Genomic DNA, 51,021 nt, shown 5'->3' on the forward strand with positions numbered 1-51,021 from the left:
CCGCCCTCCTCGCTAATGCTTCGCCCATCCAACCAGATGGGTCTGACATGGACGCGAGCGGCCACCCTGCTGAGCCGGCGCGCCCCCGGGCCGGAAGGGGCGCGAACTGGTCCGACAGTCGGACCAGTTGGGCGGCGTCGCTTCCGGCAGGGGGCTCCGTCCCTGGCCCCGCCCTGGCCTCCACTCAAGCATCCCGTCGCGGCCCACCACTGGGCTCCGCACGGCGCGTGGCCCCGCGCAGGACTTCGGGCCGCGCGGTTCGTCAACGAACTGCTTGCGGCCTCCTTCGCTCAGCGGAACACGACGGTCTTGTGGCCGTTGAGCAGGATTCGGTGCTGCACGAACCACGTCACCGCACGGCCCAGCACCACGCTCTCCACGTCGCGTCCCATCGCCGTCAGGGCCTCGGGCGACAGCGTGTGGTCCACACGCTCCACGTCCTGTTCAATGATGGGCCCCTCGTCCAGGTCGCCTGTGACGAAGTGGGCCGTCGCGCCAATCAACTTCACGCCCCGGTCGTAGGCCTGCTGGTACGGCCGCGCCCCCTTGAAGCTGGGCAGGAACGAGTGGTGGATGTTGATGAGCCGTCCGCGCAGCGCATCGCACGTGTCCGCGGAGAGGATCTGCATGTACCGGGCGAGCACCACCAGGTCCACGCGTTGCTCGCGCACCAACTCCAGCAGGCGCGCCTCCTGTCGCGACTTGTTCTCCGCCGTCACCGGCAGATGGTGGAACGGAATGTCGTGGGACGCGGCCAGTTGGTAGAAGTCCCGGTGATTCGACACGATGGCCGGGATCTCCACCGGCAGGATGCCGCTGCGGTAGCGATACAGCAGGTCATTCAGGCAGTGGCCGATCTTCGAAACCATCAGCAGCACCCGCGGCTTCTCCGCCGCGTCGTGCATGTGCCACTCCATGGAGAAGCGCCGCGCCAGCACCCCGAAGCCCTCGCGCAGGGCGGCGTGCTCGGCCTTCCCCTCTTCATCCGCGAAGTGCACTCGCATGAAGAACAGCCGCGTCTGCGGATCGCCGTACTGGGCGCTGTCGAGGATGTTGCAGCCGTGCTCGGCAAGCCAGCCGGAGACGGCGTGGACGATGCCGCGCTGATCCGGACACGACAGCGTGAGGATGTATTGGGCGGGACGCTCGGTCATGGGCGGCGGCGACTATAGCCCCGCCGTGTGAGGGCTCGACCCCGGGCGTGGCTGGGAGTGTCTGGTGTCCGGCGGCCCCCCATCTCCCTTCCAGGTCCTCAATTCCCCGACGGGATTCCGGAATGCCCGACAGCGCTGCCCCCGCTGTCATGACGCCGCCATCGTGGGAGGTGGCCTGCTCGTGGCGCTCGCGTGCTACTTCGGCGGCTGGCGCGCGGAGCGTTCGCTTCGGTCCATCCACCGCTCTCTCGGAAGGGCATCCCGCATCCAGGTCTGGATGAAGGCGCTGCTGTTCACGGCGCTGACGCGGGGCGGGCTGGGACTGCTGGCCGTGATTTGTCCCTTCACGGGACGGACAGCGGATCCGCGGCCCGTGATGTTCATCTTCCTGGCGGTCCTCACCCTGCCGCACCCGCGCGTCTTGTGCGGGCTGAACCGTCGGCTGGAGTAAGGAAGACCGTGCACCGTGCGCGGAAGACTTCCCTCTGCGGGAAGCGAACCTAGACTCTGGTCGTCATGGCCGACGCCCCCACAGCCGACGCGCCCAGCCGCCGACGACCGGTGGCGGAGTCCCTGCGCGAATACGGCCGGGGCATCGCGGGGGGCCTGCTCTTCAGCCTGCCGCTGCTCTACACGATGGAGGTGTGGTGGGCAGGCTTCACGTCCCATCCGGGCAGCGTGCTGGGCTACCTGGTGGCCACGTACGTGCTGCTGCTCGGGTACAACCGCTACGGCGGCTTCCGCCGGGACCTGTACTGGTTCGACGTCTTCACGGACTCGCTGGAGGAGCTGGGGCTGGGGCTGCTCGTGTCCGTGGTGCTGCTCGTGCTCATCGGCCGCATCGGACACGGCACGTCGCTGCAGGAAGCGGTGGGCATGGTGGTGGTGGAGGCAGGCACGGTGGCCATCGGCGTGTCGGTGGGCACCGCGCAGCTGGGCGGCCAGCACCGCGAGGAGAATGAAGAAGAGGACCAGAAGCGGCTGGAGTCCGCGGATCACATCCCCGGACAGCTGGTCATCTCGTTCTGCGGCGCGGTGCTGTTCGCGGCCAACGTGGCGCCCACGGAGGAGATCGTGATGATCGCCGCGGAGACGCAGCCCTGGTGCCTGCTGGGGCTCGCCGTGCTGTCGCTGCTGCTGGGGGGGCTCATCCTCTTCCAGAGCGACTTCACCCGCGCACACCGCTTCACGCGCCGCCGCCTGCGCCGGGACGTGCTGGCGGGCACATTCGTCACGTATGCCATCGCGCTGCTGTCGAGCGCCCTGGTGCTGTGGTTCTTCGGCCGGTTCAACGGCAACGGCCTGAGCGTCTGTGCGGCGCAGGTGGTGGTGCTGGCGCTGGCATCGACGCTGGGGGCTTCGGCGGGGAGGTTGCTCATCCAATCATGAAGATGAACTGGAACTGGCTGGAGGGCATTGTCTTCGTGTCGAGCTGCGTGCTCGTGGCGCTGGTCATGGGCTACCTGGCGGTGGATGCGTGGACGACGGGCAGCGGACCGCCAGACCTGACCGTGCAGGTGGGCACGCCGGTCGCCGCCGCGAACGCCCGGGAGTGGCGGGTGCCCGTCACGGTGACGAACCACGGCGACTCGGCGGCGGAAGAGGTCCACGTGCGCGTGTCGCCGCGCGGCGGACGCGAGCCGAAGGAAACGGCGGAGTTCGTGCTGGCGTACGTGCCGCGCCACTCCCAGCGGGAGGCCTGGGTCTCGTTCCGCGAGGACCCCACTCCCGAGGGTGTGGAGGCGCACGCGGTGGGCTTCGCCAGCCCCTGACGCACGCTGCCGCCGTCCCCTCGAACCGCCGAGTCAGACGAACGGCTATCCTGCGCCTCTTCAGCACTTCAGGAGACGCAGCGCATGCGCAGGGGAAATCGGGCAGCCGGACTCGCGTTCGCGGTCGTCGCCTTCCTGCTGCTCGTGGCATTCCTCGTCCTGCGCGGGAAGGGAGACGCTTCAGGCCCTACGTCCCGGGGCTTTACTCCCACCTCCGGGTTCTTCGCTGGCTTCCGCACGGGACTGGCCTCCGCGACGAACACCGGCGGTCCGCGCATCACCGGCGTCGTGCGGGATGCGCAGGGTCCCGTCGCGGGCGCGCGCGTGTCCGCGTCCCGCGCGGAGCCGGAGGTCACGCTGTCGGAACGCTCCTGCCCTCCTTCCGACAACGCACCCACTGAACCTCCACGCCGGCTGATGGAGTGCTGGAACGAAGCCTTCGATGAGCTGGTGGATCAGGTCGACAAGCGCGAAGGTGAAGCTCCCACCGTCGCGGAGGCCACCAGCGCGGAGGACGGCACCTTCGTCCTGGACGGACTTCCCGGTGGCGACGTCACGCTCCATGCCTCCAGCGGCCAGAACGTAGCGGTGCGCCCTGATGTGACGCCGGGCCAGCAGGGCGTGGGCCTCGTGCTCGATGAAGGTTCCTTCTTCGAGGGCGTCGTCCTGGACGGGCCGACGGGAACCGAGCCCATCGCGGGTGCCCGCGTCACCGTCTTCTCCCACGAACACACGCGCTTCTTCGCCGCGACCAGCGGCGCGAACGGACGCTACCGCATCGGGCCCGTGCCTCCGGCCGACTACGGCATCCTCGTCACGGCCTCCGGCCGTGGCCCCAACCTGCGCATGCGGGCAGATCCGCTGGAGGAGGACACCTTCATCCTGGACCGCTCCGCGAAGTACGCGGGCACGGTCGTGACGGCGAAGGGAGCGCCCGCGCCCGGCGTCTCTGTCCGGCTGTACACACCCAGCGCCGCGCCCGAGTCGCGCACCGCCCTCTCGGATGCGCAGGGGCGCTTCTCCTTTCCCACCTTCGAAGACGTGCCCGGCCAGCTCTTCGCGGAGACGTCCGCGCATGACGGTTTCGCCCACGTCAGGACGGAGCCCCGCGAGGACATCGTCCTCACGCTCGGGCCCGGCATGGTCCTCCAGGGCACCGTCACGGACGAGACCGGGAGTCCTATTCCAGGCGCGCGGATCCACGCGGATCCCGATGATGCGAACATGCCCTCCCCGCGTGGGCAGACCGTCACGGATGCGCAAGGGCACTACCGGCTGGGCCCTCTGCACCGGCAGCCGCTGTTCGTGGCGGTCCGCGCCGCGCACCACATCGACGTGGAGCCGGAGCACCAGGAACTCGGAGAGGTGGAGGAGACGCTCGACTTCACCCTTCCCCGCGCGGTCTCCGTGGAGGGCGTCGTCGTAGATGAAGGAGGCCAGCCGCTCGCGGGCCGCGAAGTCCGGTTCCATCCAGGTTCGCTCACGCCTCCCGTGGAGGAGCTCGTCATGGACCGCGCCGTGACGGACGAAGCCGGGCGCTTCATCCTGGACTCGGATGAGGCGGGCCCCGCGTGGCTGGACGTGGACGACGCGGACTTCGTCTCCCAGCGCTTCGCCGTGGAGCTGCCGTCGCGCAACGCACGGCTGGTGCTGCGCCGGGGCACTCGCGTGTCCTTCACCGTCCTGAGCGCGGTGGGTGCCCCGGTGCGCGGCGCCCAGGTGACGCTCTGGAAGCGCGACGCGCGCGGTGAAGCCGACCATGCCGAAGTCACGGACGCGCAAGGACAGGCCACGATTCCGGGCGTGCCTCCTGGCAGCTACGTGGCGGAGGCAGTGGTGGCCACACGGGCCGTGGACCTGCACGCCTCCCAACCCCTGGAGGTCCGGGCGGGCGAGGCGCCCTCCGTCACGCTCCAGTTGGAGGAAGGCCGGACCCTGCGCGGCGTCGTCGTGAGTCCTCAGGGCCTGCCCGTGCCCGGCGTCAGCGTCCGCGCGGAGGTCCTGGAGGCAGACCGGCCCCGCTACCGCGGCGAGTTTGCCGACGAAAGAGTGCCCCCCGGGGGCGTCCGCACGGATGCCGAAGGCCGCTTCACCCTGCGCGCGTTGGGCCCGGTCCGCCATGCGCTCTCCGCGAAGCTGCCGGAGCATGTGCTGGACGCCTCGGCCTCCCAGGGTGTCCTTCCTGGCAAGGACGAGACCGCCGTGGTGGGCGGTGACACAGCGGAGGTCCGGCTGGTGCTGCGGCGCATCCCGCACGTGCGGGGCCGCGTGGTGGCGGAGGACGGCGCGAAGATGGAGTCCTTCGAGGTGAACGGCCACCGGTACACGAACCCGGATGGACGCTTCGACGAGCGCACGTTCAGTGCCACCGGCACCCAGCGGTTCGTGGTGCGCTCCAAGGGCTTCGCGCAGGTGGACCGCGCCGTCACGCCGGAGGGGGAGAACGACGTGGACCTGGGCACCGTCACGCTGACGCGGGGGAGGACCGTGCGGCTGCTCTTCCGCGAGGCATCGACGGGTGCGCCGTACACCGGACGCCGGCGTGACGGGTCGGGACGCGAGGTGACGGTGGCCCTCAGCTATCAGGTCCACGGCGAAGGCGTCGCGGACGGGCCGCCCTTCCTGCCTCCGATACGGACGGCGCCGTCGAAGGATGGCTCGTGGCTGCTGGAGCGCATGCCCTCCACGGCGTTCAGCCTCGAGCTGGACACCCAGCTCCACCTGCCGCTGCGCGCGACGGTGGGCGCGGGGGAGGAGAGCGTCACGCTGTCGCTCGAGGCCGGTGCGCGGGTGAAGGGTCATGTCCGCGATGCACAGGGAAAGCCCCTCAAGGCCCGGCTCATCTTCACGCGCTCCGACGGCCTGACGACCGACCGGTATTCCGGCCCGGAAGACTTCTCGTTCGGGGCGATTCCCCCGGGGCTCTACTCGGTGAACGTCTGGGCGGAGGACGCTCCTCTCGACACCGTTTTGCCTGGCCGCGGCGTGCGGATCCCCGCCAGTGGAGAGGTCACCCTCACCGTCGACGCCCTGGGCACCGGCGCCACTGTCACGCTGCGGCTGCCGGAAGACGTGGACCGCGCGTTCCTACTGCCCGGCCAGGCTCCCGCGCCCGACAGCGCCAGGGCCTTCACGCACCTGGGCCTCCAACAGCACCCCGGGGAGGAACGGACCGGAGCGTCCGTCACGTTCCGCCGTGTTCCCCCAGGCCACTACACCGTCATCGTGAGCCATCGCGACCAGGACCGGTTCCACCGCGAGGAGCTGGACGTTCCCGCCGAAGGCACGCTGTCTCGCGACGTGAAGCCAGTGTGGATTCCCCTCGCGCGCTGACGCACGGCGCGGAGGGCCGCTATCGTGCAGCGCATGGGGAACGCCAGACGTGGGGGACTGAAGCCTTGGCTGGGAGGCGGTGCGCTGCTGGCCTTCCTCGCGCTCCTCGCGTTCCTGCTGTGGAACACCCAGGCCCCTTCGCCCGCGCAGGACGTGTCTGCGTCCACCGGGACCTCTGCATCAAGGCCCGTGGCTCGCGCCTCCCGGGTGACCACGGCACCGCGTCCCTCGGGCACCGCGCGCATCACGGGCCGCGTGCTGGGAACCCACGGCCCGGCCGTGGGCGTGCGCGTGTCCGCGTCCCGCGTGGAGCCTGGGGTCACGCTGTCGGAACGCCCCTGCCCCTCCCCTACCGGCCAGGACGACCCGCGGGCTCCCGCACTCAAGAGCGGCTCGTGCAGCTTCGACTCCGAACGCACGCAATGGGAGGCCGTGGAGGCCCGCGACGGCGAAGCCCCCGTGTTCGCGGAGACGGCCACGGACGCGGAGGGCCGCTTCGTGCTGGAGGGACTTCCCGAGGGACTCGTCACGCTCTGGGCCCTGGGCGACACGGGCGCGGTGTCACAGGGCGGCGTCGCGGTGGGCTCGAACGACGTGGTGCTGACGCTGGAGGGGGGCGTCCTCTTCGAGGGGACCGTCACGGACCCAGACCGGAAGACCCCCATCCCCGAAGCGCGGGTGACGCTCGTTTCCCGCTGGCACACGCGCTTCTTCGACGCGGCCACCGACGCCGAAGGCCACTTCATCGTGGGCCCCCTGCCCCAGGGTGACTACGCCGCCTTCGCCGCTGCGGAGGGCCGGTCCTCCTGGTTCCAGCCGACGCTCGAGTCGCCGGATGCCATGGAGGCCGTGGTGCTCGCGCGCGCGCTCACCCTCGCGGGGCAGGTCATGTCCCCGGAAGGCGCGCCGGTGCCGGGCATCCAGGTCCTGCTCGAAGGCGACACCGCGGCGGCGTCCACCCAGCGCACCATGACCGACGGCGCAGGGCGATTCCGGTTCACCGCGCCCGCCGTTCCCCACCAGCTCACCGCGGAAGCCGGGGGTGCGTTCGCCACGCTGGACGTGACGCCGCCCCAGGAGCACGTGGAACTGCGGCTCCAGCCCGGCGTGTTCCTCACGGGCACGGTGCGCGACGACGCGGGCCAGCCCATCCCGAACGCGCGCGTGGAGACCTACCGGGAAGACGGCGGTCCCGTCACCGCCGAAGCAGCCACCGTGACGGACGCCGCGGGCCGCTACCAGTTGGGCCCCACGCGGCCCGGGCCCCATACCTTCCGGATCCTCGCGGCCCACCACCTGGACGTGGAGGCGCAGGCCCAGCAGCTGCGACAGGGCATGGCGCCCCTGGACTTCAGCCTCAAGCGCGCACAGAGCGTGGAGGGCCGCGTCGTCGACACGTCGGGCGCTCCGCTCGAGGGCATCCTCCTGACGCTGTCAGGCCCCTTCGGCGACAGGGACGACATCGGCGCTGGCGGCGCCCATCGCTCGGATGCCACCGGGCACTTCGTCCTGGACGTGAGGCGCGCGGGGACGGGACACCTGTCCGTGGAGGACCCGTCCTTTCAGGGCCAGTCCATCGCGGTGCGCGTCCCCTCGCGGGAGGTCGTCGTGGTGCTGGACCGGGGCGCCTCCGTGTCCGGCACCGTCACCGATGCTCGCGGACTGCCCCTGCGAGGGGCGACCGTGACGCTGTGGAAGGACACGGAGGACTCCGGCGAGGACGCGGCGCCGGAAGACGAGCCACGCAACGGCCTGACGGATGATCAGGGCCGCTTCCACCTGCGAGGGATTGCCCCCGGCCCCTACCTGCTGGAGGCCGTCGTCCGCGGAGACCTGATGAACGCTTCGGCGTCCCAGCCCGTCACGTTCCAGGCGCGCGAACACCGGGACGTGTCCCTGCGCATGGAAGCAGGCCACGAGCGCTCCGGCATCGCGGTGGATGGGGCGGGCCAGCCGCTCGCGGATGTCGTCATCACCGCGGTCCTCCTCGAGGGCGATTCAGCCCATGGAGGAGACATCCAGGACGAGTGGCCTCCCGGCCTCCGCACGGGCCCGGACGGACGCTTCACCTTGCGCGGGCTCGTGGCCCCTCGCTACGCCCTGTTGGCCCAGCGGCCGGGCTACACCTTCCGCCCCGGGCGCTCCCAGGGAGGCGAGCCCGCCACGGAATACGGAGGCATCTGGGTGGACTCCAGCGAGGCGCCCCTCCAGCTCGTGCTGGAGCGCGACGGACACATCCGGGGCCGCGTCGTGGAACCTGGGGGCCAGGCCGTCGCCTCATTCAAGGTGACGGGCGTGCCTCTCAAGGGCTCCGAGCAACGCGCCGACTTGCCGGACGGTGCCTTCGAGGTCCCCTTCACCGGCGCGGGCCCGGCGATCCTGACCGTGCAGGCCCCCGGCTTCACGCCGCTGGAGCGCCCCGTGAACCTGACGGAGGGCGTGGATCTGGACCTGGGCGTGCTGACGCTCGATCCAGGCTGGACGCTGCGGCTCGCACTCCACGACGCGGAGACCGGCGAAGTCCTCTCCCAGCTGGAATCCCTCCGGGCGACGCTCACGCACCCCTCGGACACGGACATCGCCCGTGCGTACGCACGCCCCCGGAGCGTCCCGCTTCGCGACGGGGTCTACACGCTGTCGCAGCTTCCACCTCCGCCCTTCACCCTGGCGTTCCAAAGCCAGGAGTCGCGTCCCTTCCAACAGGAGGTGACGGCCCGCGTGGACACGCTCTCCTTGGCCGTGGACCGGGGCGCGACGGTGCGGATCCTGGCCCAGGACCGGAACGGCAAACCCCTGCCCGCGATCATCTCCCTGAAGGACGTGGGGGCCGGCCCGCTCATCCGCCACCAGGGCTTCACCCCGAAGGGCACCCTCCTCTTCCGGGGTGTCGAACCCGGCGAGTACGTGCTGAATGCCCGTCCATCCGACCTGGACGAGGGCCCCCACTTCACGCCCCGGAAGGTCCAGATTCCCTCCCGGGGCGAGGTGACCTTCACCGTGGAGGCGGGGCCACGGTGAAGCCATACAGGCCTAGTTGGCGCGCTCCCACGCGTCCTGCCAGGCGATGCCCGTGCCCGGCGCGTAGTACGACGCCACGCCCTTGCACCAGCCGGAGAACGGGAACGGCTTGCAGCGGTAGTTGAGCCCGTCCGTTCCCTGCACCACCGTGCCCGCCGTGTAGCTGTCGATGCCCGCCGGGTACGTGTACTGCGCGGATCCGCCGGTGCCGCCATCCGTGCCGCCGTCACCGCCGCCACCGGTGGAGGGCTTCTCGATGTCCACCTGGAACGCGTAGCCCGTCTCCTTCGCGTACACGCGGTTGCCCAGCGCGTCCTGCACCGGCGTCACGCTGCCCGTCGTCTGCAGCACGCCCACCTGCACACGGCTGGAACCCGCGTTCACCTGCTGCGCCAGCCGGTACATCCACGTGGCCGCGGGCGTGGCCGCGTCGAGCGTCAGCGGATGGGACTCGGCGTCGCGGCCCGCGCTGTCGAAGAGGCGGAACGTCACCTTGCTCGACTTGGGCAAATCCTCACGCGCCTGCACCTGGCCCAATTCCTTCCACGCCACCGGCGGAGGCGGCGTGTTGCTGAACTTCACGTCCGTGCACGCGTAGAAGGCCTCCGGGCTGTCCGCGCGCTGCCAGATGGCGAAGATGACGTGCGGGCCCGTGCGGGTCGCCGGGAAGGGGCAGTTGAGGCGGTAGCGGTTGTTCACCGCGGACACGTTGGTGACGTTGCAGAAGGGAGACGCCTCCAGGTCCGACCACTTCAGGGGCAGCGCCGGGTTGTAGCCCTCCTTCGTCACGAAGAGCTGGAAGTAGCCCGTGGCGTGCACCGCGGTGGCGTGGAAGACGAACTCGAAGCGCCCGCTGCTGTCCGGGGTGATGAGCGTGGACGGCCAGTCCGTGCGCGCCAGGTCCAGCCCCTTGTGACTCTCATTGGCGGCGCTGCACAGCTTGCCGTCGGGGAGGATTTCGCGGTGGCGCCCGTTGGCGGCGCCCTGACGGACGCCGTTCCAGTCATACAGCGCCTGCGTCCCACCGGCCTGCACCGCGGCCTTGCACGCGGCGGACTTCGGACTCTCCGGCCCTTCCTTGAAACATCCGTAGACGCGGCTCAGGGGCACTTCCATGGAGCCGTGCGCCGCCGCCGGACCGGCGGACAGCAGGGAGACGAAAGCGAGCGACGATGCGAAGGCCCTGCGGATTGCTGGGGACATCCCTTCCTCCTCTGTTCGAAAACAAAGGAGGAAGGGCCCAGGCAAATCGGGTCAACGACCGCTCAAGCCAGCATTTCCGTCAGCAGGCCCTTGGGCATCGTGGGGTCGCCGAAGTCGTCCAGCGGCCCACCGGCCGCGTTCTTCAGGCCCACCGCGGCGCCAATCGTGTTGAGCATCTTGTTGAGGTTGGGGCTGCTGTTGCCGCCAGCCGCCGTCACCGCCACGCCCTGCTTGAGGTAGCCGTTGCAGCTGCCCGCCAGGACGAAGGGGATGTGGCGCGCCGAGTGCGCCGGCCCGTTGCCCAGGTCGTTGAACCAGACGGACACGCCCTGGTCGACCAGCTTCTTGCCGTTCGGCAGGTTGTACGCCGCCAACCGGTCCAGCAGGTGGTTGAAGGTCTGCGCGAACTGCGCGTCCACGCGCGAGTGCAGCACGTCCGACCCGGCGATGATGCCGCCCGACGAGTCGTGCGACGCGCGCCGGTGGGAGATGTAGTGGAAGTTCTCCATCAGCTGCCCCGTCGTGGGGTCGCGGTAGCGCGTGGCGCTGTCGTTGCCGTTGCCCACCTGGATGGCCACCGAGCGCGTGGTGCCACACGCCACCGCCAGCACCGCGATGTCCATGTGCAGCCGCACCGTGGCCAGCACCTCGTCACCGTCCGTGCTGCTGTAGCCGGGCGCCTGCTGCTGGAGCCGCAGCTCCTCGTCCGCGCGGGCGCGGCAGCTCAACGCCACCTCCAGGTCGCGCACGTTGGACAGGTGCAGGTCCAGCCGCTGCCGGTCCGTGCTGCTCAGCTCCGGCCGCGACTGGAGCGCCTTCAGCTGGCCCGACACCAGGTCATTGAGGCTCTTCTGGCGCACCAGCAGCTGCTCACGCGCTTCCGGCGAGAGGCCTCCGGGGCCGCCCACCATGGTCTGGTAGGCCAGCCACGGATCATGCAGCGCGGCCCGGCGGGAGGTGCTGCCCCGGTGGGAGATGCACGGGCCGCCCAGCCACCCGCCGGACTGACCCGCGTAGAGGTAGAGCGAGTCGCGCTTCTGCGGGTTCAGCTCGCGGCCGATGCGGTGGTCCAGCGACTCGCCGGACGCCTCGGAGTCACCGCCGGCGCCCTCCACCGCGGGGCCGCGCGCGGTGAGGCATTGCAGCGCCCCGCGGGCGTGACCGTCGCCGTAGTTGTAGTCCTTCATGTTGACGTTGCGCACCACCAGCAGGCGCGCGCGGTGGTCCGCCAGCTCCACCAGCGACTTGCCCGCGAGCGCCGTGGTGGAGAGGTTGCCCAGCGGCTCCGGCCAGAAGCGCTCCGGCTCGTTGCCCAATTCCGACGTGCTCTGCGCGGCGGCCACGCCGTCCGCCTGGCGCAGGAAGATGGCGAAGGGCAGCGCGTCCGCCTCCGCGGCCTGGGCCCTGCGGGGCAGGAGGCCCTCCAGCACCGGCAGTCCCAACATGGCCCCACCCAGGCCCTGCAACACGTGTCGTCGGCTCAGTTTCACGGCAGCTCCTCCAGGTGGCGGTTCGCGAAGCCCACGCCCGTGACGACTTCAACGACCAGGTCCACGATGGGCAGCTGCCCGGACTGAGACAGCTTGCCCAGCCGCGCCACCAGCGCGTCGTCCTCCGCCGCCGCGGGGCGTCCGCTCAGGAACTCCACCCAGTGGCGCGCGTAGCACTCATGCACCGCCTGCGCGTTCGCGAGCGCATCCGCCAGGTCCAGCGCGTCCTTCACCGACACCTTCTGTCCGCCGATGCCCGGCGACGACGAGGCGTCCACCGGGTGCCCGTTGTCCGTCGTGCGGTAGCCGCCCACGGCGTCGAAGTTCTCGAAGGGGAAGCCCAGCGGGTTGATGAGCGTCGAGTGGCAGGACGCGCACACCGTGCCGGGCGCCTCCGTGTGCGACGTCACCACCTCGCGGTTGGTGCGGCCGTTGGGCGAGGGCAGCGCGGGGATGTTGGCCGGCGGCGCGCCAATCTTCTGGCACAGCAGGTGCTCCGACAGGAACACGCCCCGGTGGATGGGGTCCGGGTCCACCGACGTCGCATGCGACGCGAGGAAGCCCACCTGCGTGAGCACGCCCCGCCGCTGCGTCCCGTCCAGCGTCACCGGCACGAAGGCCGCGGTGAACGTCCCGGTGAGGCCGTAGACGCGCGCCAGCTCGTCGTTGACGAAGGTGTCGCGCGACGTGAGCAGGTCCGCGAAGCGCCCCTTGCGCCCGAAGACGACGTCCTGGACGAAGAGCGTGTTCTCCTTCGCCGCGGACTCCGACAGCTTCGCGGTGACGTTGGGGAAGCGCGTGGTGTTGGGCCGGATGCTCGCGTAGCGGGGCACGTCGAAGACGGCCTGGTGGTACGCGTTCACCACGTCGCGCGCCCGGGGGTCCGCCATCATCCGGCGCGCTTCCGCGGCCACGCCTTCGCGCCTGGCCAGCATGCCCTCGCGGGCGGCGGCGAACAGCGCGTCGTCCGGCATGGAGTTCCAGAGCGAGTAGCTCAAGCGCGACGCCAGCTCGAACGCGTCCAGCGGCACCGTTCCGTTCGCCGCCTGCGTGCTGCGCTCCACGCGGTAGAGGAACAAGGGGGACTGGAGGAAGCCCTCCAGCACCAGCCGCAAGCCGCCCTGGAACGCGGCCATCGTCGGGTACGCCTTCGGGCCTTCGCGGTAGAGCTTGAGGTAGCCCTCCACTTCGTCCGGGGTCAGCGGGCGGCGCAGGGCGCGCAGGCCGAAGGACTCCACGAACGCCTTCGCGCGCGCCTCGTCCGTGGTGCTGCCCGCGGGCAGCAGCTTGCCCAGCTTCGTCGCGTCCGTGGCCACCTGCCCGGCCAGGTCCGCCGCCGCGCGCTGGTAGGCGCCCCACAGCGCTTCATCCACCGACAGCGCGCGAGCGTCGTTGTCGAAGAGGAAGCCGCTCTGGGACGGGTCCGCGCGGAACGACTGCGCCAGCGTCGTGGGCGCCGCGTCCAGCTTGAGCAGGTCCTTCACGCTGCTCACCCACTGCGCATGCGTCAGCCGCGCGACGCGTGCCGAGCGCGCCGGCTGCTCCACGCCAGGAGGGGGCGGCTTGTTCGTGCCGCCGGGGCCGGGATTGCGCGGATTCGCCGCGTCAGAAATCTGGCCTTCGCAGGCACTCAAGAAACTCAAGGAGGCCGCGAGCAGCGCGGAACTCTTCCATCGTGGACGTCGCGCCATGGGGGGAAGCGCCTCCGTTCGTTGGCGCTCATCCCAATGGGGAAGCCCTGGGAAGTCAATCCGTACACCGGCCGGGCGGGCATCGCGTCACATGAATACTGGAAACGACTGCCCGCACCGGATCAGCCGGGAATCAGGAAGCGCGCGATGACGCGCTTGAGTCCCACGTTGCCGCCGAACTCCACGGTGACCTTGGCGTTGGGGCCGGAGCCTTCCGCGGCGACGATTCGGCCGGAGCCGAACTGTTCATGCCGCACGCGCATGCCGCGCACGTCACCGCTCACGGCGTCCATGTCGGACGAGGCCTGTGAATAGCTGCGGTCCACGCGCGGCCCTGTCTCGTCGTCGTCCCAGTTGCGGCGGCGCTGGGGCATGGCGGCGGCGCGCGGCGGGGGCGGCAGGTCGTTCTCCTTGAAGCCGAAGAGCGCCTGCGGCACGTCCGCGAGGAAGCGGCTGGGCGGGTTGTACTTGAGCTCGCCGAAGAGGGAGCGGCACTGCGCCAGGCTCACGAAGAGCCGCTTGCGCGCGCGGGTGAAGCCCACGTAGCAGAGCCTCCGCTCCTCGGCCATCTCCTCGCCGCCGTCGGGCTCCTCGCTCTTGAGCGCGCGCGAGTGCGGGAAGACGCCCTCCTCCAGGCCGGTGAGGAACACGGCGTCGAACTCCAGGCCCTTGGCCGCGTGCAGCGTCATCAGCGCCACGCGCCCGTCGGTCACCTCCGCGTCCGCTTCGCCCACCAGGCTGATCTGCTCCAGGAAGGCCTGCAGGGGCGGCACGTCCGCGGTGAGCGGCGCGGAGTCCACGCCTTCTGGCGCTTCCTCCTCTCGCGCCTCCACCGCCTGGGCGACGGCCACCATGTCCGACGCGCGCTTCAGGTCGAACTCCTGCGCCGCGCCCAGGAGTTCCTTCAGGTTCTCCGCCCGGGTGAGCGCCTCGTCGCTGCCGTCCGCGACGAGCGTCTCCACGAGCTTCGACTCCTTCAGCATCTGGTCCACCGCGCCCGCCGCGTCCTTCGCCGTCAGCGAGAAGGTGTGCAGCGACTGGAGCAGCTGGTGGAAGCCGCCCAGCCGCTTCTGCGCGGTGGCGTTGAGGGACGGGATGCGGTGGCGCTCGCCCAGGGCCTCGTAGAGGCTCAAGCCCTGTTCGTTCGCGAAGTCCGTCAGCCGCTCCTCGGTGGTGTCGCCAATGCCGCGCGCCGGCACGTTGAGCACGCGCAAGAGGTCCGCGTCCGAGCGCGGGTTCACCATCAGCCGCAGGTACGCGGACGCGTCACGCACCTCCGCGCGGTCGTAGAAGCTGCGTCCGCTCACCAGCTGGTACGGCACGCGCCCCAGCCGCAGCGCCTCTTCCAGCACGCGGCTCTGCGCGTTGGTCCGGTAGAACACCGCCATGCTGTTGAACTTGATGAAGCCCTCGCGCTGGAGGGCCAGGATGCGCCGGGCCACCTCCTGCGCCTCCGCGCGCTCGTCGCGGTGCAGCAGCAGCTCCAGGTTCTCTCCCTTGGGCCGCTCACTCCAGAGCTTCTTCGCCATGCGGCGCGGGTTCTTGGAGATGACCTCGTGCGCGGCGGTGAGGATGTTCTGGTCGGAGCGGTAGTTCTGCTCCAGCTTCACCACCTTCGCGCCCGGGTACTGCATGGGGAACTGGAGGATGTTGTCCACGTTCGCGCCGCGCCAGCGGTAGATGGACTGGTCGTCGTCGCCCACCACCACCAGGTTCGCGGACGGCGGCGGGGCCAGCTGGCGCAGCAGCGCGTACTGCACGGGGTTGGTGTCCTGGAACTCGTCCACCAGCACGTGCGTGAAGCGCGTGCGGTAGCGGTCCAGCACGTCCGGCCGGTCGCGGAAGAGCTTCACCAGCAGCAGCAGCAGGTCCCCGAAGTCCACCGCGTTCGCCGCGCGCAGCAGCTTCTGGTAGCCCGCGTACACGCGCTTGACCAGCTGCCCGCGGATGTCCTCCTGCTCCACGTGCATGTCCTCCGGCAGCCGCGCGGCGTTCTTCTCCTGGTCGATGCGGTGGAGGATTTCACGCGGCTGCATCACCGGCTCCACGCCCGCGTCGCGCATGGCGCGCTTCACCAGGGTGAGCTGGTCGCCGTCGTCGTAGATGACGAAGGACCGCGTGAGGCCCACGGCCTCCGCCTCGCGGCGAAGAATCATCGCCGCGGCCGAGTGGAACGTGCTCACCACCAGGTCGTTGGCCTGCGCGCCCAAGAGCTGGGTGAGGCGCTCGCGCATCTCGCGCGCGGCCTTGTTGGTGAAGGTGACGGCCAGGATGCGCCAGGGGAAGACGCGGCGCACCTTCACCAGGTGGGCCACCCGGCGGGTGATGACGCGCGTCTTGCCGCTGCCGGCGCCCGACAGCACGAGCAGGGGGCCATCGCCGTGGAGCACGGCTTCCGCCTGGGGCGGGTTGAGGTCTTCGAGGAGGGCGGTTTCGTGCGCGTTCACGGAGGTTTCCACCGGGGGGAAGAACCCCGACTTCTAACGTCTTTCGCACGCCGGTGCCGGGTCTTCCGCCAACCCTGGCGCCCGCCGGGCCGTCCGCTCCCGGGACGGGCAGGAGCGTGGGATATAAAGAGGGCCACTCCCCATGTCCGACACCCCGTCCGCTCCGTCCCAGGCCCAGCTCGACCGCTTCGCGGAACTCTTCAACCAGAGCCTCACCCTGCGCCACTTCGGCGCCCGGATGTCCTTCCCCGAAGGACGCATGGTGGTGGTGGAGCTTCCGGAGGTGCAGCCGCAGCACCGGGGCGGCCTGGGGGCCTCCGCCGTCAACGGCGGCGTGCTGTCCGCCCTCTTCGACTTCGCCATCGGGTGCACCCCGGCGCTGCGGGACCCCACCCGCCGCTGCGCCACCGTCCAGCTGTCCATGAGCTTCGAGCGCCCCGCCACCGGCAACCACCTCCGGGTGGAGGCCGTCATCGACAACGGCGGCCCGTCCACCGTCTTCGCCTCCGCGAAGCTGATGGACGCGGCAGGCCGGGTGTGCGCCCGCTGCCAGGGCGTCGTGCGCGTCTCCTCCCAGCCGTGGGCCTCCGGCGAAAGCCCCGCGACCAACTGACATCCCCCTACCCCGCGCCCTCCCTTGCCCCTTTCCGTCGATATGTTCGGCCCCCAGGCGCGTTCCCCGGGAAGCCCGGGGCGGGACCCCTCCCCGGCGCACGAGCGTGGCTCGCAACGGGAAGACGGCATGGATGCAGCCGTACAGGGCTTGGGGATGACGACCCTCCAGTCGCGGCAGGACATAGACAGTGCCGTCAGGCCGGCGGCACCGGACGAGGAGTCCCTGTCCCGGCGCGCGCTGACGGGCGAGCGGGCCGCGTGGGACGCGCTCATCGCGCGGCACCAGCGCCGGGTGGTGGTCTCGCTGCTCGCCAAGGGCCTCCGGGTGGACCGGGCCCAGGAGCTGGCGCAGGAGACCTGGGCGCGCCTCATCCAGCAGCAGCAGCGGGGCCTGCTCCCGGAGCTGCGCCTGCCTGCGCTCGCGCTCGCGCAGGCGGCCTTCCTCGCGTCGGATGACGCCCGGCGCACGCGGCGCGAGTCGGTGGACGGCACGGTGGAGGAGCTGCCGGAGCGGCACCAACCGGTGGACCCCGCGCAGTCCGCGGAGAAGCGCCTGTTGTCCGAGGAGCAGCTCACCCGGGCGCGCGACGCGCTGGAGCAGGTGTCACCGGGCGCGCGCAATGTCTTCCTCCTGGCCTGTGACGGCCAGGGTCTTCCCCATGCCGAGGTCGCCTCCCGCGTCGGGCTGTCCGTCCAGCGCGTGCGACAGATTTTGTGCGAGGTCCGCAAGAAGCTGCGCACCGCGCTCGAAGAGGAAAACCATGTCTAGCCCCACGCCCCACCTCACCCGCGACCGCACGGAGCAGTACCTGCTGGGCGCGCTGCCGCCCGAAGCCGAGGCGGAGCTGGAGGCCCACACGCTCACGTGCGAGCCGTGCGCGCGGCTGCTCCAGGAGGAGGCCCTGCTGGAGGAACAGCTGTACGAGGTCGCCGCCGCCACGCCGCGCGACGCCGTGGTGGTGCGCCCCGCGCGCTGGCACCGTCCGGCCGCTGTCGCCGCGGCGCTGGTCGCGGTGGCGGCCTCCGTGTTCCTGATGCTGCGGCCGGGCGGAGAGACTGCGTCCACGCCCGTGACGCCGGTGGAGGCGCCGGTCGTCGCGGCGCGGGACGTGGAGGATGCGCCCCGGGACATCGTGGTCGCGTGCCCGGACCTGGGCACGCAGGAGCATTGTCTCAAGTCCGCGAGCGCGCGCGGGCTGCTCGTGTATCACCCCGGTGGACAGGGCGAGGTCCCCCGCTACGACGCGTCCAGCGGCCTGACGCAGGTGGCGCTGAGCTCCCGGCCGGCCGCCCTGTGAGGACTTCCGCGATGACCTTCCGAACCCGCCTCCCCGGCCTGCTGCTGGCGCTCTGCGCGCCCCTGGCCTCGGCAGAAGCTTCGTCCCCTGCCGCGATGGCCACCCCCCCGCCTGAAGCCTCGACGCAGAAGTCCGCCGCGCCGATGCCGCCCACCGCGACAGCGGCCCCGGCACTCCAGCCGGGCCCGATGCTGGCGTCCGCCAACACGGCGGCTCCCGCTCCAGGCTCCGGCGCGGCGTCAGCGTCCGCCAACACTGCGGCTCCCGCCCTGAAGCCCGGCGCGGCGGCGTCCGTCGCGCCCTCCTCCGCGCCGCGGTCCGGCTCGGTGACCGCGGCTTCCGCCTCGTCAGGCGGCATGCCCGCCGCGCCAGACGCCTCGCGCGCGAAGCTGCCGCAGGGCTGGTACGTCACGGAGAGCGCGCCCCAGCACTACGAGGCGGGCGTGGACGAGAACGCCCCGTGCGAAGGCACCCGCAGCGCGTTCCTGCGCTCGCGCACCCAGGCCACGGACAGCTTCGGCACCTTCATGCAGGCCTTCAGCGCGAAGGACTTCCGGGGCAAGCGCCTGCGCTTCTCCGCCGCCGTGCGACACCAGGACGTGAAGGGCTGGACGGGGCTGTGGATGCGGGTGGAGGGCGCGGATCCCAAGCAGCCGCTCGCCTTCGACAACATGCAGTCACGCGCCCTGGTGGGCACCCACGGCTGCAAGCGCTACGACGTGGTGCTGGACGTGCCCCAGGAGGCCACCACCATCATGGCGGGCCTCATCATGAGCGGCGCCGGCCAGGCGTGGCTCGGCGGCGTGCGCTTCGAAACGGTGGACGCGTCGGTGAAGACGACGGATCTGCTCGCCAGCCCGCAGCCGCTGCCCTCCGGTCCCCAGGGTCTGGAGGAGCTTCCCGCGTCCTCCCCGGTCTGGAGCGGCGGCGAGCGGCTGGGCCGCGTGGGCTCCTACTGGTTCGACGCCCTCACCGTGCAGACGGAGAACCCGCTCGTGAAGGGCAAGGGTCAGCAGTGGCAGGGCACCGTGGGCGACGAGCTGTTCGAGCACGGCATCGAGGTGAACGGCACCTACCGCAACTACCCGCTGAGCGTGAAGGTGCACGCGGGAGGGCCCACCACCCGCATCCAGGGCACCTGGGGCACCGGCCCCGTGGACATCCGCCTGAGCCCGGACGTGCTGCACATGCGCTGGGGCATCTTCGAGCGGAAGCTGCTGCGCGACCGGCAGGCCGACGCGGAGCAGGGCTGCAACGTCTACCGGCAGATGGAGGGCGTGCACGAGATGGACCGCATCGACGTGTGCGGCGTCGCGCTCGCCACCCGGCCGCCGCTCACGCAGCTGGTGGTGTCATTCCTCGCCAACAGCTTCCGGAGGGACCCGTCACCCTTCACGCCGCCGGCGCCACATCCGCCCCTGCGCTCCCCGCAGCCGGACAACGCCGCCGGGAGCAACCGCCCCGCCACGAAGGCCCGGTAGGACGGGCCGCTCGCGGAAGGAAGGGCGCCTACCCCTCCTTCCCCGTCTGACGCTCAGAAGGCGAAGTCGCGCTCCAGCGTCTCCTGCCCGGCCTGCACCGTGAGGTGGGCCGCGTGCGCGCCGGTGGCCAGCGCCGTGGACAGGTCGAAGGACAGCCCCTCCGGCCCCTGCGTCGGCTTGAGCGACGGACGCCCGGGAGACAGGAACACGGCGGCCGTCACGGCGCGCGTGCCCAGGGGCTGCACCAGCAGCCGCACCCGTTGACGCTCGCGCACCAGCACCACGCGGAAGTCGCGCCGCTCCTCCAGCACCTCGCGGTGCTCCGGCAAGCGGGCCGCGCCCGGGCGCCGGGCCACGTCCGCGCGGGAGTCACGCGCCGCGCGCGGGGCCTGCGCCCCTTCCTCATCCAGCTCCAGCGCCTCGTCGATGGCGGCGTCGCCCTCTTCCAGCGCCAGCACGGCCTGCGCGCACTCGCCGCAGCCGGCCGTGTGGGCCTCCACGCGCTCGCGCTCCTCGCGGCCCATCTCGCCCGAGTCCAGGCGCCACAGCTCGTCGTCCGTGAGGTGGCGGCGCGGGGGCGTGTCCACCACCGCGGTGTCCGCCCGGTCCGCGCGGCAGCCGGCGCAGTCCTTCAGGTGCTCCGGGTCCTTCATGGGGCGGCCCGTCCAGGACGCCACCAGGTCATCGCAACCGGCCCGCGCGGAGAACCACCAGGCGCCGGGGCGCTCCACGGGGTCCAGCAGGTCGCGCTCGGCGCGGCGCTCGGCGTTGAGCGGGATGAACCAGCGCGCCCGGGAGCGCAGCGAGGTGTCCAGGTGGCCCAGTGCCCCCAGGAACCGCTCGCGAGCGGCGAGCGCGTCCCCGGCCAGCGGGCCCTTCAACAGCTCCCAGGTGGCGAGCGCGCGGGCGGCGGAGGCGGCCCGGTCCCGGGCGGCCAGCCCTTCCAGCGCGGACGTGCGCCACAGCTCCGCTTCCTCACCCTCCTCGCCCAGCGCCACCTCCATCGACTCCTCGGCGGCACGCAGGAGCAGCGGCTGGAGCGCCTGCGGTTTCTGCTGGCCCAGCCAGGCCTCCACTTCGGGGCGGTCCAGGCCCTTCAAGGCCTCTTCCACCCCGGAGGTGCCGAGCCGGTCCGAGCGGCGCAGCACGTCCCCCACCACCTCCAACAGTTCGCCCACCGGAAGAGGGCCCGCGCCCAGGCGCGCGTACCGGGCCTGGTAGCGGGACAGCGCGTCGCCCTTCATCGCGACATCCCGGGCAGGGAGGAGGACAGCAGGCCCCCGCGGGACATCACGACGGCTCCTCCGGCAATCCGTCCCGCTGCAACTCCAGCAGGTACAAACGCAGGTATGCCTGGGCGCGGCTGACGCGCTTGTACGAGTTCACCACGCTGATGTCCAAACGGCGTGCGCATTCCTCGTGATCCTCCACGTCCTCGTGGTGATACAGCTCCCATGCGGAAGCCTCCTTGGGGTGCTCCTGCTGGAGCCTGGCGTAGGCGGCCCAGTACAGTTCCTGCGCCTCGGCGCGCTCCTCGCGACGCCGTGCGCCCTCCACCGCCCGGGCCACTTCGGACGGGGTCTCTTCCATGACGTCATCGGGCGACACCGGCGCGGGCGCCAGCTCCTCCCGGTGCCGCCGGTAGAAGTCGATGGCGACGTGCTTGACGATGCGCAGGAAGAACGTCTTGGGAGACGCGCTCCTGCCCGGCATCTGTTCGGACACGCCCCGGAACTGGTCCAGGCCCCGGTCGAGGAACTTCCCCACCGCGTCCTGGAAGAGCTCGTCGGCGTCCGCCGGCGAACCGCGTCCGTAGCTGCCCTGAATCCTGCTGATGACGTAGCGGGCGGGGCGCGCCCATCGCGCGCACAAGGCCCCCAGCGGGGTCCCCACGGCCTCGCCCGTGGCGCGGCGGCGGGACACCTCCGCGAACAATTCCTCATCCGTGAGCTGCTCGTACACCGGAGGACCCTGGAGGCTGTCCCGGGACGTCCTCATCCCGAGAGGTTGGGTTACGGGGATGTGGCGCGGCAAGGTAGCACGTTGCATCCGCGGACAGCCTCCGACTGGTTACCAGAACCCCTGACTCCGGCCCCCGGCATTTCCTGACGGGCTTTTTTCAGGGCCTCGCGGATGACGCGGCGGGTCTTCTCCATAGAGGCCCGAGCAGGTCCGTAAGGGCCCGGAAAAAGGCCCGGAAATGGCGCGTCAGGATTCCGGCCAGGGGGCGTCCAGGGGGCATCGCTTTCGAGCGCCCGGCCGAAGAGGCCCTACACGCCGTGGTTCGACTCCACCCCTCCGCTCGCAAGGCGGGGGGACCGCCGGCGGTCCGGCACTGAATTCGTAATTCAGCCTTCCGGCTTCCTCACTCGGGCGCTCATTTTTTCCCCTCCTCAACTCCAGGCAGCCCTTCCGGGCATGCCTTCGCGTCCCGAAAGGGGGACGACCGCCATGACCACCCCTCGCACCGAGACGACCCTTCCGGAGACGCAGCGTGGACCGGCCGAGCGGCTGCTCGACGTGGTGCTCGGCGGCTCCGCCCACCTGTGGCACCACCGCCCCGGCCTGGACGTGGACGGCACCTGGGTGGCCGCCGCCGGCGCGGACGCCAAGGCGCTCTCGCGCGGCCGCAAGGTGGCGCCGGGCCTGTTCGTGCCCGCCGCGGTGAAGCTGTACGGCCAGCTGCTGGAGCTCCACCGCCTCAACCCGACGCTGATGGCGCACTTCGCGTCGTACGCGCTGACGCAGACGGACTGGCGCGACCTGAAGGTGGCCACCTGCGCGCTGATGCTGGTGCAGGAGCACGCGGGCCAGCCCGTGCGTGACGGCCAGGGCGCCATCGCCTTCCACGACGACGACTACCGCGCCATTGGCGAGGCCATGGTGCTGCACTACGTGCGCCGCTCCACGCGGATGCTCACGCCCAAGGCCGTCCTGCGCGTGGCGGAGCTCCTGGAGACGCCGGAGATTGCCCGCCTCAACCGCGCGGCGGGCTTCGGTGACCCGGCGTCGCGCAAGCCGCCGCTGGGCCGCTGGAAGCGCGTGGCGCAGAAGTGGCTGGCCGCGCGTGAGGCGAACCTGCCCATGCTCCAGGGCCTGGTGAAGGCCGGCTACAAGGAGACGCTGAAGCGGCTGGCGCGCAAGGCCGGGTACAAGCCCCAGTCGCAGGGCTTCTTCGAGGTGCTCGGCTGGAAGCAGAAGCAGGCGGACGGGGGCCACCGGCAGGTGGGCCTGCACGGCCTGACGCTGGTGAAGCGCGAGCGTTTCGACGGCCTCTCCGAGGCGGAGATCTGCGAGTGGATCGAGCTGGAGCGGCTCTCCTACAAGGAGGTCGTGGGCCGGCTGCCGAAGGACGTGGGCCTCACGCCCGCCATCCTGGCGACGCTGCTGCCGTCGTTGTCGGACCGCGACCTGCGGCTGATGACGCCCACGCTGGAGGACCTGGGCCTGTTGCAGGAGCCCTCCGTGAAGGCGCGCTGGGAGCGGGCGGTGGCGAACGCGACGGATCAGCGCTCGCTGAACATCGCGAAGAACATCCGCAGCGAGGACGTGCGCCGCAAGCTGGAGGAGGCGAGCGACAACGCGGTGAAGAAGGCGGTGGCGGAGGCGACGGCGGAGACGGACGTGCGGGTGATGTTCCTCGTCGACAAGTCGGGGTCCATGGAGGGCGCCATCGAGCAGTCCAAGGAGGCGCTGTCGCGCATCCTCGCGGGCTTCCCGCTGGCCAAGCTGCACGTGGCGGCGTTCGACACCATGGGCACGGTGCTCAAGCCCAAGGCGCCCAACCGCACGGCGGTGCAGCACATGCTGTCCGGGCTGAAGGCGTCCGGCGGCACGGTGCACGCGGCCGGTGTGCACGCGCTGCACCGCTCCGGGGTGCGCATCCCGGCGGAGGCGAAGCTGGTGGTGATGGTGGTGGGTGACGAGGCGGGCGAGGCGGGCGACCAGTTCGCGAAGGCCTTCCACGCGTGTGGCTACAGCGTGGCGGCCCTGGCGTTGCTGGTGAGCGTGGCGGGGGCGCGCGGCAGCACGGTGCGCTCGGGCGCGAAGCAGTTGGGCGTGCCCTTCAGCGAGGTGAGCGTGGAGCAGTTCGCGGACCCCTATCAGGTGCCGCGCGTGCTCCAGGCCCTGCTGGACGCGCCGCGCGAGGCGGGGGCCAGCCAGTCCGGCTGGGTGGACCGGGTGATGAGCACGCCGCTGTTGAAGGCGGCGTGAAGAAGGAGGCAGGGCGTGGACTACCGGAAGCTGCTCGGGAAGGTGGAGTCGGCGGTGCTGCCGTATTTCGGCGGCGGGACCGTGGACGCGCCCTCACGCCGCCTGCGCGTCACCTGGCCCGTGGCCCCGGGCTGGTGGCGTTTCGAGGTGAAGGGCCGCGAGGCCACCGCGCGTGAGCTGGCGTCTCCGGAAGGACTGGAGGCGCTGCCGCGCGTGCGGGGCCACGTCTGGGGGACGCGGCTGGTGCGCGAGGGCGCGGTGGCGGAAGGCCTGGCGTTGATGCCGGAAGAGGAGCCGCCGCGCCTGTCGCCGGTGACGGCCCGCCGCTGGCATGACGGCACGCTGCTCTTCGAGGGCGTGGAGTTCGAGGGCGAGGCGGAGGAGACGGCGCGCCGTGCGTTGGAGGAGGACCGTGCGCTGGGGGACGCGCGGGGCGTGAGTGCATCGCTGCGCGCGGCGTTCGGCTTCGCGGTGTTGGAGGCGGCGTCGCGTAGCACGGGCATCCCGTTCGCGCCCGTGGAGGCCCGTGCGCGGGTGCTCGACGTGGCGCGCGAGGGACGCGCGGAGGCGGAGCGCTGCCTGCGAGGGCTCGCGGAGGAGCGGGTGCGCTTCCTCCGGATGCAGGCGGAGCAGGAGGCCCGGCGCGAAGCCGCGGCCCGCGCCCAGGTCCAGCCCTGGCGGGACGCGGACGCGTCATCCCAGAGGTTGGGCACGCGTGACGGACGGAGCCACACGCGACACGGGCACCGGCGCGCGGAGCCGGACGCCGGAGCATGGGCGGAGCGTGCGCTGGACAAGGCCGGCGCGCGGCTGCTCGGCCACCGCCGTCTGGGTGATGGCCTGCTGGAGGTCGTCTACACGTTCATGGGCGAGCGCTTCGTCACGGTGGTGGAGGCCGCGACGCTGCGCGTGCGCGACGCGGGCGTGTGCCTGGCGGGCGCGGATACGCAGGTCACGCTGGAGAGCCTGCCGTCGGTGCTCAAGGAAGCCATCGACACGGACGTGCTGGTCATCACCCGGCACGCCTGAAACCCGCGTGTCCGGCCGGGCCCGTTCCGCGCGTCGGTACGGGCCATTCGGGAGGAAGGACTTCATGTCGACGACACGCGAGGTGTGCCTGCTCATCGGGCCGGAGGACCAGGTGCTGTGGGGCGATTCGTTCGACGACCCCGTGGCGCTTCCGGACTCGCGCCCGCGGTGGGAAGCCATCTGGAGCCTGCGGGACACGCTGGTGGAGATCACCCACAGCCACCCGGAGGGGCCGCTGGGCTTTTCCCAGGAGGATGAAACGACCATGGCCGCGCTCCAGGCGGCGCTGGGCAGGCCGCTGCGCTTCTCCGTGGTGGCCCCCGACGGCATGGTGGTCCGCATGGGCGGCGAGGACGTGCTGGTGCGCGACGAGCCCTCGTGGGCCGCGCCGCTGCGCATCGCCTCGGGGCTCTTGTATGGCCGTCCCCGGGCCGCCCCCACCCTCCTCCAGGAGGACGGCCTGCTCGTGGACAGCGTCCACCGCAAACCGTGAGCCCTCTTCAGCCCGGCAGCAGGATGATGCGGGCAATCTCCGGCGGCGCGGCGACGCGCATGGGCGGCCCCACGAAGCCGCACCCGCGGCTGACGTAGAGGTGCGACTGGGCCAGCTGGCTCAGGCCCGCGTTCTGCTCGCCCCAGATGAGGCGGCCCACCACGTTGCCCGGGAACATCTGTCCGCCGTGCGTGTGGCCTGAAATCTGGAGCCCCACGCCGCGCCGGGCCACCACGTCGAAGTTGGAGGGCTGGTGCGCCAGCAGCACCGACGCGCGGTCCGGCCGGAGCCCCTTGAGCGCCGCGTCCAGGTCATACCCGGGTTCACCGAAGCGCTGGGCGCTCCAGTCGTCCACGCCGATGAGGTCGAAGGACGCGCCCGCGTCCCCAATGGACACGGCGCGGTTGCGCAGCACCGTGATGCCCAGCCCGCGCACGAACTCCGTCCACGCCGCCACGCCGGAGTAGTAGTCGTGGTTGCCGGTGACGAAGTACGCGCCGTGCCGCGCCTTCAGCGCGCCGAAGCCGCCCACGTACCGCCCCAGCTCCGGCACCGTGCCGTCCACCAGGTCGCCCGTCACCGCGATGAGGTCCGGCTTGAGCGCGTTGGTGCGCGCCACCAGCTCGTCCACGAAGCGGCGCTGCAACACACCGCCAATGTGGATGTCCGTGAGCTGCACCAGCGTGAAGCCCTCCAGCGCCTTGGGCAGCCCGGGCAGCCGCACCGGGATGTCGCGCACGTCCGGCGGGTGGAACGCGCGCCACGCGCCGAAGCTGCTCACCGTCGCACCCGCCACGGTGGCACTCGCGGCAAGCCCCCGCGCGAGGAAGGCCCGGCGCTCGGGGGACGGCGGCTCCGGGACCTTGCGCACGCGGGCGAGCACGCCCCGCACCACGTCCAGCCCCAGGGTGAACATGAGCAGGTAGAGCACCAGCCCCATCCACACCAGCAGCGCGATGCCCGTCCACCACGCCACCTCGGAGGAGAACATCGCCCCCACCATCCGGGCGCCCAGGGAGCCCACGAGCCCCCCGGCGAACAGCCCCATGCCCGCGCGGCGCAGCGCCTTGCTCGCCGTCACGTCGCGCACCAGGCGGCGGTACAGGTAGACGTGCGCCACCGCGAGCAGCGTGGTGACAGGCACGAGGAACAGCGCCATCCGGAGCCAGTGGGGCATGAGGGGCCGTGGCTACCCGCGCACGAGCCGGTCCACGAGCGCCACGTACTGCTGCTTCGCGGCGTCCTTCGCCAGCCCCTTGCGGCCGGCCCACGCGTCGTACTTCGCGCGCCCCTTGATATCGAGCATGCCGGGGCGCTTGCCCTGCACGTCCCCTTCGGTGCCCTGCTTGTAGAGGGAGTACAGCTCCAGCAACGTGTCGTTCGAGGGGGCCTTGGACAGCGTCTTCACCCGGGTCTGGGCGGCGCTGAAGTCATCATCGAGGGCCATGCGCGGTCTCCGGCAAGCGTGTGCCGGAGACCTTAACAGCCCCCCTTCACATCGTCGGCAGCCAAAGGTGGCGGATGTCCGCTGGCAGCTGGGCGCTCACGTCCTCCGCCTCGCCTTCGCTGATCTGACTGCGGACGGCGTCCATCACCGCGCGCACCACGGGCTCCACCGCGTCCGGATGCAGGGCAAGGTCGTCGCCCACCTGCTTCAGGAGCTCGTCGCGGCCGAACTTCTCCGGACGGGGCTCGGCGTCGTGGCGCTCACAGCGGTGCAGCAATTCCGTGAGCTTGCGAGGCAGCTGTGCCTCCAGGTCATGTGCCTCCTCCACCTGGATGCGCTGCTCCAGGCCGCAGAGCACGGAGACGGCCGCCTGCTGGGCGACGGCCGGGGACATGCCTCCCCGCTCACAGAGGTGGTCGATGAAGCGGGCATACGTCTGACTGGCCCGCATCGCACTGCGCCGCGCACGCCGCTCCTCGATGGACAGCTCGCGCCGCTCCTCCGCAGGCTCCTCTTCCTGGGGTGCACCCGAGCGGCGCTGCGGATCACGGTCTTCAGCCATGGGGGTCCTCCCTGTCGGTCCCGGTGGGTAACAGGGTGCCCATGCCCGTTCCGGAGGGCACGTCGTTGCCAGCTGCGACACTGTCCGCCGGCTGCCCGGCTGCTAGGCGGCCACGCGCCGCACGTAGGTGTCCCAGAGCGCGCCGAAGAAGAAGCCGCCGAAGCGGGCCAGGGCCTCCGCGCGGTGCACGGTATCCCGGGCGTTGAGCACCCGCAGGGTGGTGAGCTGGCGGGCGAACTCCTCCGCCGTCAGCCGCAGGAAGCCCCGGCCGATGCACGGCGCCTCCGGCCCGTCTCCCCGGTGCAGGGACACGAACAGCGTCGTGGTGTCCTTCCACAGGTCCAGGCCCGGGTCGTCGTAGAGGTCCTTGTAGCCCTCCAGGTAGTACGCCTCGCCGGACTCGTTGAGCAGGTGGAGCAGGTACTCCATCCGCTGGCCGCCTGGCCGCGCATGCTCGCGGGTCATCAGACGCAGCTCGCCGCGCGTCACCACCAGCGGGCGGGACGACAGCACCGGCGCCGTCACCGTGCCCATCAGCTTCAGGGGGTGGCGCTCGTCGCGCAGCGTCGCGTCCAGGTCCTCCGCCGTCACGGTGAGCACGAAGCGCAGGGGCGTGGCGTCGTCACGCTCCGGGTCTCCGGCTTCCAGGTGCGGAGCCTTCACGTCACCGGACACGAAGCCGTGCATCGTCTCCGTGAAGCGCACGCCCACGGGCCCGGGGGCCGGACGGGCCTCCGCCTCCGGCAGCGGCGCGTAGTCGATGGTCCACCCATGGCGCCGGGCCATCAGGGCGCACGCGCGCTCGGCGACAGCGGAGATGGTGAGCAGCGGGTTGATGCCCAGCGAGCGCGGCACCACCGAGCCGTCGGACACGTACAACCCCTCATGCACCGCGCGGCCGGAAGCGCTGGAGAAGACGCGCCCCTCGTGGTCCACCACGCCGTCCTCCGCCCGGTCGGCCATGACACAGCCTCCCAGCGGGTGCGTGCACAGGAGCTCCTTGCCGAAGGCCTCGGACCAGAGCGGGTAGCGCACGAAGGTGCCGCCCAGCGCGGCGGTGGCGCGGCGCAGGCGCTCCTCGATGCGGGTGAGCTGCGGGGCGCGGCCGGCGTCCGGCCAGTGCAGGCGCACGCGGTCGTGCTCCAGCCGCAGCTCTCCCTTCGCCTCGTCGTGGGACATCACCATCAGCGTCTGGGTGTGCTCCACCGCGCCATGGTCTGGACCGCGCACGAAGCTGTCCGCCTGGCGGATGCGCTCCTGGACCCAGTCCAGGATGCCCTCGTCGGTGTCCTCGCCCACCATCACCGAGGCTCCCGCCAGCGCCGCGGGCATCAGCGACGCGAGCGCGCCGGGGATGACGCCCTCCTCGATGATCATCCCCTCGTCCAGCCGCGCGGTGTCGCGCTGGTCGATGACGCCCGCGATGCACGGGCCCACCGGGTCGCGCGTCTCATGGTCCTGCTCGCCGTGGCCCACGCCGTGGACGGGCATGTCCAGGTTGTAGCCAAAGGCCAGCACGTCGCCGTTGCTGCTGAAGCGGTGGCCCAGCTTCGAGGACACGGACAGGCCGCGCTCACGCGAGCGCAGGAGAATCTCCGCGGTGCCCATGGTGCCGGCCGCCAGGATGACCCGGTCCGCGGTGAGCCACGCATCGGGCGCGTCGAAGCGCTCGCGGCCGGTGTTGAGGGGGCGGTAGTAGACGCGCCACTTCGCGCCGTCCGGCACCACCGCGCGCACCGCCACCTCCGTGAAGATGCGGGCGCCGTGCGCGTGCGCGTCCGGCAGGTAGTTCATCAGCACGGTGTTCTTCGCGCCGGTGTTGCAGCCCGTGGCGCAGTCCCCACACAGCGAGCACCCCGGCTGCCGCACTCCGGCGGCGTTGACGCTCGCCTCGAAGGTCACCGCCACCGGAGGCCGCGTCAGCCGTCCGCCCAGCTTCTCCGCGGAGATGCCGAACGTCTTGAGCTTCTGCAGGGGCGGATGGTCCTCCGGATACGGCAGGGGCCGCAGCATCAGCTCCGCGTGCGCGAAGCCGTCCTCCAGAAGGCCGTGCACGTCGGCGCGAAGGGCCTCCGGCCAGCGGGGGTCCTCGAACACGCGAGGGTCGGGCCGCATCGTCACGCCCGCGTTGATGAGCGACGTGCCGCCCAGGCCGCAGCCGTCGATGACGGACACGTCGCCGTTGCGGTGGACCTCGATGAGGCCGGTGGGGCTGCCCACGTCCAGGTCGCCCTGGCCCGGGGCGCAGTGGAGCTGGAACTCCGCCACGGCCTGCGCGGGCGTACGGGGCATCTCCCCCGGGTGCATCTCCCGGCCGCGTTCCAGCACGCACACCTGCTGGCCCGCGCGGGCCAGACGGCTCGCGGAGATGCCCCCGCCATAGCCCGACCCCACGACGACCACGGGGTAGTGTGATGCCAGCTCGCTCCACGGGGATGACAGCCTGCGCATGCTCACTCCTGGCGGCCTGACCGCCGCCCTCTTTCAGATGCTGCCTTTTATTCCCAGCCGGTGACACCAGGGAGGGGGCCGCATGCTGCGCGGTTCAATGGCTTGGATCCACTCCCCGTCCGTCCCCCCGTTCGCACAGCAGGCGGCCGACCTGGTTGGTCAGGGCCTTTGGCGGACAAACGCGAAGGGCGCGGGTCCTTGAGAGGAAAGTCCACCCCGGCCCCCCTGTCGGGCGCGGTCCTCCCAACTGGTCCGACTGTCGGACCAGTTCGTGAGGTCCGCCGCCAGGGAGAGCCCCAGCAGGGTTCTCTCCTTCTCATTCATCGGGACGGACTTCCGGTCCGAAGGCCTAGAAGAAGCGGCGCAGCACCCAGGCGCCCAGACTGAGCAGCACGGAGATGAGGAGCATGGACGCCAGCGGCGCGTAGAAGCGTGTGTGGCCGCTCTCCACGCGAATGTCCCCCGGCAGCCGGCCAAACCAGGAGAAGGCCCCGGCCCACACCAACAGCCCTACGATGACGAGCCCCAGGCCCACCACCACCAGCATCAACCCCACGGGCTTCATCCGGGACTTCCCTCCAGTTCCGCGGCCTCGCCTCCCGCGCGGCGGAAGGCGTTCACCAGCCGGTGTGCGTGGCGCGTCGTCTCAGGCTCGCGGTAGCGGGGGCTGGCCTTCAACACCCACTCCACGGCGGTGTCCAGGTCCATGCGGTGGCCGGGAGAGACGTACACGGGGCTGACGCCCGCGCGGGTGCGGACCGCCATGCCCACCACCTCTCCTTTATGGGTGATGGGGGACGTGGCGCCCCGCCGCTCCGCGAGCTTCCCCGGCGTGCCGACCAGCAGCGACTTGGCGCAGCCGATGGACGGGATGTCGAACAGCAGGCCGCCATGGCACGCGATGCCCACCCGTCGCGGGTGCGCGGTGCCCTGGCCGTCGAAGATGAGCACGTCGGGGCGGACCGTGAGCTGCTTCCAGACGGCGGCCAGCACCGGCAGCTCGCGGAAGGACAGCAGGCCGGGGACATAGGGGAACGTCAGCACCGCCGTGGCCACGGCGCGGCCCACCGGCTGAAGCGTCGTGGCGTCGAGCACCACGATGCCGCCATAGCCCGTGTCGTTGCCCTTCTCCGTGGAGATGTCCGCGCCTCCCAGGCGGGTGATGCGCAGGCCCGGAGGTGGTTCGAGGATGATCTGCTCGCGCAGGCGCTTCTGCAGCGCCACGGCCTCCGTGGGCGTCACGTTCCAGTCATGTGGTGCTCTCGGTGACTCCATGGGTCGCCTCCCGTGAACCCAACACTGTGCATCGTCTGGGCGGGGCGTGACCGCCGCTCCCTCCCCCTCCGTCCAGGAGAGGACGGGCATGGACCGGGGTGGAGGTTGTCAGGGAGCGCGGGGGGGCGCCGTCCCCCGGCCAGGGTTCCCCTTCCTGGAGGCATGCGACCATGGCGACGCTCAACATCACTTTCGGCGGACACTCGGCGGACGTACCAGTGGAGCTGGAGCGGTACATCAGCGACGAGGACGTGCGCCGCATCGCGGTGGAGCTGATGCGTTCGGGCGGAGTGCCCGGCCTGCACCACATCCCGCTGCGGGACGAGGCCTTCCAGCACTACGTCGTGGACCGCTTCCGGGGCCCGCAGGGCGAGGAGCGCATCTACCTGCGCCCGAAGGTGCCCTTCGGGGCGTGCTGAGGAGGCCACCATGCGCATCGTCTTCTGTGGCGTGGGGGCCATCGGGTCCGCGACGGCGCTGTTGTGCCGCAACCTGGCCGCGACGCCGGTGTTCATCGACTTCGACCGGGTGGAGTCAAAGAACCTGCTGTCGCAGGCCTTCGTGAAGCCTTCCGTCGGAAAGAACAAGGCGGAGGCGCTGAAGCTCCAGCTGCACAACCTGCACGGCGTGAAGGCGGAGGCCTTCGGCGTGCGCCTCACGCGCGACAACGTGGAGGCGCTCTGCAAGGGCGCGGACCTGCTGGTGGACGGCTTCGACAACCAGGACAGCCGACAGCTGCTCAGCGACCACGCCCGGAAGACGGGCACGCCGCTGGTGCACGGCGCGGTGTCCGCGGACGGCACGTTCGGGCTGGTGCGCTGGGACGAACGCTTCACGCCCGACGCCGAGGACACGCACGGCCAGGCCACCTGCGAGGGTGGCGAACACCTGCCCCTGCTGGGCCTGCTGGCCGCGACGCTCGCGCGGGCGGTGCAGGACTTCCTCAAGCACGGGGTGAAGCGGGACGCCTTCGTGAACCTGAGCGCCGTCACCCCGCTCGCGGGTCAGGGCTGAGCCTCCGAGCCTGCACCGTCAGCCCGCCCGCGCCAGGGCCTCGCGCTCCTGGTCGAAGCGCACCAGCGCCTGGACGATGTCCTCCTTCGAGTCCGTGAGCAGCAGGTGTCGCGCGTACTCCTGCCCCTGGGCCAGATGCTGCAGCAGCGGGTACACGGGCCGCGTCTTCGTCCAGAACTCGCGGCCCAGGAAGAGCATGGGGCTGATGACGCCCACGGTGTTGTAGTGGTTCTGGCAGGCGTCCTGGAAGATCTCCTGCACCGTGCCCGCGCTGCCGGGTGAGTAGACGACGCCACCCCGCGCGATGGTGAGCAGGCCCTCCTCGCGCACGCTGTTGGCGAAGTACTTCGCGATTCGCGTGGCGAAGGGGTTGGGCGGCTCGTGGCCGTAGAGCCAGGTGGGGATGCCCAGGCTGTCACCCATGGCCGCGGCGTCGCGCAGGGGCCAGATGGCGCGCACCTCGAAGGCTCGCGCCAGCCAGTCCCGGTCCTTGTAGGACGGAGCCCGCGCCAGCACCGCGAGCGCCGCGTCCAGGTCTTCATCCGCCCGCCCCGCGAACCACGCGCCCAGGTGCGTGGCCTCCATGGCGCCCGGGCCGCCGCCGCTCACCAGGAAGAAGCCCAGGCGCGCCAGTGAACGGGCCAGCTCCGCCACGGAGCGGTAGGCCTCCTGTCCCCGCAGCATGGAATGGCCTCCCATGATGGCCACCACCCGGCGGGGCTTGCCCCCGTCCAGCAGCGCCTCCTCCAGCGCGTCGCTGATGGCGTGGTCGTGAAGCCGCTGCGCCAGGGTCTCCAGGATGGACGGCGGGTGGGCACCGCCGCGCGAGTTCCAGTGCGCGTAGATGCGCGCGTCCAGCGTGTCCGCGTAGGTGTCCGGCTGCGTCGGGTCGAAGCCCGCGTACAGCTCCTCCGGTGTGTAGAGGGCGCCCCGGTACGGGCAATAGGGCAGCCCGGAGAACGGCGGGAACACCATGGCCCCGCGCGCGAGCACCTGTTGCAGCGCCGCGGGCTCCAGCTGGCAGCCCAGGAAGACGGTGCCGGTGAGGTCCGCCTTCAGCAGCGCGTCGCCGTACGCACGCAGGTCCAGCCCCTGGAGGATGACGTTGGCGAGGCTCCGGCCCTCGCGCAGGTGCTGCTCGAAGGCAGCCAGGGTCTCGAGTTCCGTCATGTGAACGCTCCGGGAAGGGGAAGTCCCGGCGGATCATCCCCGACGAACAGGGCGCGTGTCAGGGAAAGAAGCTCGGCCACCGGGACCGAGCCGCTCAATCCAGGTGTCTCGAGGACCCGCGGGGCTCCCTCAGTTGGTGGGGCAGCTGCCACCCGAACAGTAGAAGCAGGAGCTGGTGCAGTTGCCGCCACTGCAGAGCGAGATGTCGGAGCCATGGCAGGTGGGCGACGAGACATCCTGCAGGGTGTAGTCCGTATAGATGTCTCCGCAGGCAATCACCCGGTCATCGGTGCCGCCATTGGCTTCCACCGACATGCTGTTGCTCACATACGTGTCACCGCTCGCGGTCTTGCCCTTCTTCCACGAGCCATAGGCGACGAAGTTGGCGGCGTTCGCGGGGACGATGGGCGTCCCCGGCTTGTAGTGGAGCATGCCGTTGACCGGCACCTGGACGGTGTAGGTGCCCGACGCGCCGCGCGCGCGGTTGAAGGTGACGGGCCCGTTGCCACTGCAGTTGGCGACAGCGAAGTGCGCCGAGTGCCCCGGGTGGTTGAAGTTGACGCCATTCCACCAGTCGGTCGTGCGGAGCCGGACCACCGTGGCCGTCCCCTTGATGATGTCGCAGGAGCGGAGCTTGGGCTCACACGTGGCGCGATCCTGGACACCCAGCTGGAAGTCACATCCGCTGGTGCAGTACGTGTCGCTCGGGTGGGCGGTGCTGATGACCTCCTGGCTCGGGTCACCACACGTGGCGTCGCCATACTCGGAGCCGACCCAGGCCCGGAAGGACGTCGAGCAGCCCGCGGTCAGGGACTGAGCGCCCGAGTCGAATCCGGAGGGCATCGCCGCGAGCGCGGCCGCGTTCTCCCGCTGGAGCTGCTCGCGCGCGGTGAAGTCCACCGCGAAGAGCGACTGGCGCGCGAGCGCCGCCGGAAGCTCCTGCCGGGCCGGGGCCAGCGCGAGGAACACCTCCGCCGGAGTGTGCTTCTTGAGGAAGAGAGGGGCCACGAGAGGGCGCTGCGGGTAGGTCGCCATGACGGCGATGTCCACCACGCCCTCGTCGGTCTCGAGCCAGAGGACGTGGTTGCCACGGTCCCCGACCCGCGCGATTTCACGCGGTCCGGAGGCCGCTGGGGGTGCCGCGTGGACGGGAGCGGCCCCCAGCAGCCAGGCGGCACTGGTGAGGGCAAGGGCGAGGGAGGTCGAGGAGGGCTTCACGGGGAGGCTCCAGCAAGAAGCGGCGGATATTCGCCGCGCCCCCCTGAACGGAAGACCTCGCGTTCTTCCCTCACCCCCCGCCGCCGATTCCCGCCCGGGCGCGTGTCAGGAACGGAAAATCTACCCCGTCCGGCCTCCCCAGAAAGGAGGGATGCCCATTGCAGATCCGAAACATGCAGGCCCCGAAGCGCCCCGCCACGAAGGTGACCTCTCTGGAGAACCTGGAGCTGGCCACCGCATCCTTCCGTGGCAGTGCGCCCGGGACCTGACGTTCGCACCCGCCCCCCGGTCACCCGGGAGGCGTAGACAGGGCCGGGTTCCCGAAGGGGGACCCGGCCCTTGTCGTGTGCGGGTGCTTCCTCGACGGCTCTGCGCTAGGCCTCCTTTCCTTCTCCAGCCCACCAGGAGTTCCTTTGAAGTCGGCTCAGGAGCCCGACGTCATGCGCTGGAGTGGAACGACATGCCTGGGCTGCCGAAAGCCCTCCCAGATCACGATTTGCTCCATTCCTACGATGAGGAAAAAGAGAGAGGAGCCCTCGAACCGGTCCTCCCTCAACCGTCTTCCCCAGCCTTCGAGGTCAACACTGGAGGGGGTAGGACTTGGTTCGGGATGGGTGTGCCATTCCCCCAGGTAAAGGCATGTGCCTTGAGATTCAACCCATCGAGCATCAATGACCGACTGATGCCGCGATGGCGCACGGTGGAATCGGAGTCGTGCCCGCGAGTCTCCCTTCATGGGAGTCGTCACTTCGTCAATGACGATGTCGTCACATCCTTGGAGCCGGCGACCGAGAATCACGCCGCCTGCCTCCGTCTGGAAAGGCTCCAGCTGTCGAAATGGGTTGAGCTGCGAAAGAACCTCGGGAGGCACCTTCAAGACGCCTCCACCGCCGCGCCTGAACAAGAGGGCCTCCATGGCTTCAGGTTGGCGCGCAGCTGGGACAATCCAGCCGTCCGAAATCGAAATGGTGGCTCTCCCTGGCGTCCTGTCCCGCGAGGAACCGAGGCGTCACGGAGTATCCCGCCTTCTTGAAGGAGGCGGACTCGCTCTTCCACGACAGCAACGTCGCTTCATCGGCTTCTTCTCGCAGCGCGCGCAACGCCAGGCGTGCCGCCAGTTCCGCGGTTCGCTGAGCATCAAGGTTCGCGAAAGGCAGATAGCTGGCTCCACATCCAAGCACGTCCCGGCCGTAGTTGACGCCCGGTGCCGCGAAGGCCGCCCGATTCTCCAGGGGCCCCCCTTCGATAGGACGCGAATAGAGACACTCAAGGCAGCCTCGTTGCCTGCCTGGCTGTCCCGCCACATGGGTCAGCAGGGTATGACCGCCCAATCCGTATGGCTCCAGCCATGCGAAGAGCACCGGGGGACGCTTGGTATCCATCCAGACCCACTCATTCAGATGGAGGTCCAGGGCAGGAATCCCCAGGGCGGCGATCACCAAATCGTAGGAGCAGAGGCGCTCGGAGTGCTCTTTCATGTACCATTCAAATGATTCGAAAACCGGTTCCACGTCGATGTATGGCGTGTGAGAGAGGATCTCTGCCATCAGGGCATGGACTTTCGGCTGACGTCGCCATGCCATCCCACAAACGTGCCGGTAGGTGTTCTCTGGAGCGAGAATGTCCGGGTCCACCAGGGTGAGGTGTCCGACTCCTGCCCGAGCCAGCGCCATGGCCAGATGGCCACCGACGGAACCACATCCCGCGATGAGTACGTTGCATTCCTGAAGGTCTGGCTCGGCGCCACCGCGAGGCAGAAGGTAGGAGCGGTCCCACCGGACGAGGTGGATGGGCTTCAGCTTCGCGTTTGTGCTGTCCGTGAGAAGCGGGTGCCCCTGCTCAAGCTGAGTCAGCTCAAGGCCAAGCAGGGCCCGGTCCTGTCCAGGCCGCTCGAGTCCCAGGATGAGCAGGTGCCGTGATGTTTCACAACGTTTGACGAGACTCGCGAGCGCGGCCTTGATTACATCCGGAAGCCGCCGCGCATATGCGCGCAACCCCGCTGGCGTCGCGAGTTCCCATACCTGGAAGTCGACCGCATCGCCGTCTGGAGACAGTGGGAGGTAGAGGGCATTGGCGACATGGAGTCGCTCATGGGGATTGGACAGGCGTGAGCGCGAGTAGGTCTCCGCATCATCCGCGACGGCCCTCACCTCCGTAGCTGTCCGAAGCACGGATACGATTCGGGGCTCCTCCCGGACAGTGATGAGGCAGTCCAAGGCGTCTCCTTCTGAGATGCCCTCCCAATACGCCACAGCTTCACGCAGGAATTCCCGGCCGCGGTTTCCAGTCACCAGGTCGTGGAGCATGCGGCGGACCCTGAGCAGTGATTCCTCGATGATTGCTTCAGGGTCCTTTCGGTCGAGCAGGGTCAGGTCCGAAGTGAAGCAGAGCGCGTTGTCACTGAGCCTGTGGGGAAGAAGAAGGGCGGGCTTCATCCCCTCTATGGATATCACCGGCAGGCATCGCGGGAAGGCCCAGGGCAGGCGGATGCGCAGAAGGAACGCATGATCCGCCACGCTCAACCGTCCTGTGCAGGTGGCTTCTTCGTACCCGAACCTGTTCGAAGCTGTCTGCAACAAGACCGGGCTGCAATCCTCAAGGATTCCACGCTGGCAGGCCTGTTCGAGCGCTTGCTTGTGCGTTGAAGATTGACGCAGGGACTCCTCACGAAGCGGATTCATGCGGAGATGCCCCCACCCACAGCCGCGCGTCCTCCGGAACTGGCGGTGCTCGGCTTGTCGGGAACGGGGAACTTCGGTCCGAACTCGCCGCGCAAGAGCTGGCAGGCGGTGATGGGATCAGGATCACGGGTTGCCTTGTCCAGCTTCTCCTGGAGTTGGAGAAGCCGCTCCCGGAACGTCGTCATCTGGCCGTCGGTCATCTTCGTGAAGATGTCCGTGCCCGGCGCCACGGGGACGGGAACGGAGAGACGGTACAGCAGGGCCCCATCCTGTTTCCTTCCAACCACCTGGAACTTGGATGCCAGGGTGGTGACAAAGCCTCGCAATGCCTCCAGATCATCACACCTGGATCGTGCGGCGAATGCATCGTGCTTGACGTGCGGCTGGAACCACTGCCCCGCAGCGACGGTCAGCCCGATGCCTGACGGCGCATTCTGACCCTCCGTCTTGAATTTCTCCGTCTTCCAGCGTTTCAGCACCCGGATGATGCGAAGGAACTGGTCCTGCTCCATCCCGGTGAATCGCTGCTCTACCCAGAGGATGAGGCCGTCGGGATCCGACTCCTCCCAGGAACGACTCTTCTCATCCGCGCCAGACTTCCCCTTCGCGATGAAGAGCCGCTTCGTTTCGCTTTCCGGGTCATCGTAGGAGTAGACCGCGAGATCGACATGGAAGGCCTGCTCTCCGTCACGGGTGTATTTGACCGTGACACAGGAGCGCCGAATCTCGGTTCCCAACTCCGTGTGGTCCTGCAGGGCCTTGGCCACCAACTCCTTCAGCTTGACGGGGTTGGGACGGTCTTCCTTCGCGCAGTTGAACTTCAGCCCCACGTCGATGTCGTAGTCCTGTCCCTCCGCAGGGTGGATTCCCGTCCCCATCTCGTAGCTGCCCTGATTATGGAACTCGAAGGTGGGGACCGCTTCGCTTTCTTCACGCAGTTGCGCGAAGGCCTTGCGAAGCTTCCCCAAGATAATGTCCCGCTTCTGGATGAGTTCCTTGTTCTCCTTGAGCCGGGTGAGCCGGATTGCATCATCGAACTGCTCGAACTGCTTCTGGATGTCAGCCATGGCCGACTTCGCTTTCTTGTGAGGATGGATTGAACAGGGTGACGGAGGGATGTCCCTCCTTGGCGGCCTTCAAACCCAGGCGCCACTTGTACCGAGGTGTGTCGCGACCGTCGAAGTTGTAGGAGTAGCATTCCGGGAGGCCGGTGGACGCCAGGGCCCGGCCAATGTGGAAGGCAATACTGACAGGGACGGCAGCAAAGACGTGGACGCTGGTGAATTCATTGCGCCCACCGATGTTCTTCTCGATGGCTTCCCGAATGTCCTTGGCGTACTCGACGACCTGGGCCTCGCTTTGAACGATTCCTTTCTGAGGAAGCGTCAACTTGAGATGGAGGTCGAGGCGGACTTCAGACTCCGGCAGAACCTCCGCGCAGACATCCCCATTGACCTCGTTGGAGACAGAGATCCTGACGCGTGCGGCGGAACCTGACTCGCGGAAGTCGCACGTCACCTCAAGCTGCGGATGGATGACCGGCGGCTGTGTAGACCACGTGAAGCGCTGGCGGCCCCGGTCATACTCAAGGACATGCACCAAGCGCGTATTCGCCAGGTAGCCAGCAAAGAGTGCCAGGGGCACATAGGGGAAACCGTAATAGAGGATTGCAGTGCCACGTTCATTGAAGGTGCTTCGGAGCAAGCCGGCCGGTGCCGCCAATCGCCGGACCTCCTGCTCCAGGTGCTCCCATCGGCGTTCTCCAATGGCCTCATGTTGATCAATGAGGACGATTCCCGGCCGGACGTTCCGGCGAGCGAACAACTCGGGAGCATCCTCTTCGAGTGGCTCCACCGAAGTCCGGCTCAATGCCTCATGACAGACGCGCACCAGTTCTTCGCGGGCCGCTGCCCCGGATGGCCGAACGGGCGGCGGATTGAATGGATAGAGTGCAGGCTCGTCTCCGCCCCGGGCATAGAGCTGAAGAGAACGGCTGTCGCGATAGCATCCTGTTTCGCGAAGGCGGCGGCGTGCGGTGGAGAGCGCGGCGCCCAGGTTCACTCCGTCCACGAGCAGCCGGGTGTAGAGCGTGTGAGTCAATTCGAGGGAGCCTGGACAGCTCAGCGGGAATCTGGAGGCGATAACGGCGGGTGCACCATTCGTGTGGAGCATCTGGGCGATGCTCCTCATGGGATGGGCCGGGGAACCCGAGTCTCCACTCTGGCAGGCGCTGAGCGTGATGAGGCGGAGGGAGTTGGCCTTCGCGAAGAGCAGGGTACCCAGTCGCCGGGCATCGACGGTTTCGGCCCCCTCCGTCGGCTCGAAGGCATTGAGCTCGAGTCCATACGTGCCACCGACGAGTTCTTTCCCATGGCTCAGCAGGTGCAGTGCCGTGAACGGGCGGGAGCTTTGCCGGATCCTCTCGGCGAGCTGCTGCTTGGTGGCATTGGCAAGGACATCGTTCTCAGGATCGAAGTCGAAACGAGCGGCGGCGCAAACCTCCTTGAGTGCACTCAGCTGCTCTTCATGGGGAACCCATCCTCCCGCGGATGACCACGCGAAAAGGATTCGTCCCTGAGGCCGAGGCTCGGGCTCATTGCGAGGCTCACAGTCGTACTCATATTGCAGCACGCAATCGTCCGTTTCGGCGAATGGAGGCCCGTTACCGATGGTCAGGAGTTCCCATGGAAGGAAATACAATTCGTCCGCATCCGCGGCGCAAACTGTCAGATGGACAGGGCGACCTTGGTGAAGCGCATCCTTGATTTGTGACTCGACCAGGGCCCAGTCCGCGGGTCTGAGGGATTCACTCAAGACCTTTGAGATTCGCTCACTGTGGGCTTCACCCGCTTCATTCCGTGCGAGCGCCTTCAGGTCCGTACGAAGCTTGAACCAGGGAATGCTCACTGTCGCCTTGGGGCCACGGGAACGCTTGGCGGAGTACGTTCTCGATTTCCAGTCGAATTCCTTGCGGGAGCTCCCCGTGAATTCCAGCTTGATTTCTACTGGGAAGGGCTTGGGAGGCATGGCATCTTCCTGCGAGTGTGTGACTTCGGGAACAACAAACGCCGTGAGATGGCCTTTGTTACCTCCGGCTTTGTTCACGCAATGGAAGCCGGACCGCCGGGTCGCCAAGTAGCACGAAGCTCGAAAGGTCGTGGTACAGCATCCACCGATGAGCCTGCTCGGCGGGGCTGCCTGCATAGGTCTGGCCGGACACGTGGGCCGTTCGTTGCTGGTGATGGCTCGACGTCAAGGCGGCACCTGTCTCAGCAACGGCCTTGAGGATGCCTGACATGGCGGCCCCCACCCTTCTCCGCCTGGCGAGTTCCTGGATGAAGCCCGCGAAGCGCATGAACCTGCTGCGTCCCCGGTCGTTGAAGCTCTGGGTCCACGCCAGATCCACGTGTCCCAGAACCGCGAGGGGGCCGTCTGGATTGGCCAGGGCGGCTTGTGGAAGCGCGGCGATGAACGGACGGTCCTGGCGAGGGCGCATCAGTCCCTTGAGGCGTGCCGCCTCTCTTGGCTCGAGGTCCTGGAACCATGACGCATAGGCGCTCTGCATCGGGGTGCCGCCGCTGAAGCATGCGAAGCAGAACCAGATGCCCCCCGCCAGGAAGGGGACCGTCTCGACATGCTCTGCGCGAAGGTGCTCTCCGCCGGGCAGCAGCAGAGCGCCTTGAAGGGCCCGCTGTTCCTCGGCGGAGTACCAGCTTCCGCCCCTCGGATGGCCAAGTCCGTGGCTGAGCGAAAAGAGTACCGACGGTTCGGTTCCTCGCGCGAGTTCAAGAAATCTCGCGACGGCAGAGCCCTTCCCGCTCCCCGTTTCAATCCAGTGTCGTGGGGGAGCCGACGGAAGTCTGGCCGACTTCTGGAGCCGATGGCACTCCTCCACGCTTGGTACCATCAACTGGTCGTGCCCGAGGCGGGTTGCGTCAGTCTCGTCGTACGCTGTGTAGAAGAGCGTCTGCGCCCGCTCCGCATCCGCCGGTGTTCGTGCCCAGCGGAGGACTTTCCGGACATACGCCCGATAACCCTCCTCGGATGGGAACACCAGACGGCCCACGAGTGCGTTGGTGGCCAGGACCTGCTGAAACTCCAGGGAAATCGCGTCCAGGTCGCCCAGGATCAGCAGGTATCGGGGGCGGTCCTGGTCCTGGCCGTTTTCCGTGTCGAAATGGCTTTCCTTCCACCGGTGGGCTGCCTCCCGGTCCAGGCCGGATGGAACCGCATAGGCGCGAACCTCGCCGCCCTGCTCTTCCTGGCGCAGCTCCCGGAGTGGCTCGATAAGCCCCAGCAGTCGCTCTCCCTCGGGCCCTTGTGGATAGACGATGCCCCAGCGTTGTGCCGGGAAATCATCCAAGTCCCCCGCGTCACTCCACAGGTACTTCGGTCGTGAGATGCCCTGAATGGAAGGCGGGTTTCGCAACACCCGGTCGTCAAATCCTGGAACAAGAACGGGCTCGCGTGTATCTGCGTGCGCGAGCAGCAACTCAAGGGGCATGGAAGAACTCCCGGGACGGCGGGCTTCGGCCGTCCGTAGCTAGGGATTGTACGTAGCCGGCAATTGCAGGTAGCGGTCCAACACGTCCCTGGGCAGGGCTGGGCGCGCATGCAACTCCACACGGGACTGCTCGCGCACCGCCTGACTGATGAGCTCGCCGAGCGATACCTCCAACAGGCCCTTTCTCGCGAAGAACACCGTTCCGGACTCCGGCGCAACGCCAAGCGCTAGGAATGCCTTGGGGTCCTCCAGGGGAATGAGCAGGGTGCACCGCCCCGCCTCCACCCCTTCGGGCCAGAGCGGGCCGGTGGTCCCACCTACGTAGTCAGGCACAGTCCTAGGGGCGAATCCGCGTACGGGAGTGCCCGTGGGATTCTCCACCTCGTGGCCCTCCCAGGGAGGGTTGCTGATGTACTGCTCGATGAATTCGCGTGGCAGCGGTGGACATTCGTAAAGCCGCACTTCCGCGCGGTCCCGGATCATCCTTTCGATAAATGGACCCAGGTTCGTATTCACCCGTCCGCGGCCGACGAAACATGTCTCATCCGGGGAGAGCACTCCGAACGCCAGAAACTCCGTCGGCCGAGGCAACGGCATCAGGTAGACGAGACGTTGCGCTGTCGTGTCTCGTGGCCAGAACACCTGTTCCTGTGAGAACTCCAGGTCGTGGTACGGCGGCTTCGGCATGTCCAAGGCGCTTCCTCCAGATGGATACAGGTGCGGGATTCACCTGGCAATCGGACGCCCTTTGGACCGGTTTGTTACCTTGCTTCATTCAAATAAAAGAATGCCATCCAGCCAGTTCCTGTCGCGCCCGTCATGGCGCCATGCATCACGCTCATCGCGAAGGGCAATCGCCGCAGGCTGTCCCGCTCGCAACCGCTCCCGGACCTGGTTGAAGAAAGCGTTGACCTCCTTGTCCAGAAGGTCGATGGGCGCGGCCAGGACGCCACGCGCCCCCGCGTCAAGGAATGCCGCGGGAATGCTCAAGGGCTCATGGACAGCGTAGGTTGTGTGGGCGGCCTTGCATGCGGCCAACACGACGAATGGCGCGTTCCGGAGCGTGGCTGTTCGTACCTGGGCTGCGTGCAACTCGGGACCGCCCGCGTCCTGGGCCAATAGGAGGAAGGAGGCACTGGAGCCGGCATGGATGTCACCGTGGGTCACCAGGTCGACTTCCGAAGCATCTTCCATCATGGCGAGGACACGGGCTGGCGTGGCCTGTGCGCCGGAAAGCCGCACCTGCTCCTCCTTCGGGCCGAAGCCGGCTTGCCAGTCGTTCAGCCTGGGCAGGTCTCGGCCCGGAGGAAGCGTGACTTCCGAAACCACCAGGTGCCGGGCCATGCCGGACGGTGGCGGGCGGCGGGTTTCGGTGGCCCGCGTGAGGTAACTCCATGCGAATTGGGAGGGGAGGATTCCGGCACGGCCATGCAGGGGCGCGCGCGCGAGCACGTCCACCTGGGCACAGCCGCGCAGGGAGGCGAGAACGGTCTCCGGCACGAGGTCGTCGAGCCGTGACTCCAGCGGCTGCCTCCGGAGGGCATCATAATGGCCGACGAGCGTCCCCCGCGAGTCAAGGGAGAGCACCAGGGTGCGTTCGGAGTCGACGGTGGCAGCGAGGAGGCAGCGGGCGGGAAGTGGGGTGCCACGCTCCCGCGCCATCAATGCCAGTGCTTCCGTGAAGTCGTTTCGATGCCCTGCTTCCATGAGCAGGGACGTGAACCCGTAGGCTCGCACCCGCCGGGCCTCCGGAAGTCCTTGCTTCGCTGCGGCTTCCACCTGCTGCGAAAGCTCGTTCAGCAGCGCCAGTCCGCGCGCTGGGTCCCGCTCGATGACGAACCGCCCCATGGCGTGGGCAGTAACCCAGCGCTCACCTTGATTCGTGGGGGGAGTCGCATCAAGGGTCTTCTGTAATTGCGCCTCGTCCCCAGGAGCGCTCCGGAGCCGGGCAACATCCGCCAGGGTGAAGGCGCCACTGGCGGAGAGTGGGAGTCCCGTGGCCAATGCCGAGTCCAGTTCACTCCTGGCTTCGTCCACATTCAATTGGTGCCAAGCCACGTCCGCGAGCGCTTGGTGGACCCGGCGGCGGGTGTCGGGATCTCCCGGGTCTCGCTCCAGGATTTCGCCGTAGTAGGCGCGCGCGAGCGGAGCGTCATTCACGAGGCGCGCAACCTGTGCGACGTTCAAAAGCAGGTCCCGTTCCAGATACCAGTCACCGTTTCTCCGGGTGAGGAGCAGACCCTGTTGAGCATGTCTCCGCGCATCGTCGAGCCGGTGGAGTTGGGTGTAGAGGGTGGAGAGGTCGATGTCGATCTGGATGCAGCGGTAGTCCAGGCCGGGGGTGGTGCACAGACGCTGTGCGTCCAACAGCGTCCGGAGTGCTTGGTTCCAATGGGCCGCAAGGGTCCACTCGGTGGTCTCCCCCCCGTCTTTCGCCGCGAGGCTGCGCTCTTCTGTCGCGCGCGCCCTGGCCGCGGTCAGAGTGAACCAGGGGTCCCCACTCGCGGAGGCCTTCTGCTCGAAGAGGGACAGGTGTTGGGGAACGGCTCCCATTAAGACAAGCGCCCCCAAGAGCAGGTCGTCTTCTCCTGCCGTCAGGAGCCGGGCCAGGAACTGCTCCTGCTGGGCGCGGGACAGGCGGTCGTGAACCAGGTCCGCGTAGGTTTTCGCCAGAGGGCCCCGGTGCTGAAAATCCGCTCCCGCGACCCGGGCGACATAGTCCTGGAGCACCCGTCCGCCCGCGCGAGCGTCCAGCTTCCGCGCCAGGGGTTCGAACGCCAGGACCCGGGCGCGGTGGGTCGCGGACCGGACCGCGTCGTAGAAGTAGATGCGGGCGCTGGGCCAGAGGCTGAACTCACTGGGAAGCGCCGCTGGATCCATATTCACAAGAGACCTGCCCAGGGCGTCCTGTGCGTCGCGCTGCTTCCGGTCAGGCATCGTGTGCCGCAAGGTCCGCGATTTCTGCAGGGCTTCTTCCGACCAGCCGGGTTCCTGCAGGTTGGCGATGTCCGTGAACACCTTGGCCGCCATCCACGGCAGTTGAAGCTCCCGGAGCGCCAGGGCCCGGTTCCAGAGGGCCTGTGGCATTTGGGGGCGCTGCGCCAGGGCCCCATCCGCCGCCTTCAAGGCTTCGTCGAAGGAACCCTGAACGAGCAGGACCGCGGCTCGGTCGGCTTCGCGTTCCGGGGACGGGTGGAGCTGATTCAGGACGGAAAGGACCTGCCTGGCCGAAGCGGGGCCGTCCCGAAGAAGCATGGCCGTGGCCAATCCCCGGTAGTCCTCATCCTGTTGGAGCTCGTGCAGGACATCATACGCCGGAAGGACGGAAGAAGGGCCGGCCTGCGCCGCCATGGGTCTGCTGGCCAGGGGACGGTAACGGGCCATGGACGGATGGCTGAGCCTGGGCTCAAGCAGACGCTCCGGTCCTTCGACCAGGAGCGGAGCATGGACAGGGGAATGCCCGGAAGGCATCCGCGCAAGGAGCAGCAGCACCACGACGACGACCGTGAACGACATCGCGGCAAGGACCCGGGTCTGCTTCCACCAGACAGAGGGGGCAGCAGGGGACGGCAATGGTCGCGGGTTATTCAACTCCTCCGGGGCGCCAACGTGCTCCCTGGCCAGGAACTTGAACTGGAGCAGGGCGGGAATCTCCCGCTGACAGGGCACGCAGTCCGGCAGGTGTTGGCGAAAATCCTCGGCCTCCTCGGGCGAAAGCTCACCATCGACGAAGAGCGCCACATGCTCGCAGGGGCTGGCCATCAATTCACCTTGTGGTGTGGGCGAAGGATCGCACCCAGCTTCGCGCGGATGTCATGGAGGCGCTTGGAGACAGTGCCCACCGGAATGTTCAGTGCCAGGGCGATGTCGCGGTATTTCATTCCCTGCGCATACAGCTCGTAGGTGGTCCGCATCGGCGGGCTCAGGGTTTCGACGGCCCTGGCGAGTTGTTCCGGGGTCACATCGTCGAGGTCCGGCAGGGCCGCATGCTTCGAGGCCGCCTCGGTCTGTTCCTGGCGGGTCGGATCCGGGAGGTGCTTCTTCTGGACCTGTTGTTTGCGGCACTGGCTGAAGAAGAGATTGCTGAGGGTCGTATTGAGCCAGGAACCGCAGGTCTTCCTATCCGGAAGGGACTCACTGCCGTTAAAAGCTTTGATGAAGCGCAGGATTGTCTCCTGCACGAGGTCCTCGGCGTCCGTCTCGTTCCTGCAGAGGTTCCTCGCCTGGCTCAACAGCCAGTCGCGGTGCTGCATGGCGAGCTCGCCCAGTCGTTGGGCACTGGCTTCTGTCCTCATGCCGGGCGGAAGCCTCTCCATTGCCTTTCGGGCAGAAAGAGGCGAGGTGATGGCGGTACCTCGTGCCTGCCCCCGTTGGTCGGGAGTGGGCGTTTCCTGGGGCGGACACGCGTCTGGAGGAGGGGCATCGGGTAGGGACATGGGGAGCTTGCCTGCGCACCAGACGCCGAGTGGCCATTTTGTTACCTCCACCCGCAGGTTTTCGGATGAAGGGGTGGACCAGGAGGGTCGTTTTCCACTCCCTTTGCGCTTGCAGGTGGCGCCGTGGTGCCACCGCTGACGATGTTGCCGTCGTATTCCTCCCCCTGTCGGGCGCACGACAGCATCGCCCAGATTTCCCTTCCTAAAAGGAAGGCGGGCGGCCGGGCTTTTCAGTGGTCCTCCCGGGGATGTCAGAGCGGTCGGGTATGTCCGCGCTCGCCTTTTTCCCCGGCAAAAGGAGGCAGTGTGAAAGATTTTAAGTGGATGTGGACTGCGGCCCTCGCGGTCCTCGCGCCCGTCATGACGAGCGAGGCCGTGCCCAACCGGGTCACCAACGGCTTGGTCGGCGAATGGAAGACCACCCTCAAGTCGCCGTTCTTCCCGGAGCGGGCTCCCGACACCAGTGGCCTAGGCCATACGGCGACGGTCGTGGGTGGGACGGTCCAATCCTGGGGGTGGTGGGACAACGGCATGAACCTGGTGGGGGACAAGTACCTCCAAGTGAACAACTCGCCGAACCTGAACTTTGGCACCGGCAGCTTCACGCTGACGGCATGGATCCGCATGACGGACACCAGCCGCTACATCAAGACCCTCATCGACAACCGTGGCAGTGACGGACGCGGCTATTCGCTCGCGGTCATTGAAGGCAACCAACTGGTGCTCCAGCTGGCGGATGAGACGGGCTGGGCCAACTACACCTCTTCGCCCATGCTGACGCCCAATCGCTGGCACCACGTCGCGGTGAGCGTCAGCCGCACCTCGTGGCCAGTGCACATGTCCTTCTATATCGATGGGTATGATGCCGGCCTGGCCACGCCCAAGATGGGCAACATCAACAACACCAACAACTCGTTCCTCATCGGCGGCCACAAGGACGGCGCCGGGTACCGGTTCTCCGACCGGATTGACGATGTATTTGTCTTCAACCGCGCCCTGCCCAACTACGAGATCTGGAACGTGCTCAACCCGGGCCGGCCCAGCTACACGCCGTCCTTCTGGAACGACAACAGCCGACAGGGACAGAACAACTGCTACAACTACGCCAACAACAAGGCCACCAATACGTTCGCCCAGCCGGGCAAGGCTTCCGGTTCGCAGGCAACGTCCATGGACTGCTCATTGGTGCGCCAAGCCGCCATCAATGACGGCCTGGAGCCCCTCTCCGGCTATCCGAGCACGATCCTGAACTTCAAGACGGGCGTCGCGCTGGTGGTGGCGCCGGGCTACGACTACCACTGGTACCGGCTCGACGAGAACGGCACCTGGACCCACAAGCCGGGCGGGACGCGCGCGACGAACCTGGACAACGCGGGTCAGGTCATCACGGATCCGCGCACCGCCAACCGCGGTCCGTACAGCCAGTTCTGCGGCTTCTTCATGCTCTGGTCGGACATCGCCGAAGGCTACGGCCACGAGTCCATCAACTAGTCCTCCCCTCCCCTTTCCACGGAGAACCCTCCATGTCTCGTCTTTCATTTCGTGCGTTCGTCGTGTGCGGTGCGCTGGGGTTGGGTGTCGCTGGGCCGATGACGGCCTTCGCGTCGGACCTCCAGGCTGAACAGCCCCAGCAGGGGCTGCGCGTGACGTACCTGCTGTACTCGGGCCGTCCCAACCCGAGCGTACTCGTGACCGACCCCGCGCAAGTGCGCGCCATCGAGGAGCAGCTCGCCCGCTCGCTAGCAGACGGGCAGCGCACCACAGTGACCGAGTCCCCAGCCGTCCTGGGCTATACGGGCATCCAGATTGAACGGCTGGGTGATGCGGGCCGAGGCAGCGCGCCGCTGGTGCTGCGAGGCACGATGCTGCGGGAGAAGGCGGATCCGGCGCAGGCGGCCCTTGCGTCCTCGTCCGCCACGGTGTCTCGCGATGCCGAGGTGCTTGAGGAACTGCTGCTCGACCTGGGCCGCGACCAGCGGGTGATTGGCGACGTCGAGCTGTCGGTCATCCGCACGTCGAAGTAATCCCCGGCGCTGTCCCAGGACCGTGGGCCCATGCCTTCCGGCGCGGGCCCGCGGCGGCGCCCGTTCGCGGATGGCCGTGTGGGGCCGAGTTCCCGGGGAGACCGGACCCTTGTCGTATCCGCGCCCTCCCTCGAAGGCCCTCCCCTCAGGACGTGCCCTGCCGCGTCTCCGGGGGCGATGTCCTCGGGCCTCCCCGTGACCCCAGCTTGGTCTTCGTGAGGAGGAAGCCCCATGAAGTCCACAGAGGTCCACGGCCCGAGCCTGCGCTTCGCGGTCATCCCCCCAGCATGACCGAACGCGCACAGTACCTGGCGGAAGCCGTCACCAGTGTGTGCGCCACGGTCCGCTTACCCCTCGAGTTCGAGGTGGAGCACCACATCCACGTCCAGAAGGAGCGCCTGTCGCCGGGCGCCGCACGCAACGCCCTCATCCGCGAGGTTTCTCCGGATGCCTTGCTGGTGCCGCTCAATGATGACGACCTTCTGGTGCAGCGCACGCTGCATCATTACGCCCAGCTCATCCTCCATCACCCCGGGCGGCGCTGGTTCGTCGCGGACTTCATGCGCATGGACGAGGACCGCCGCTACCTGCCCGGACAGGACTACGCGGCCTGGACGTTCGCGCCGCCCCCTGGCGATGCTGACGCCCATCTTCGAGGCGGAACATTTCCTCCAGGGCAACGTCTGCTTCCACCGGAGCCTCTTCGACGAATTGGGCGGCTACGACGAGACACTGGAGATGGCGGAGGACCTGGACCTGTACGTGCGACTCCTCATCGCCGGGCACCTGCCCATCCAGGGCGCGCACCTGAGCCATCTGCACCGCGTGCACCCCGGCAACACCAGCCGTGGCGTGGATGCCCGGCGGCACAGTGCAGACCTCGGACAACTCTACCAGCGGCACGCCTCATTCCTGGCGGCCCTGGGCGTGCCACCGCCGCTTACGGACTGATGCTCCAGCCCACGCAGGCAGGGAGCTCCCCCACCTGACCCTGCTCAACGACTGACGTCCCTGGGATGCGCGGGACGACGCCCGTCATTCACGGACGGGCGCCGTCCACTCACGCGCCGGACGCTCAGGGCGTCAGCTTCAGCAGGAGCAGGTCCGCGCCCTGCGAGGGTCCCACCGGTGTCGGCCCCACGAACGTGGTGCCATCCAGGGTGCCTCCGAAGTACGTCGTGCCGTCAGGGAGGACTCCGAGCAGCGGCGTGCCGTAGAGGTCCGGCGCCACGCTCCGGGACCAGCGGTGGGCCCCGTTGGCCGCGTAGGCCGCCACGAAGGTCTGGGAGCCGGCCTCATACTGAGGTCCAAACACGCCGCCCCCCAGGTCCACGGGCCCCTCGGCGAAGCCCGCGAGCCGGAAGTTCCCCTGTGCGTCCACCCGCATCGCGGACACCCACTCCCCGATGCCATTGCCATACCGGCGGGCCCAGCGGTCCGTCCCCGCGGACTCCAGCACACCCAACATCACGTCCACATTGCCGCCATCCCACTCTCCCGCATGGCTGCTCGCCACCGTCTGGCCGGCGAAGACGAAGGTCTTCTTGAACTGGCCGGCGAAGGCCACCGCGTCCCCGGGCGCCGCCGCCACGCCTGTCACGGTGCCCATCGCGCCGTTGAGCGGCCGGCGCCACAGCAGCGTCCCCTCCGGAGAGAACCTCGCCACGACGGGCGTCTCCCGGTTCGTCGCCCCCAGCGCCGAGACTCCATTGGACTTCGGGCTCGCCTGCGCGCCGAGCAGCACGTGGCCCGTGCTGTCCGTGGCCAGCGCTTCGCCCGTCGTCGGCCCAATGCCTCCCTCGTAGGCCTTGGACCACAGGTGGTTGCCCTCCCAGGAGTACTTCGCGATGAACAGGCCCGCCGAGGCATCCTCCATCGAGATGCTGTTCTGGCCCGCGAACAGGTCTCCTCCGCCCAGGTTGGCGTAGCCGAGGAAGTACCCCGTGAAGATGAGGCTGCCATTGGCATCCGTGGCCACCGCGTTGGCGCGGATGGGGTAGGCCTCCACCTCTCCGTCGCGGACCATGCGGGCGGTGAAGCCCCGGACCCAGGTGAGGGCCCCAGCGGGGCTGAACTTCGCGATGAACGTGCCGTATTGGGACGCCGGCAACGGGCCGGTGCCGAAGTCCGGCGTGCCCGAGTAGCTGCCCACCATCAGCACGTTGCCCAGCGGAGTGAGCGTCACGCCGGCGACCTCCAGGATCGCGTTGCCCTGCGGAAACGCGCGCGACCATTCGTGGGTGCCATCCGCGCGGTACCGGCCGAGCATCAAGCCGCCCTGGGAGGGGAAGGTGCTGCCCCCAAGGCTGCCCGCGCCCGTGTAGACGCCCGCGACCACCTGGGCGCCGCTGCTGTCCGTGGCCAGGGCCTGCGCGCGCTCGTCGCCCGCCCCACCCTGCCGGCGCGTCTGGGTCAGCTCACCGCCCGTGCCCTGGTAGGTGCACACGGTCTGCGAATAGGACAGCACGAGCACCGGCCGCAATTGCTGGCGGGCGTCCTCCTTGGAGACGAAGTCCAGGCCGTTGCCGCCCTCCGGAATCAGGACGAAGGGGTGCGCGCCGCTGGCCGTGACGACGGACGACACGTCGTATTCCACCCAGCTTCCGGAGGCGACCTCCCCCACGTTGCCCAGCGCACCACCGACGGGCGCCGGACGCGTGTTCCACGTGAGCGAGTCATTCCAGCCAGAGCTGGTGCGGTAGAGCACGGGGCCGTTGGTGGAGCCGTCCGTGGCGAACAGCCGCAGCCGCGCCCGGAAGAAGCCCTCCCTCACCGAGAAGCGGAAGTCCAGGTACGTGTCCTGACGGGGCGAGCCATCCGAGACCAGCATCGTCGACGTGCCATGGCTCGCCGTCGGCGAGTCCTGCGTGACGTAGGTGTCGTACGTCGGCTCGAGCCGCTCCTCCGTGATGACCTCCCGGGGCTTGCAGGCCGCCGTCACCGCCGGGGCTTCCACCGACCGCACCTCCGGCGCGGCGCCAGCCCCCTCCGGTTCTCCCC

The 51,021-nt window shown here is 69.1% G+C and carries 42 protein-coding genes; 17 read left to right on the forward strand and 25 right to left on the reverse strand.

Annotation, left to right across the window (positions count from 1 at the left end):
• Positions 1–290 precede the first annotated feature (290 nt).
• Positions 291–1,154, reverse strand: a complete 864-nt coding sequence (gene purU, locus D7W81_RS05550) for a formyltetrahydrofolate deformylase (protein ID WP_120554268.1) — start codon at positions 1,152–1,154, stop codon at positions 291–293.
• Positions 1,155–1,317: 163 nt separating this feature from the next.
• Here purU and D7W81_RS05555 point away from each other — a divergent pair, with 163 nt between their 5' ends.
• The 5 genes from D7W81_RS05555 (at position 1,318) to D7W81_RS05575 (ending at position 9,277) form a co-directional block, all read left to right on the forward strand.
• The gene (locus tag D7W81_RS05555; protein WP_158621450.1) at positions 1,318–1,605 is read left to right on the forward strand and encodes a Brp/Blh family beta-carotene 15,15'-dioxygenase; all 288 of its coding nucleotides are present in this window, start codon (positions 1,318–1,320) and stop codon (positions 1,603–1,605) included.
• Between the two features lie 65 nt (positions 1,606–1,670).
• Entirely contained in the window at positions 1,671–2,543 is an 873-nt protein-coding gene (locus D7W81_RS05560; protein WP_120554270.1) for a TIGR02587 family membrane protein, read from the forward strand.
• Positions 2,540–2,926 (forward strand): hypothetical protein, encoded by a 387-nt coding sequence (locus D7W81_RS05565; RefSeq protein ID WP_120554271.1) that lies wholly within the window; start codon positions 2,540–2,542, stop codon positions 2,924–2,926. The genes D7W81_RS05560 and D7W81_RS05565 overlap by 4 nt, the downstream gene beginning before the upstream one ends.
• 84 nt (positions 2,927–3,010) lie before the next feature.
• A complete protein-coding gene (locus D7W81_RS05570) occupies positions 3,011–6,259 on the forward strand; it encodes a carboxypeptidase regulatory-like domain-containing protein (protein WP_120554272.1) in 3,249 nt (1,082 codons plus the stop codon).
• A gap of 33 nt (positions 6,260–6,292) precedes the next feature.
• Positions 6,293–9,277 (forward strand): carboxypeptidase-like regulatory domain-containing protein, encoded by a 2,985-nt coding sequence (locus D7W81_RS05575; protein ID WP_120554273.1) that lies wholly within the window; start codon positions 6,293–6,295, stop codon positions 9,275–9,277.
• 12 nt (positions 9,278–9,289) lie between these two features.
• Here D7W81_RS05575 and D7W81_RS05580 read toward each other — a convergent pair whose 3' ends face one another.
• The 4 genes from D7W81_RS05580 to D7W81_RS05595 form a co-directional block, all read right to left on the reverse strand.
• Positions 9,290–10,480, reverse strand: coding sequence for a lytic polysaccharide monooxygenase auxiliary activity family 9 protein (locus tag D7W81_RS05580; protein WP_120554274.1), 1,191 nt, complete (start codon positions 10,478–10,480; stop codon positions 9,290–9,292).
• A gap of 62 nt (positions 10,481–10,542) precedes the next feature.
• Positions 10,543–11,970: a DUF1552 domain-containing protein gene (locus D7W81_RS05585; protein ID WP_120554275.1), complete on the reverse strand. Its 1,428-nt coding sequence runs from the start codon at positions 11,968–11,970 to the stop codon at positions 10,543–10,545.
• Positions 11,967–13,604 (reverse strand): DUF1592 domain-containing protein, encoded by a 1,638-nt coding sequence (locus D7W81_RS05590; protein WP_244226983.1) that lies wholly within the window; start codon positions 13,602–13,604, stop codon positions 11,967–11,969. Before D7W81_RS05590 ends, D7W81_RS05585 begins: the two co-directional genes overlap by 4 nt.
• Positions 13,605–13,783: 179 nt before the next feature.
• A complete protein-coding gene (locus D7W81_RS05595; protein WP_120554276.1) occupies positions 13,784–16,108 on the reverse strand; it encodes an ATP-dependent helicase in 2,325 nt (774 codons plus the stop codon).
• Positions 16,109–16,250: 142 nt separating this feature from the next.
• Here D7W81_RS05595 and D7W81_RS05600 point away from each other — a divergent pair, with 142 nt between their 5' ends.
• The 4 genes from D7W81_RS05600 (at position 16,251) to D7W81_RS05615 (ending at position 19,502) form a co-directional block, all read left to right on the forward strand.
• Positions 16,251–16,721, forward strand: a complete 471-nt coding sequence (locus D7W81_RS05600; protein WP_120554277.1) for a PaaI family thioesterase — start codon at positions 16,251–16,253, stop codon at positions 16,719–16,721.
• Between the two features lie 129 nt (positions 16,722–16,850).
• The gene (locus tag D7W81_RS05605; protein WP_120554278.1) at positions 16,851–17,492 is read left to right on the forward strand and encodes an RNA polymerase sigma factor; all 642 of its coding nucleotides are present in this window, start codon (positions 16,851–16,853) and stop codon (positions 17,490–17,492) included.
• Positions 17,485–18,021 carry a zf-HC2 domain-containing protein gene (locus D7W81_RS05610; RefSeq protein ID WP_120554279.1) on the forward strand — a complete coding sequence of 179 codons (537 nt, stop codon included), beginning with the start codon at positions 17,485–17,487 and terminating at the stop codon, positions 18,019–18,021. The genes D7W81_RS05605 and D7W81_RS05610 overlap by 8 nt, the downstream gene beginning before the upstream one ends.
• 11 nt (positions 18,022–18,032) lie before the next feature.
• A complete protein-coding gene (locus tag D7W81_RS05615) occupies positions 18,033–19,502 on the forward strand; it encodes an AraC family transcriptional regulator (RefSeq protein WP_120554280.1) in 1,470 nt (489 codons plus the stop codon).
• A 53-nt stretch (positions 19,503–19,555) separates the two neighbouring features.
• Here the strand turns inward: D7W81_RS05615 and D7W81_RS05620 are convergent, their stop codons facing one another.
• Positions 19,556–20,746 carry a zf-HC2 domain-containing protein gene (locus D7W81_RS05620; RefSeq protein WP_120554281.1) on the reverse strand — a complete coding sequence of 397 codons (1,191 nt, stop codon included), beginning with the start codon at positions 20,744–20,746 and terminating at the stop codon, positions 19,556–19,558.
• A gap of 46 nt (positions 20,747–20,792) precedes the next feature.
• On the reverse strand, positions 20,793–21,464 hold the full coding sequence (locus tag D7W81_RS05625; RefSeq protein ID WP_120554282.1) for an RNA polymerase sigma factor: 672 nt from the start codon (positions 21,462–21,464) through the stop codon (positions 20,793–20,795).
• Positions 21,465–21,953: 489 nt separating this feature from the next.
• On the opposite strand from D7W81_RS05625, the gene D7W81_RS05630 reads away from it, so the two are divergent.
• The 3 genes from D7W81_RS05630 (at position 21,954) to D7W81_RS05640 (ending at position 25,239) form a co-directional block, all read left to right on the forward strand.
• Positions 21,954–23,717, forward strand: coding sequence for a VWA domain-containing protein (locus D7W81_RS05630; RefSeq protein ID WP_120554283.1), 1,764 nt, complete (start codon positions 21,954–21,956; stop codon positions 23,715–23,717).
• 15 nt (positions 23,718–23,732) lie between these two features.
• A complete protein-coding gene (locus tag D7W81_RS05635; RefSeq protein WP_120554284.1) occupies positions 23,733–24,746 on the forward strand; it encodes a hypothetical protein in 1,014 nt (337 codons plus the stop codon).
• A 64-nt stretch (positions 24,747–24,810) separates the two neighbouring features.
• On the forward strand, positions 24,811–25,239 hold the full coding sequence (locus D7W81_RS05640; RefSeq protein WP_120554285.1) for a hypothetical protein: 429 nt from the start codon (positions 24,811–24,813) through the stop codon (positions 25,237–25,239).
• A 7-nt stretch (positions 25,240–25,246) separates the two neighbouring features.
• On the opposite strand, the gene D7W81_RS05645 is transcribed toward D7W81_RS05640, so the two are convergent.
• The 6 genes from D7W81_RS05645 to nfi form a co-directional block, all read right to left on the reverse strand.
• The gene (locus D7W81_RS05645) at positions 25,247–26,416 is read right to left on the reverse strand and encodes a metallophosphoesterase (protein WP_120554286.1); all 1,170 of its coding nucleotides are present in this window, start codon (positions 26,414–26,416) and stop codon (positions 25,247–25,249) included.
• A 12-nt stretch (positions 26,417–26,428) separates the two neighbouring features.
• Positions 26,429–26,686, reverse strand: coding sequence for an acyl-CoA-binding protein (locus D7W81_RS05650; RefSeq protein ID WP_120554287.1), 258 nt, complete (start codon positions 26,684–26,686; stop codon positions 26,429–26,431).
• A 46-nt stretch (positions 26,687–26,732) separates the two neighbouring features.
• On the reverse strand, positions 26,733–27,248 hold the full coding sequence (locus D7W81_RS05655; RefSeq protein ID WP_120554288.1) for a DUF2267 domain-containing protein: 516 nt from the start codon (positions 27,246–27,248) through the stop codon (positions 26,733–26,735).
• A 102-nt stretch (positions 27,249–27,350) separates the two neighbouring features.
• The gene (locus D7W81_RS05660; protein ID WP_120554289.1) at positions 27,351–29,699 is read right to left on the reverse strand and encodes a GMC family oxidoreductase N-terminal domain-containing protein; all 2,349 of its coding nucleotides are present in this window, start codon (positions 29,697–29,699) and stop codon (positions 27,351–27,353) included.
• Between the two features lie 349 nt (positions 29,700–30,048).
• Entirely contained in the window at positions 30,049–30,264 is a 216-nt protein-coding gene (locus D7W81_RS05665; protein WP_120554290.1) for a DUF2905 domain-containing protein, read from the reverse strand.
• Positions 30,261–30,974 (reverse strand): deoxyribonuclease V, encoded by a 714-nt coding sequence (gene nfi, locus D7W81_RS05670; protein ID WP_120554291.1) that lies wholly within the window; start codon positions 30,972–30,974, stop codon positions 30,261–30,263. The genes D7W81_RS05665 and nfi overlap by 4 nt, the downstream gene beginning before the upstream one ends.
• 170 nt (positions 30,975–31,144) lie before the next feature.
• On the opposite strand from nfi, the gene D7W81_RS05675 reads away from it, so the two are divergent.
• Together D7W81_RS05675 and D7W81_RS05680 are read left to right on the forward strand one after the other, a co-directional pair.
• A complete protein-coding gene (locus D7W81_RS05675; protein WP_120554292.1) occupies positions 31,145–31,393 on the forward strand; it encodes a hypothetical protein in 249 nt (82 codons plus the stop codon).
• 10 nt (positions 31,394–31,403) lie between these two features.
• On the forward strand, positions 31,404–31,988 hold the full coding sequence (locus D7W81_RS05680; protein ID WP_120554293.1) for a HesA/MoeB/ThiF family protein: 585 nt from the start codon (positions 31,404–31,406) through the stop codon (positions 31,986–31,988).
• Between the two features lie 18 nt (positions 31,989–32,006).
• Here the strand turns inward: D7W81_RS05680 and D7W81_RS05685 are convergent, their stop codons facing one another.
• The 10 genes from D7W81_RS05685 to D7W81_RS05730 form a co-directional block, all read right to left on the reverse strand.
• On the reverse strand, positions 32,007–33,158 hold the full coding sequence (locus D7W81_RS05685; RefSeq protein WP_120554294.1) for an LOG family protein: 1,152 nt from the start codon (positions 33,156–33,158) through the stop codon (positions 32,007–32,009).
• Between the two features lie 129 nt (positions 33,159–33,287).
• The gene (locus D7W81_RS05690; RefSeq protein WP_244226985.1) at positions 33,288–34,376 is read right to left on the reverse strand and encodes a hypothetical protein; all 1,089 of its coding nucleotides are present in this window, start codon (positions 34,374–34,376) and stop codon (positions 33,288–33,290) included.
• A gap of 424 nt (positions 34,377–34,800) precedes the next feature.
• On the reverse strand, positions 34,801–35,292 hold the full coding sequence (locus D7W81_RS44360) for a Mov34/MPN/PAD-1 family protein (protein WP_120554296.1): 492 nt from the start codon (positions 35,290–35,292) through the stop codon (positions 34,801–34,803).
• Between the two features lie 4 nt (positions 35,293–35,296).
• A complete protein-coding gene (locus D7W81_RS05700) occupies positions 35,297–37,057 on the reverse strand; it encodes a ThiF family adenylyltransferase (RefSeq protein WP_120554297.1) in 1,761 nt (586 codons plus the stop codon).
• Complete coding sequence (locus tag D7W81_RS05705) at positions 37,054–38,124, reverse strand: nucleotidyltransferase domain-containing protein (protein ID WP_120554298.1); 1,071 nt, start codon at positions 38,122–38,124, stop codon at positions 37,054–37,056. The genes D7W81_RS05700 and D7W81_RS05705 overlap by 4 nt, the downstream gene beginning before the upstream one ends.
• Entirely contained in the window at positions 38,117–40,084 is a 1,968-nt protein-coding gene (locus D7W81_RS05710; protein WP_158621452.1) for an SAVED domain-containing protein, read from the reverse strand. Before D7W81_RS05710 ends, D7W81_RS05705 begins: the two co-directional genes overlap by 8 nt.
• Positions 40,085–40,142: 58 nt before the next feature.
• A complete protein-coding gene (locus tag D7W81_RS05715) occupies positions 40,143–41,561 on the reverse strand; it encodes a hypothetical protein (protein WP_147445349.1) in 1,419 nt (472 codons plus the stop codon).
• 39 nt (positions 41,562–41,600) lie between these two features.
• Complete coding sequence (locus D7W81_RS05720; RefSeq protein ID WP_158621454.1) at positions 41,601–42,254, reverse strand: hypothetical protein; 654 nt, start codon at positions 42,252–42,254, stop codon at positions 41,601–41,603.
• Between the two features lie 78 nt (positions 42,255–42,332).
• Complete coding sequence (locus D7W81_RS05725) at positions 42,333–45,323, reverse strand: CHAT domain-containing protein (protein WP_120554302.1); 2,991 nt, start codon at positions 45,321–45,323, stop codon at positions 42,333–42,335.
• On the reverse strand, positions 45,323–45,856 hold the full coding sequence (locus tag D7W81_RS05730) for an RNA polymerase sigma factor (protein WP_158621456.1): 534 nt from the start codon (positions 45,854–45,856) through the stop codon (positions 45,323–45,325). The genes D7W81_RS05725 and D7W81_RS05730 overlap by 1 nt, the downstream gene beginning before the upstream one ends.
• Positions 45,857–46,321: 465 nt before the next feature.
• Here D7W81_RS05730 and D7W81_RS05735 point away from each other — a divergent pair, with 465 nt between their 5' ends.
• Together D7W81_RS05735 and D7W81_RS05740 are read left to right on the forward strand one after the other, a co-directional pair.
• A complete protein-coding gene (locus D7W81_RS05735) occupies positions 46,322–47,488 on the forward strand; it encodes a LamG domain-containing protein (RefSeq protein WP_158621458.1) in 1,167 nt (388 codons plus the stop codon).
• Between the two features lie 32 nt (positions 47,489–47,520).
• The gene (locus D7W81_RS05740; RefSeq protein WP_147445350.1) at positions 47,521–48,021 is read left to right on the forward strand and encodes a hypothetical protein; all 501 of its coding nucleotides are present in this window, start codon (positions 47,521–47,523) and stop codon (positions 48,019–48,021) included.
• A 347-nt stretch (positions 48,022–48,368) separates the two neighbouring features.
• Here the strand turns inward: D7W81_RS05740 and D7W81_RS41825 are convergent, their stop codons facing one another.
• Positions 48,369–48,671, reverse strand: coding sequence for a hypothetical protein (locus D7W81_RS41825; RefSeq protein WP_147445351.1), 303 nt, complete (start codon positions 48,669–48,671; stop codon positions 48,369–48,371).
• On the opposite strand from D7W81_RS41825, the gene D7W81_RS05750 reads away from it, so the two are divergent.
• Entirely contained in the window at positions 48,658–48,972 is a 315-nt protein-coding gene (locus D7W81_RS05750; RefSeq protein WP_120554307.1) for a glycosyltransferase family 2 protein, read from the forward strand. The two genes, D7W81_RS41825 and D7W81_RS05750, sit on opposite strands and share 14 nt — an antisense overlap.
• Before the next feature lie 124 nt (positions 48,973–49,096).
• On the opposite strand, the gene D7W81_RS05755 is transcribed toward D7W81_RS05750, so the two are convergent.
• Positions 49,097–51,021: CBM96 family carbohydrate-binding protein (locus D7W81_RS05755; protein ID WP_147445352.1), on the reverse strand; the 1,925-nt coding region annotated here is incomplete at its 5' end.

This window comes from Corallococcus aberystwythensis, from assembly GCF_003612165.1.
GTDB classification, from domain to species: Bacteria; Myxococcota; Myxococcia; order Myxococcales; family Myxococcaceae; genus Corallococcus; species Corallococcus aberystwythensis.

Bases quoted from the DNA above. Each gene is read 5' to 3' on its own strand.
- D7W81_RS05725 (WP_120554302.1), bottom strand. From the start codon at position 45,323: ATGGCCAGCCCCTGCGAGCATGTGGCGCTCTTCGTCGATGGTGAGCTT.
- D7W81_RS05675 (WP_120554292.1), top strand. From the start codon at position 31,145: ATGGCGACGCTCAACATCACTTTCGGCGGACACTCGGCGGACGTACCA.
- D7W81_RS05615 (WP_120554280.1), top strand. From the start codon at position 18,033: ATGACCTTCCGAACCCGCCTCCCCGGCCTGCTGCTGGCGCTCTGCGCG.
- D7W81_RS05650 (WP_120554287.1), bottom strand. From the start codon at position 26,686: ATGGCCCTCGATGATGACTTCAGCGCCGCCCAGACCCGGGTGAAGACG.
- D7W81_RS44360 (WP_120554296.1), bottom strand. From the start codon at position 35,292: ATGGAGGCCCTCTTGTTCAGGCGCGGCGGTGGAGGCGTCTTGAAGGTG.
- D7W81_RS05705 (WP_120554298.1), bottom strand. From the start codon at position 38,124: ATGGCTGACATCCAGAAGCAGTTCGAGCAGTTCGATGATGCAATCCGG.
- D7W81_RS05620 (WP_120554281.1), bottom strand. From the start codon at position 20,746: ATGAAGGGCGACGCGCTGTCCCGCTACCAGGCCCGGTACGCGCGCCTG.
- D7W81_RS05740 (WP_147445350.1), top strand. From the start codon at position 47,521: ATGTCTCGTCTTTCATTTCGTGCGTTCGTCGTGTGCGGTGCGCTGGGG.
- D7W81_RS05600 (WP_120554277.1), top strand. From the start codon at position 16,251: ATGTCCGACACCCCGTCCGCTCCGTCCCAGGCCCAGCTCGACCGCTTC.
- D7W81_RS05710 (WP_158621452.1), bottom strand. From the start codon at position 40,084: ATGCCTCCCAAGCCCTTCCCAGTAGAAATCAAGCTGGAATTCACGGGG.
- purU (WP_120554268.1), bottom strand. From the start codon at position 1,154: ATGACCGAGCGTCCCGCCCAATACATCCTCACGCTGTCGTGTCCGGAT.
- D7W81_RS05660 (WP_120554289.1), bottom strand. From the start codon at position 29,699: ATGCGCAGGCTGTCATCCCCGTGGAGCGAGCTGGCATCACACTACCCC.
- D7W81_RS05560 (WP_120554270.1), top strand. From the start codon at position 1,671: ATGGCCGACGCCCCCACAGCCGACGCGCCCAGCCGCCGACGACCGGTG.
- D7W81_RS05750 (WP_120554307.1), top strand. From the start codon at position 48,658: ATGCTGACGCCCATCTTCGAGGCGGAACATTTCCTCCAGGGCAACGTC.
- D7W81_RS05580 (WP_120554274.1), bottom strand. From the start codon at position 10,480: ATGTCCCCAGCAATCCGCAGGGCCTTCGCATCGTCGCTCGCTTTCGTC.
- D7W81_RS05610 (WP_120554279.1), top strand. From the start codon at position 17,485: ATGTCTAGCCCCACGCCCCACCTCACCCGCGACCGCACGGAGCAGTAC.
- D7W81_RS05640 (WP_120554285.1), top strand. From the start codon at position 24,811: ATGTCGACGACACGCGAGGTGTGCCTGCTCATCGGGCCGGAGGACCAG.
- D7W81_RS05645 (WP_120554286.1), bottom strand. From the start codon at position 26,416: ATGCCCCACTGGCTCCGGATGGCGCTGTTCCTCGTGCCTGTCACCACG.
- D7W81_RS05570 (WP_120554272.1), top strand. From the start codon at position 3,011: ATGCGCAGGGGAAATCGGGCAGCCGGACTCGCGTTCGCGGTCGTCGCC.
- D7W81_RS05630 (WP_120554283.1), top strand. From the start codon at position 21,954: ATGACCACCCCTCGCACCGAGACGACCCTTCCGGAGACGCAGCGTGGA.
- D7W81_RS05565 (WP_120554271.1), top strand. From the start codon at position 2,540: ATGAAGATGAACTGGAACTGGCTGGAGGGCATTGTCTTCGTGTCGAGC.
- D7W81_RS05715 (WP_147445349.1), bottom strand. From the start codon at position 41,561: ATGCCCCTTGAGTTGCTGCTCGCGCACGCAGATACACGCGAGCCCGTT.
- D7W81_RS05735 (WP_158621458.1), top strand. From the start codon at position 46,322: ATGTGGACTGCGGCCCTCGCGGTCCTCGCGCCCGTCATGACGAGCGAG.
- nfi (WP_120554291.1), bottom strand. From the start codon at position 30,974: ATGGAGTCACCGAGAGCACCACATGACTGGAACGTGACGCCCACGGAG.
- D7W81_RS05665 (WP_120554290.1), bottom strand. From the start codon at position 30,264: ATGAAGCCCGTGGGGTTGATGCTGGTGGTGGTGGGCCTGGGGCTCGTC.
- D7W81_RS05685 (WP_120554294.1), bottom strand. From the start codon at position 33,158: ATGACGGAACTCGAGACCCTGGCTGCCTTCGAGCAGCACCTGCGCGAG.
- D7W81_RS05680 (WP_120554293.1), top strand. From the start codon at position 31,404: ATGCGCATCGTCTTCTGTGGCGTGGGGGCCATCGGGTCCGCGACGGCG.
- D7W81_RS05655 (WP_120554288.1), bottom strand. From the start codon at position 27,248: ATGGCTGAAGACCGTGATCCGCAGCGCCGCTCGGGTGCACCCCAGGAA.
- D7W81_RS05730 (WP_158621456.1), bottom strand. From the start codon at position 45,856: ATGAGGACAGAAGCCAGTGCCCAACGACTGGGCGAGCTCGCCATGCAG.
- D7W81_RS41825 (WP_147445351.1), bottom strand. From the start codon at position 48,671: ATGGGCGTCAGCATCGCCAGGGGGCGGCGCGAACGTCCAGGCCGCGTA.
- D7W81_RS05700 (WP_120554297.1), bottom strand. From the start codon at position 37,057: ATGAATCCGCTTCGTGAGGAGTCCCTGCGTCAATCTTCAACGCACAAG.
- D7W81_RS05575 (WP_120554273.1), top strand. From the start codon at position 6,293: ATGGGGAACGCCAGACGTGGGGGACTGAAGCCTTGGCTGGGAGGCGGT.
- D7W81_RS05605 (WP_120554278.1), top strand. From the start codon at position 16,851: ATGGATGCAGCCGTACAGGGCTTGGGGATGACGACCCTCCAGTCGCGG.